Here is a 56805-nt window from a genome sequence, read left to right as displayed (position 1 = left end):
ACCCGTTTTTCTGACGGAAACTGCCGAATCGTTCAAACCTATCTACACCGTGAAAGGAATTGAGCCATGAATCAGATGTTCACGGCGCCTCCCCAGACGCATCTGCTTTTGCGCAAAGCCGAGGTTTACTCGCTCCTCGATCAGATTTGCCAAGCGCTGGAGTTGACCGCTGCTCAGCTTGAGGCTGCGCGGACGAGCTACGAGGCTGTCGCGGAATGGCTCTCCGGGTCGGACAACCCTCTTCTGAAGTGGATCGATATTTATGCTCACGGCTCGACCGGCCTCGGCACGACGGTCAAACCGATCGGGCGCGAAGATTTCGACGTCGATCTCATCTGCAAGGTGCTGCGCTTTACCGCTGACCGGCCACCGGCAGAGTTGAAACGCATTGTCGGCGATCGCCTGAAGGAGAACGCGCGCTACGCTGCCATGCTCGAAGAGAAGAAGCGCTGCTGGCGCTTGAACTACGCACGCGAATATCATCTCGACATCTCGCCGACGATCAACAATGCCAAATGCGCCAACGGCGGCGAATTGGTTCCCGACAAGAAGCTGCGGGAATTCAAACCGACGAATCCGAAAGGCTACAAGGCGCTCTTTGAACGCAGGGCAGCCCTAATCCCCACCTTGCGGATGCAAAAGGCTCTCGCTGCCGAGGACCGTGCGGCCGTCGAGCCCTTCCCTGTGCATGGCACCGCCAAAGGCATCCTGCGGCGGACGGTGCAGATCCTCAAGCGGCATCGTGATGTGCATTTCCTGGAAGTCGTCGAGGAGATCGCACCGATCTCCATCATCATCACCACGCTCGCGGCACAGTCGTATGAGTATTGCGTCAAGAGCTTTGTTTTCGATTCCGAACTTGACGTTCTGATCGCGACCATTCGGTTGATGCCACACTTCATCGATAAGCCGGTCGTCAATGGTCGGCGGATCTATGTGGTGGCCAACGAAACCACGGTCGGCGAGAACTTCGCCGAGCGCTGGAATACTGAGCCGGCTCGCGCCGCCGCCTTCTACGAGTGGCATGCGAAGGCACTGGCGGACTTCGAGGCCCTTCCGGATTTGCAGGGCATCGACGTTATCGGCAAGAGCTTGGAAGGAAGCCTCGGGAGTTCGGTCGTTCGCAAAGTTATCGATGCTCGCACCGACAGCATTTCGCAGGCACGCACGGCCAAGAAGCTCTACGTCGCGCCGACGGTCGGGCTCACGCTGTCCAGCGCGGCCAATGCGACGCCGGTTCGCTCCAACACGTTCTTCGGTGACTAGGTGTTTTCGCGTGACCGCCCAGACCTGACGCCCGCGCAGCAGTTTATGTTTCTGCGCGCCAATCCCATCTGTACGGGGACAGGCCGGCTGCACGCGACTGGCTTTATTTGGGATTATCGTGACAGGCCGACGCCCCTTAGCCGTGAATACTCCATGCGCATTACATTTCAGCGGGGCGAAACACCAAGCGTCTTCGTCACGGACCCCGAGCTTTCGGCTTTGGCGGGTGAGCGGCCCCTGCCGCACGTCTATCATGATCCCCTGCGCCTGTGCCTCACGTTGCCAGGAACGCGCGAGTGGACCGGCACGATGCGGATCGATCAGACATTCGTACCCTGGGCCACAACGTGGCTTTACTATTTCGAGGACTGGCTGATCTCCGACGACTGGAAGGGCGGCGGCAAGCACCCCGATCCGACGGATAACGAGCGTTATGGTCGACGGGTGCGTCGCGCGACGCGGCAACCGAGGATCTGACGGCTATATTACAATACATGCGGCGTCCCCTTCTGCTTTGATGCTATCTACCTTAACTGACAACTTCCTCTCGCCTTCCGGCCCCTTATCCGCCGCCATGACGCACTTGAACATCGGCGGGACCAGCTTAGCCGGATCGGGAAGGCGCGGCTGCGAACGCGGTCCCGGCTAGAGCTTCGGAATAGGCAACGAAAACTGCGCATGGCGCGGGCCCAAACCGGCTTTACTATTCGGCCTATTGGAGAGCCGACAATGGGAACCCCGCTCTGACTCTTTCCTGAGGATGCTCTCCGAGGGCTACCCTTCGGCTCGCTTAGCGAAATGACGCACTCGGCGAGCCTTCAAAAAAGCTTCTGTCCGTCGCCATGAACCGCGCCAACATAGGCGCAATGAGTTTGGTCGAAGCCAAGCATATCGCTCGGTATCTCGGTTCTCATGATGAACACGTAATAGGAGCGCTATCTGGCGGCTCTATTGAGCAGTTTCTCTGGAATGATTCCGTCATGAAGCAAGGCACGCTTTAGCATCGAAATATCACGGCCGTTGTTCACCGCGATTGCGCCGGCAATTTTATCGTGACTATCGAGGAAGATTGCCGTCCAATTGTTCGTTTCAGGATCGTCCAGCACGACACTGCGGTCAGCATTTTGCAGCACTCCTAACGACTGAATGTTGTGTCCAAACTGGTCCGACCATAGCCACGGCGGCTCCGCATAATGCGAGTCAATCCCTGCCATGGATTTCGCCGCGACCAGCGATTGGCCCGAGGCCACCTTCCAGGACTCAAGTCGCTGACGAAACGCGCCGCCTAAGACGGGGTGTGACGTCACCTCTCCCGCAGCGAAGATCGCCGGATCAGATGTCTGGCAGCGATCATCCACGACAATACCATCATCGACGTCCAGCCCCGCGTCCGATGCAAGTTGGGTGTTGGGTTGAACCCCGATCCCGACAACGACTGCGTCGACATCTGCGAATGCATTCCAGCGCAATCGCAACGAACCATCATCCTGATGATGAATTGAATCGATCTTTGAGCCAAATTCGAACTGGACTCCGTTCAGGCGATGCAATTTCTCAGCCCAACGGCTCAGGATAGCAGGCATGCCGCGAGATAGTATCCGATCCGTCATCTCAAACAGAAAAACCTCGCAGGCCATCGCTCGAGCGGCGGCAGCAACCTCTAACCCAATGAACCCGCCGCCGATCACAGCAATTCGACGCGATTCCCGAAGCACGGATTTCAAGCGAACCGCGTCTTCAAGCGTTCGCAGATAGAGAATTTTCGAGCTTTGCCCGACGCTATCCGGCAATTTTCTCGCCCGCGATCCGGTCGCGAGGAGTAGCCGATCGTAAGCATAAGCATTTCCGCAAGCGGTTAGAATTTCGGAGCGGTTTCGATCGATCTGCGTCGCGGTTTGTCCGGGATGATACGAAATACCGTTCTCATGATAGGTCTCCGCGTTTGCCAGATAGCGCGGTGCGCCCTCGCCAAGGACTTCTTTGGACAGCGGCGGGCGATCATACGGCAGGCCGAGTTCGTCTCCGAGAATATCGATCTTGGCTTGTGGCGCCAACTCGCGAAGATGCACGGCGGCTGTGTGCCCCGCGAGGCCTGCTCCGACAATCACAAAACGCATTTTAGCGCTCCCTGTAGGGGAAGGGCACATTCGGCGCGCCCGTCCTCCTTATCCGCCGTTGACAGGCGCCGAGCACTCTCACATTCAATACCTTCAGCCGAAGGCTAGTTGGCAGATTCTGCTGATATTCATCTGCGACGCACTTGCTAGACGCTGTAGAAATCGAGCGCAGTGGCCATTTGATCGTTCGTAAGGGAAATCTTTTTGAATCCGATCAGCCAAGCCTCTCCAAGACGGCGCAGCCGAAATTCAAGGCGTCCGAAGTTGGTATGGCTTTTACAAGCGCGCGGATCGTACGTATGAACCGTGAAGCAGGCATTTCCCTCGATCGAATCCGTCGAGGCCGCATCGACCATGATGTTCGTATAGGAATGAACCGTGCGCGGAAGCGGCATCGCCGTGATGGACTTTCGCGACTGTATCCTGTCAATTCGGTCACTCAGCCCATATGAGTTCTCATGATATATCATTGAAAGCTCGCGGTTCGGATTGGACGTCGTCTCGTACTCGTCCTTCCAGGCCGGCACCCAGAAAATCGCATCGTCAGCGTAGAGCTTGACCCAATCGCGGAATTTCTTCTGATCCAGAAGTCTTGCCTCCGTGAAGAGAACGCGAGTAGCAATCTTCAGGTAATCATCCTCTGACATGTCGCTAACCTAGCCTTCCGAGGGATCACGAGTCATAAGGCGCAGCCATTCCCGGTAACCGGAATGAAAGCATGTCTCATCGCCGAACAGGGGCGCTCCATAGGTCCACCGATCAGGTGAAACCTGCAATTCGGAAGAGTAGTTGAGTGCCTCGCCGGACTTCGGCCTCAAGCCTCGCGCATACCCCTGCGTAGGACCAGCGAAACGAGCTCCGTAGCCGGTCTGGCAAAGCTCGTACATGACGTTGTCGTCGGACGTCGCAAGACCGCTCGGATTGAAGAAATCCTCATACAGACGGATGCGAACGCGGCGCGCCTCGTCACTTTCACCAACTGGGGCAAGACAGTGAGACGTAATCTCCGTCTTGTCCGGAGCCAATGGCCGCCACGTCCGCAACTGCAGCGTGCCGATATCAACGATCTGCAGGTTAGGATAAATCGTGAGATTGCGCTGACGAAACATCCACTTGAGCTTGTCTTCCCGAGTCTGCCCCTGAACCGTCGACAGAAGTTTGCCATCCTGATTGAGAGGGCGGAGCTTATAAACCCTTGACGCATGAATGGACCACATCATCGCGTGCCCCCTCGCCAGGCTGAAGCTTCCTTGCGCGTCGGGGTCGGTCTCTGTCGGATTCCACGGCTTTACTTCTAGCGGTCCTCTCCGCACTTCACGCTTCTTGAGAACGTCGATATACGAACTGTGCGTTGAAGCGAAGTGGTAATAATCAAGCCCGTTCTCGAACTGAAGCTTCCAATTGGCGTCGAACGTGTAGCTTACGTTTCCGTCAACGAACTCCAGCCCTTCGATGCCCTGATCGACAACGAGATCGATAAACGCGCGCGCGTCACCAAGATGCTCCTCTAGCGTCGGCACGTCGGGCGACACGCTTGCAAACAGAAGCCCTCGATAGCTTGCAATCTTGGGAACAGGCTTGAGGCCATGATCATCCGCAAGAAAGGACGGCGGATACTGGCCATCCTTCTCATCGGTCATCGAAACATTCTTGCCGGCACTATCGTACGACCACCCATGATAGCGACAAACATGGAATTTCTGATTGCCCTTCTTAAAGGGGCAAACGATCGCCCCGCGGTGGCGACAGGTGTTAAAGAAGCATCGAATTTCTCCAGTCCCGTCCTTTGTAATCAGGACGGGGTGGCGCCCGATGTACGTCGTCACGAAGTCATTCGGCTTGCGTAACTGACTTTCCAGCCCGACGAAAACCCAAGTCCCCTCGAAAACGTGAGTAAGTTCGCGCTCAAAAATATCCTGGTCGGTGAACACCGTCCGATCTACCCGAAATATTCCGTCATCGGGTCGATCGTCCAGCAGCTTCGAAACCATTTCGGGTGTGATTGGCCCACCTCTGACACCACCGTCGCTCGGCCTCACAGGGCTGGGTACTTCCGACCTGAAGCTGGTCAATTCGACCTCCTCTATTTTTCTTGTAGCAAAGCGGAGCGGCTATTTCGGACGAGATGGGGGCGTCACACAAAATGGCGACATCGTCGCCCCCCTTGCCGTTAAGTTAGGTTGACGCGTCGGGATTAGACGGTGCCGAGGTGACATCGATTTCCACAGCATCACCGGCGACACGAACAGGATAGGTTGCCAGGGCCGTTTCTGCTGGTGAGGTCAACGCCGCGCCCGTTCGAACATCGAAGCGGGCGCCATGAAGCGGGCACTCGATCTCGTAACCATCGAGCCAACCGTCGGACAGAAGTGCATAGGCATGAGTACAAACGTCAGACGTGGCAAAATACTCTTCGCCGCAGCGGTAGAGCGCAACTTTGCATCCGTTGATATTGAGCTGCTGAATGCTGTCATCCGACACATCTTTCGTAAGAGCGGCTTTTACCCAGTTAGTCATTCGAGTCGACGCTCGCTTTTGGATTGTTGCGAACTTCAGTTCTTTCCGAACATATTCTTCCAGGCCTCGGTGCCCGGCTTCGCTTCCCATTGTTTGCTGTCGGACAACGTATTTATGCCCGCCCTAACCCCCGGACGGTCTTTGATCGCCTGGTACCATCGATCAATGTTCGGGTACTCCGACAAGTCACGTCGATGCAGCTTTCGCGTGCGAACCCAAGGGAATGTGCTGATGTCAGCGATGGAATACTCGCCGGCGAGATATTCAAATTCGCCAAGGCGCTTCTCGAGAATGTTGTATATTCGACCAACTTCCCGATCATAACGTTCGATCGCGTAATCGATCTTCTCAGTCGCATACACCATGAAGTGGTGCGCTTGGCCCAGCATTGGACCCATCGTCGTATTCTGAAATACAAGCCACTTTAGCGTATCGTAGCGCTTTTCAGGATCCTGAGAGAGAAATCTACCGGACTTTTCCGCGAGATAGATAAGAACGACCGCGGATTCAAAAACTGCATATGGCTTGTTGTGCGGGCCATCGTGATCCACGATGGCCGGCACTTTGTTATTTGGATTGATCTTCAGAAATTCCGGATGAAACTGCTCACCTGCCGTTATATCAACCGGAACTACACGATACTCCAAGTCCAACTCTGCCAGCATTATGGCTGCTTTATACCCGTTCGGGGTTGGCCAGAAGTATAGATCAATCATCGCAGAGGACTCCTATCCGACGATCTTGAGCCCTGCTGGCTTGTCAACGATCAGCCCAGGGTTCAACATCCACTTCGGGTCCAGTTCGGTCTTGGCGGCTGCCAGCACACGGCGGAACAACGGATCGACTTCCTTGTCGTACCAAGGACGGAACGATTTTCCGACAGCATGGTGGTGCGTGATGGTTGCGCCGAGTTCGATTAGCGCGTCCGACGCAACGTCGTGGAGCATCTTATAGGCTTCAAGGCTGTTGGCGTGCGTCGAAGGAGCCATGATCGAATAGTAAGGAGCCGGGCCGTCCGGATACAGGAAGGAGAACCTGCGGCAGACGATGCCGCCGCCAAGATTTTCCTTCTGGGCCTTCCGGATGCGACGCATGATCTCGGTATCGACTTCTTCGAACCGATCCCAAGTGTAGGCAGTTTCGAACGTGAAGCTGACGATTCCCATCGCTGCGCGCGTATGCATCAACCGGGGCAGATATCTGAACTGGTGCCGCCAGTTACCCTGCGGCCCGCTACGGCTGGTCTCCAGCGCGTTGTCCGCAGTTCCCGCCTGTTGCTTCACGACGCCACCGAAGTCCTTGCAGATTTCGAGACTACGCTCCAGCCACGCGTCCACCGGATGGTCGGCGGATTCGAAGCCCAGCAACAGGACCGAATCGGTGCCGTCTCCAGCGCCGTAGAATTTGGCGTCCTGCTCGTCCAGATAGCGACAGTTCGCCGGGAACAGTCCTGCTTGGGTGATCTGACGGACGGCCTTGGCACCCTGATAGAACGTCTTGAAGGAGATCGACGCATTCGCACGGAATTTCACACGCCCCTGTAGACGCATCCATGCATCGGTGATGATGCCCAGCGAGCCCTCAGACCCGATGAACAGCCGATCCGGATTGGGTCCCGCACCCGAGCCTGGCAGGCGGCGGTTCTGGATCGTTCCCGCCGGGGTGACCACGCGCAGGCTTTCCACCATGTCGTCAATATGCGTGAGATGGGTCGCATAGTGACCGGACGAGCGGGTTGCGATCCAACCGCCCAGCGATGAGAATTCCCACGATTGCGGAATATGGCGCAAGGTGAGGCCATGCGGCTTCAGTTGTTCTTCCAGAGCCGGACCGAGAATGCCCGCCTGGATCCGCGCGCAGCGCGACACGGGGTCGACTTCGAGAATCTTGTTGAGGTTGCCCAAGTCGATTACGACGACCCCGGGAAAGGCGTCGCGCTCGGGACCCCAGAAGCCGCCGGTGACGCTCGATCCGCCGCCATACGGGATGCATGCATAACTATTTTCCCCGCACCAGTCGAAGATGGCAGCGATGTCTTCTTCGTCGCGCGGATAGGCCACGACGTCCGGAGCCTTCTTGAAATCGCGCCGGTAGATAAGGGTCATGTCCTTGAAACCCTTACCGTACGTATGAACAATTCTGTCCCATTTTTCCGAGGTACAGAAATCCTCCAGCGTTCGCGGGATCTTTATGCGCGACGCATAAAGTTCAATCTCGTCCAGAGTCGGGTCTGACAGAATTTCGATGTCTTTAATTCCAAGCCGCTGCTCCACGCGGTCTCGCATGGTTCGGATTTCGTCCTTGGAATTAGCTTCACCTTCATATCCCCACGACCAGAACTTCCTTCGCTGGCCGTAGTAGCCACTCTTTTCCTTCGCCACAGCGCTTCTCCTTCGAGATTTTCGACGTAAATCAACCATCCAGGTGCGCATGCGTTTTGGTAGACATCGCGATCTGGTTCGACCAAATTGGCATATCCAATTCGGTCGGTCAATGGTTCTCGGAGTAGATAAGCACCCCGGAGCTACGCCACCGCGACAACATTCGCCTTGACACCGCCGCCAAGAGCACGCTTGAATGGTATGACCAGATTGGATGTGCCAGATTGCAACTGATCTGCAAATAGAGAACTCACCTCATTTTTTGATGAGCGGGCGTTCAGCGGCCTTTTTCACATAGAGAGGGACAAGAGCGTGGTGCTGTCGGACCAAGCCAATCTGCATGGTGAGCGCGCCCTCCAATGGACCGCGTCATGCTGAGATATCTAATTCGTCGCCTTGTCGCCCTTGTGCCGACGTTCCTGTTAGCGAGCGTTATTGTGTTCTCGGCCATTCGCCTGATACCGGGAAACACGATCGACATGATGATGTCGCAGAACGACATCTCGGCCAGCGTCCAGACCCGCGAAGATCTTATCAAGGCACTCGGGCTCGATCAGCCGGTCCTTGTACAATATTGGCACTGGATCAGCTCGATTGTGTTCCACGGAGATTTCGGTCGCTCGCTTTGGACGGGAGATAGCGTCACCCGCCTCGTCGCCGAGCGCATGCCGATTACTCTGTATCTAGGCGTGCTGGCCATGATATTCGCGCTCTTGATCGCGCTGCCCGTCGGGATCATCTCGGCGATCCGGCAAAACAAGCCGGTCGATTATCTCGGCCGTGTCTTTGCCATCACGGCCCTGTCCGTCCCGCCTTTTTGGCTCGGGACATTAGTGGTGGTCGTGCCGGCGATGCTCTGGGGGATCGCTCCGACCGTGCAATATGTTCGGCTGACCGACGATCCCCTCCTTAGCCTCCGCCAGATGGTGCCGCCCGCCATCGTCCTCGGCATCGCCTTGTCGGGAGTGACGATGCGGATGACCCGCACCATGGTCCTCGAAGTCATGCGCCAGGATTATGTCCGTACAGCTTGGAGCAAGGGTCTCGACGAGCGGACGGTCGTCCTGCGCCATGTCCTCAAAAACGCGCTTCTGCCGGTCATAACCATCGTCGGGTTGCAGTTGCCCCTGCTGATCGGTGGCGCGGTCGTGATTGAGCAGATCTTCGTGATCTCCGGTATGGGCCAACTACTCCTGATGGCGGTGTCGCAGCGGGACTATCCGGTCATTACGGGCATCTTTCTTCTCGTGGGCGTCGGCGTAATGACGATCAACCTGCTCGTCGACATCAGCTACGCCCTCCTAGATCCCAAGATTCGTCAGGGCTGAACGCATGACTATCGAGTCACCTCTGAAGATCGAAACAGGTCCCGGGCGAGGCGCTTGGGCAGCACCCGTCAGGACTTTCTTCAGTCGCCTTTTTAAGCAGGATATCCTCGGAACGGTTTGCGCCGGCCTTCTCGCCGCGATCGTGGTCTGCGCACTCTTGGCACCTTGGATCGCACCGTACGACTTCGACGCGATCGACCTTACATCGCTGATGCAAGGGCCGTCCTGGTCGCACCACCTCGGCACAGACGAACTCGGACGCGACATCCTCAGCCGCATCATCTATGGAGCCCGTACTTCCGTTATCGTCTGTATCACCGCCGCGCTGCTATCGCTCGCCCTATCGGTCACGCTCGGGGTTCTGTCCGGGTATTTCGGCGGACGTCTCGATGCCCTGGTTCAGCGGTTCGTCGATACCTGGCAGAGCTTTCCCGACCTAATCGTGCTGATCGCGGGCGTCGCGGTTCTCGGCCCCGGGATCGTGCAGATCATCGCCCTCCTCGGCATCCTCTACGGCGTTGCCGGTTCGCGCATCGTACGCGGCGCGGTCCTGTCGGCGCGCGAGCAACTGTACGTGCAGGCGGGCCATTCCTTCGGCGCCGGTAACTGGCACATTATTCTCCGGCACATCCTGCCGACGATCGCCGCGCCCCTCATCGTGCTTTACACCACGCGCCTCGGCGGCGTGATCCTGGCCGAATCGAGTCTCAGCTTCCTTGGTCTTGGTGTGCCACCGCCCGCACCCGCGTGGGGCCGTATGCTGAGCGATGCCCGCCCTTACATGTTCGAGAACGTCTGGATGGTCGCGGCCCCTGGCCTCGCGATAACTCTGATCGTTTTTTGCGTGAACATCTTCGGAGACTCTCTCCGCGATCTTCTCGATCCACGCGGAATAGTGCGCAATTGAGCGAAAAACCATAACACTAAGGAGGAGCAAGGAATGGTAGGCCGACATCTCGGAACTATGGCGGTTATCGCGCTCGGGACTGTGATTGCGACCCAAGCCGTGAGCGCCCAGGAACCCAAATACGGTGGCACGCTGACCATCGTTCCTTACTCCCCGGGGATTGCGGCGTTGTCGTGGGATCCCGCCGACTGGAACTGGAAGGTCTCTATCGATGCTGGGCCCTACATGGAGCAGTTGATGGTGGGCGATCTAAGCAAAGGCGTACGTGGCGGCGGGAAGAACAACTTTTTCAGCGAGGCCTGGCTCAGCGACGACGTGCTGCGCGGCGAACTCGCAGAGAGCTGGGAGGTCGTCGACAAACCGCTCTCGATCGTTATCAACCTGCGCAAGAACGTGAAATGGCAGGCCTGCAAAGGCATCATGGAAGCGCGCGACTTTACCGCCAAAGACGTCGTGTTCGCGTATAACCGTCTCGTCGCTAGTCCGAAGGCGAACAAAGTCTATTTTTCCTTCATCGACAGGGCCGAGGAGACGGGACCGCACCAGGTGACCTTCTTCCTGAAGGAGTACAACTCGGAGTGGAAGTACCGCCTCGGCTACGGCTATTACGCCGGCATCTATCCCAAAGAGATCACGGAGGCCCCTAACGGCGGTGCTGGCAACTGGCAGAATGCCTGCGGCACGGGTCCCTTCCGGTTGACGCGGTATGAGGCCGGGGCCTTCGGGGATTATCAGGCTAACAAGGAGTACTGGGACCGCGAGACGATCGACGGCAAACCTTACAAGATCCCATTCGTCGATAACCTTGTGATGCGGACGATCGGGGATTCACAGACACGCCTAGCCGCCTTCCGCACCGGCAAGATCGATGTCATGGCGAATATCAACTGGGACGAACTCAAGTCACTGGCGCCGATCCAAGATAAAATCAAAGTCATCGAACACCCCGACTATGCGGGTGAGGCACTGGCAATGCGGGTCGATGCACCACCCTTCGACAACCCGAAGGTGCGTCTCGCCTTGAATCTCGCGGTCGACCGGGCCGCCATCTCGAAGCAGATCTATGGCGGCCACGCCGACTTTCCGCACCTGCCGATGGACGAAACTTGGGAAGGCTATTTCACGCCGCCCGAAAAGATGCCGAACGATGCCCGGGAGGTTCTCCAGTACGATCCGGCCAAGGCCAAGAAGCTCCTCGCCGAAGCGGGTCTTGCGAATGGTTTCGAGTTCAAGGCACAGGTTCCGAGCTTCCCTGAGCAGCTAAAGAAAGCGCAGATTGTAGCCGGATATCTGTCGGCAATCGGCGTAAAGATGACCATCGAGCCAAAGGAGTATGGAGCGTTTCTCAGTCTGATGACCACCGGCAAGCACGGCCCCGGCTATTGGCATTTCGCAGGCATGAGCAATCCGACGGCCTCAATCGAGAAACTGTACCGGTCCTCTTCCGTCTGGAATTCGGCCCGCGTCAACGACCCGAAGGTCGATGCGGCACTCGACACCATCCAGCAGGAGAGGGACCCGGACAAGGTCAAGAAGGGCGTCGCCGCGCTCACCAATGAGATGACCGCGCGAGCGCCATTCCTGTTTCTGCCCAGGCCGCGCTCGTTCACGGTATGGTGGCCGTGGGTCAAGAATTACTATGGTGAGATTTCGGTCTCCGCTCGGCGTGATGCGCCGGTCTGGGCGCGCGCTTGGATCGATCAGGATCTAAAGAAGTCGATGGGCTTCTGATCGATGCACGGAACTTTGGAAATGTCGGGGCCCCCGATACTGGATGTACGCGGGCTCTGCGTGGGCATCTGGTCGGGCAAGACGGAGCTGAGTGCTGTCGCAGACGTTTCGTTCCGGGCCTATTCAGGCCAGGTCGTGGCGCTCGTAGGCGAAAGCGGCGCGGGCAAGAGCATCACCGCGATGTCGCTCACCCATCTACTGCCAATGCCACCGATCAAGATCACGGCCGGCGAAATACGCCTCTCCGGCCGTGATATGCAGACGCAGTCACCAAAACAGATCAGGGACATCCGAGGCAACGAGGTCGGCATCGTTTTCCAGGAGCCGATGACAGCGCTGAACCCAAGCCTGCGCATCTGGCGCCAGATCGCCGAGCCGCTGGTGCGTCATCGCCGGATGTCCTGGAGCGCCGCCAAAGCGCAGGCGATCTACCTTCTCAAGAAGGTCCGCATCCCGGATGCAGAGACCAAAGCCGAGGCCTATCCTCACCAGCTCAGTGGGGGTATGCGCCAGCGTGTCATGGTTGCTATCGCGATCTCCTGCGAGCCAAGACTCATCATCGCGGACGAGCCGACGACAGCACTCGACGTCACCGTGCAGGCGCAGATTTTGACGCTTCTCACTGACCTTACCCGCGGATTGGGCGGGGCGCTGCTTCTCATCACGCACGATCTCGGCGTCGTGGCGCGCTACGCCGACTGGGTCAACGTGATGTATGCCGGCCGCATCGTCGAGACAGCGGCGGCCGACGACCTCTATCGCGATGGGCGCCATCCTTATACGCACGCCCTCCTCGCCTCCGTGCCCAAGATCGTCGGTCCGATCGCTCATCGGCTCGAGTCGATCGCTGGGCAGCCACCCGCCCCCTCCGACGGAACCGGGGGCTGCGCCTTCGCACCGCGCTGCCCACGTCGGACCGAACGGTGCGACGAACGCCCTCCGCTTAGCGGCGACGAACGCACACGGAACGGCCATCTGTTCGCGTGCTGGAATCCGCTATGAACGACGTAGCAACGAATATTCTCGAGGTCTCGGACCTGTGCGTCGACTATGCAAGCACAACCTCTTTCGGCGTAACGGGCGCCCCCTCCGTTCGAGCTGTCAAGGGCATATCCCTCACACTCCAGCGCGGCGAAACTCTCTCGCTCGTCGGCGAAAGCGGTTGCGGCAAATCCACCACGGCCATGGCCATACTACAACTGACGCCGCCGAGCGGCGGCCGGGTCGTGTTCGACGGACGCGATATCACGGGCTTCAGTCATCGCCAGATGCGACCGCTAAGGCGTGAGATGCAGATCATCTACCAGGATCCGTTCGGGTCGCTAAATCCCCGCATGACAATCGCCGACCTGATCGCCGAACCGATGGCGATTCAGGGCGTCGGCAGATCGGGCCACGAGCGCCGCGCGAAGGCTGCCGAACTCCTAGATACGGTCGGAATGGGTACTCGCTTCCTCGACCGCTATCCGCACCAACTCAGCGGCGGCCAGCGTCAGCGGGTCGCCATCGCGCGCGCCCTGTCACTGCGTCCGAAACTGCTCATCTGTGATGAGCCGGTCTCAGCTCTCGACGTCTCAGTGCAGGCCCAGGTTCTGAACTTGTTTTCCGACCTCAAGGAGCAGTTCGGCTTGTCCTATCTGTTCATCTCGCACGACCTCGGCGTCGTCCGACACATGAGCGATCGGGTCGCAGTGATGTATCTCGGACGCATCGTCGAGATCGCGACGCGCGACGACCTCTACGGCGAACCGCTCCATCCCTACACGCGCATTCTTCTCGATGCGGTAGCGGTGCCGGACCCGCAAATCGAGCGCGCCCGCGATCACGTGCTCCTTCAGGGCGAGGTGCCGAGCGTCGCCACCCCCCCGCCCGGCTGTCCATTTCACCCTCGCTGTCAGTCCGCCATGCCGGTCTGCAGCCGCGAAATTCCGCCGCTGCGGTTGCACGGCAATCGGCAGATCGCCTGCCATCTGTATGATGAGACAGCAGCCAATAAGGCAATCGAAGCCGCGATGGACGGAAATGGCAATCCAAACTAGGACGTCAGAGCGGTCGCTTGTCCGCACCTAGCCCAAGCACCCCTTTAGGACGTCAGGCAACGGGCCGCCCATCGCCCAATCGACCAACTCCACCGTGTGGACGACTGGAATGCGTGTTCCAGCACCAATCTGCGTTATGCAGCCGAGATTTCCACTCGCAATGATTTGCGGTTTGACCTTCTCAATGTTGGTGACCTTTCGTGCGCGCAGTCGATTGGCGATCTCAGGCTGCAGTACGTTGTATGTTCCGGCGGAGCCGCAACATATGTGGCCTTCCGGTACTTCTCTCACTACAAACCCCATTCGCCTCAAAAGTGACTTCGGCTGATCTCTAACCTGCTGTCCATGCTGCATCGAGCATGCCGAATGGTAAGCCACGACCTGGCCGGTAGTCCGAACACCGTCTTGAAGCGGTAATTCATGCAAGAATTCTGTGATGTCCCGCGCTAGAGCCGAGATCCGTACGGCTTTCTGAGCGTAGGCGTTATCGTTGCGAAGTAGGAAGCCATAATCTTTAATGACCGTTCCGCAACCGGACGTCGTAACCACGATGGCGTCGAGGCCGCCGTTCTCGATTTCGCGTGTCCATACATCCACGTTGTGTCGAGCCGCATCCAGCGCCCGACTTTCGTATCCCAAGTGCTGCACGAGAGCTCCGCAGCACCCTTCGTCGATCGGTTGAACTACTTCGATACCGTGACGCGTCAACAACCGGATTGCAGCCTCGTTGATGTTCTGGCCGAGGACCTGCTGGGCACATCCGCTCAGAAGCGCAACCCGACCGCGCGGCCTATCGACGGTCGCGCCCGGTAACCTTCGGGTCGGCCTTCTTCGCTTGAATGACGACGAAAGTTCAATCATCGCGGCGAGTTGCGCGCCGCCGGGAAGATTGGCGAGCCACTTTCTGATCGGCCTGCTCACGGTAGCCACGCGTAAAGCCAACCTAAGTCGGCCCGGAAACGGCAGCACCTTCGCCAACATGCCTCGAAGCAACCGATCAGGCAGAGGACGCGTATAGGTTCGGGCGATATGGGCTCGCGCGTGATCGACCAGGTGCATGTAGTGCACGCCGGACGGACAGGTCGTCATGCAGGAAAGACACGTCAGACATCGATCGATATGCTCGACGACCTGAGGGGTCGCCGGCTTTTCCTCCTCCAACATGTCCTTGATCAGATAGATGCGCCCGCGCGGACTGTCCGCTTCGTCACCAAGAAGCAGATATGTCGGGCATGTCGCAGTACAAAAGCCGCAATGCACACAGGCACGGAGGATTTTTTCTGACTCGCTTACATGTGCATCGGCCAAGGCCGTCAGCGAGAAGTTTGTTTGCATACCAGTCCGCCTCGCCTCAGATACCGGCGTACATCCTGCCGAAATTTAGAACGCGGTCAGGATCGAAAGATTTCTTGATTTCCTGCGTCAACTTGAGCACCGCAGGAGGAAGCGGCTCGAACACATCGATCCTGCGGCGAATCTCCGATGAAGCCCGTACGAGTGTGGCGTGCCCACCGGTATTGACCATAGCTTCCCGAACGACCGACGCTCCCGCATCGTCAGCGCCCACGACCGCGAGCCACACGAGACCACCGCCCCAGTCGTAGAAATACCGCACGCCGAGTTTTCGCCGGATGTCAGCAAGAGCACGCGGCGCTTTGGAGGGGGCCAAGGACAACCGCCAAATGGAACGATCCATTGGCTGAGCCAGCCAGTGCGCGTCGCGGATGCGCAACCAAAAGTTTGCGCTTTCATCCCCTTCGATCAGGTCGGGCAGCCCAAAGGAGCACCAGAGCCTGGCAAGTTCGCGGGATCCGTAGGCTACCGAGCCCTCGGACCCCTCTAGTCGAACGATCGTAGTCGAGTCCGACCCAATACTCGCCGGGATATGCGCCGCCGCCGAGACCGCGAAAGTCGACCCGAGCGCTGCGGTTAGCGCCGAAATCGCTGTCATGTCGTCCAAGCCGCGCAATCCCAGCGATAGGGAACGCGCCGGCTTCGGCAACACCTTGAAGATGGCTTCGCTCAAAACGCCGAGCGTGCCCCACGCACCGCAGGTCAGCTTGACCAAATCGAGCCCGGTGACATTCTTCATCACGCGCCCGCCGGATTTCACGATGTCTCCGCGGCCCGTGACCAAGCGAACGCCGATCAGGCTGTCGCGACAAGCTCCGACCGCGACACGACGCGGACCCGAAACATTCCCGGCGACAATACCTCCGATTGTCGGCTCTGCGCTCGTCCCGAACAACACACGATGATCCATCGGCTCGAACGGAAGCATCTGGTTGTGCTTGGCGAGCATCCGATCGATTTCGGAAACCGGCGTTCCAGGCAAAGCACCGATGACGAGCTCTGTCGGCTCATAAAGTGAAACTCCGCGCATGCGCTCGGTCGTTAGAGGCATAGCGTATCCACCCAGCGGTCGGCCCATCGCCGACTTGGAGCCGGCGCCGCGCACGACGAGAGGCATCTTTGCTGTAGCCGCATCCTTGATGGCAGACGACAGTCCGCACTCGTCGCGCGGCTTATAGCAATCGGTCATCACACTCCCGTCACCCTAACCTTGACATCGAAAATCGAGGGGAAACACCTTATCCGTATTGAGCAGCCATCGCGGATCGAACGCGGCGCGCACCCGAATCTGTTGAGCCAGATCGGCATCGTCAAACTGGCAGCGCATTAGATCACGCTTCTCGATACCGACACCGTGCTCGCCCGTCAGGCACCCACCAACTTCAACGCAGAGCCTGAGAATGTCATCTCCCGCTGCTTCCGCCTTCGACTGCTGCGACGGATCGTTCGCGTTGTAGAGGATGAGCGGATGCATGTTGCCGTCACCGGCATGGAAAACATTCGCGACACGCAATCCGTGTCGCTGTACGATCTTGGAGATCTCCGCCAAAACGTACGACAGCTTGCCGGTCGGCACCGTGCCGTCCATGCACAAATAGTCAGCGACTCGCCCGGTCGCACCGAAAGCCGACTTCCGCCCCTTCCAGATTGCCGCCGTCTCAATTGCCGACCTGCTCTCGCGCACTGTCGTCGCACCATTCGCACGAGCGATGGCGGTGATGTCCGCCAGCGTCGCGTCCATCTCGGCGTCGGACCCTTCGACCTCTACAATCAGAAGGGCCTCGACATCGAGCGGATAGCCGGCCTTGGCGAAGGCCTCGCAGATCTCGATGGCGGCCTTGTCCATGTATTCGATGGCTACGGGAATGATACCGGCGGCAATGACGTCCGCAACCGCCTTGCCCGCTCCCTCGCAAGACGGGAAACCGAACAGAACCGGGCGCGCTCCCTCGGCCGATTTCAGAATTCGGAGGGTCGCTTCGGTCACTATCCCGAGCTGCCCCTCGGAGCCGACGACCAGGCCCAGCAGATCGAGTCCAGCGCTATCGAGATAGTCACCGCCGAGATCGATGATCGATCCATCGATCAGTACCATCCTTACGCCGAGGAGGTTATTGGTCGTGACTCCATACTTCAGGCAATGCGCGCCTCCGGAGTTGTTGGCAATGTTGCCTCCGATCGTGCAGGCAAGTTGAGAGGAAGGGTCTGGCGCATAGAAGAAGCCGTTCTCCGCCACCACCGCCGTTACGCTCAAATTTGTGACTCCCGCTTCGACGCGGATGAAGCGGTCATCGTAGTTGACCGCGAGCACCCGATTCATCTTTGAAAGTCCGAGAACGACGGCGTCTTCACTCGGAATTGCCCCGCCGGCGAGAGACGTACCTGCGCCGCGCGGCACGACCTTGACGCCGGTGTCGTGACAGTATTTCAAAACGGCACTCACCTCTTCGGTCGTCTTCGGTAGGACGACGGCGAGCGGCATCTTGCGATAGGCCGTCAACGCATCTGTCTCATAAGCCCGACACTCGTCCGTCGACGTTATTAGCCCAGCGGGGTCAACAAGGCGGGTTAGATCGTTTATGATTGAATCTCGGCGCGCGAGGATTTCTCGATTTGGTTCGGTGAACCTAATTTTGCTCATCGTATCCTCGTCATCGGATATTTTTCCGATGGGTCAGTCGCGGCCTGATGCAATCGACATAAGCCCGACGCATCCACCATCGAGCTTCTATTGCACTAACGCCACGACCCTCTCAGGGTGGCCCGACCAGCGCCAACCAAGCGTCGGCCGCGATAGCCCTAGCATCATTCCGCCAAGGGCCGGAGGATGAAGCCAGAGTTGCTCCGGATCTCGACCGCTCCGCTTCTCCTCGCGCGGATCCAGCGTGTGTCCCACGTCGTCCGCCTTCGCCGATCTTTCGATGCGACCGATCTCTCGGCTTTCGGCATACGCCATATAGAAAGACGAGCCTTGGCGGGCGTGATACCTGCCGAGCGTCTTGGTGAAGTCCGTCGGCGTGATGACTTCAAATCGGTCGAGGCGATCAGGCGCGAAGAGAGTGAGGACGCCCGTATAGCCAAAGAGCTCCGAGGTAATCGTCACGAAATTCCGTGTATCAAGACGAAAGACTTCGGCGAAGCGCGTTACCGCGGCTGCCTGGTCGGCCGCGAGCAAAGTCACCTCATAAAGGAAATCAATCCCGCCGGTCGGCTCCACCGTACGCGGGGGAGAGATTACGAAATGGACCGGCTTCCCCTCGATTTCGAACCGGAGAAAATCCTGGCCATTTTCGTGCTGATGCTCAACTCCGACCGACGTGGCATGATGCACCAGTGCACGCGGGTCGAGTGAGGTCGCGCCGGCGCCGAATAGATGAGATCGCCCGCGTCTTGCCAGTTCGTCCGCGACAACGCCGTTGCCTTCCGGCTCCAACAACTCAATCTCGCCGGTCCCGGCACGCAATGTCACTCGTTTGGCGCCCAATCCCCGGACCCGATCCGCAGAGACTTGTTCCGCCCCCAATCGGCGACGCCACATCTCCGCGGCACTTTTGGCATCCGGCGTCGCGATCTGAACGCGGTCGATGGTCAACAACACTTCGCTAACTCGCTTTAGGCGTTGGATCTTTGGGCCCTAGAGTCTGGCGCGGCGAAGGACCGTCGCGAGGTTTGACCTGCGCGACGCATGCTCCGCGACGGCGTATCAGCATTGCCGATCGCGCATGCTAACCGTGCATCTGGGTCAGGAACTTAGTGTTGAGATACGCGTCCATCGCTTCTGTACCACCTTCCGAACCGTATCCGGAGTCCTTGATTCCTCCGAAGGGAGTCTCCGGTAAGGCAAGGCCTTGGTGGTTGATCGACACCATTCCACTCTCCACGATCGAGCCGAGCGCGCCGATCGTCGCCGCTGACTTCGTATACGCATATGCAGCAAGGCCATAAGGGAGCCGATTCGCTTCGACCATGGCATCCTCGAATGTCGAGAACGACGCGATTGGCACAACAGGGCCGAATGGCTCCTCGTTCATAATGCGCGAGTCCAGAGGCACGTCCGTCAGAACCGTCGGTTGAAAGAAGAAGCCATCGTTGCGCAGGCGCCTTCCACCTGTCCGGATGCGCGCGCCGCGCTGAACGGCGTCCGAGACCAGCGCGTCCATCGCCTCGACTCGACGGAGATTAGCTAGTGGTCCCATTTGGGTCGCTTCGTCGAGGCCGTCCCCGACGACGAGAGCTTTGGCAGCAGCGGTGAATTGTTCAACGAAGTCGTCGTAGACCCGTTCATGGACCATGAACCGGGTCGGAGAAACACAAACCTGGCCGGCATTCCTGAACTTTGCCGCGGACAGCAATTTTGCCGCTTGTTTGACATCTGCGTCCTCGAAGACTAGCGCAGGCGCATGTCCACCTAGCTCCATCGTAACGCGCTTCATGTGACTTCCAGCGAGAGCCGCAAGCCGCTTCCCGACTGGCGTCGAACCCGTGAACGAAATCTTGCGAATGACAGGGTGGGCAATCAAGTATTCCGATATGTCGGACGGCACACCGAAAACGAGATTGAGGACACCGGAGGGCAAGCCGGCATCGACATAAGCATTGACCAGAGCTGCACAACTTGCCGGCGTTTCTTCGGGTCCCTTCAGAATCACGGAGCACCCGGCCGCCATCGCAGCTGATATCTTTCTGACGGCTTGGTTGATCGGAAAATTCCACGGCGTGAAGGCGGCGACAGGCCCAACTGGCTCGCGGATCACGACCTGCTGTACGGCGCCGGAACGTGACGGAATGGTCCGACCGTAGGATCGACGCGCCTCCTCCGCGAACCAGTCGATGATGTCTGCGCCGAGCAACACCTCCATCTTCGCCTCGCCCAGCGGCTTGCCTTGCTCGAGCGTCATGATACGCGCGATTGAGGCGGCTCGCTCGCGGAGCTTTTCGGCAGCCCCACGCATCAATTTGTATCGCTCGAAGGAAGACGTCCTCCGCCACAATTCGAACCCGCGCACGGCCGATTCAAGTGCGTCGTCGAGATCGGGGATAGACGCGTGCGCAACTGTTCCGATCAATTTTCCCGTCGCCGGATTCAGGATGGGCTCGACCTTTCCGCTCGTTCCATCGCGCCAGGATCCATCGATGAACAACTTTGTATCGGGGTACATCTGCTCGCGACTTGTCACCATTTCCGTCCGTCCGGTCTATAATTCGTTAAACTGAGGTAGCCGCTGACAGCGACTCCTCGGCGCGCTTTTTCAAGTCGTGCTTTCTAATCTTCCCGTTCGGGGCTACCGGAAGTTGCGGCAAGACAATGATCTGCTGCGGCTTCTTGTATGGTGCGAGCTGCCGCTCCACGAGCGCGAGCAGTTCGGCCACTTCGATGGTGCTTCCAGGGGTCGGCTCAACGAAAGCGATGATTTCCTCGTTGCCCTCGATTGATCGCCCGACTACCGCGGAATTGAGAACCGCCGGATGAGAATTGAGGACAGCCTCGATTTCGGGCGGATAGACGTTGAAGCCGGACCTGATAATTAGCTCCTTCGACCGGCCTTGGACCACCAGTTCGCCGCCCGGCGACCGGCTGACGATATCTCCGGTTTTCAAATATCCTTCGCGATCGATCGCCTCCGCGGTCATGTCCGGCTGACCATAATACCCCAACATCACGTTGGGCCCGCGAACGAGCAGTTCGCCCGCTTCGCCATCGGGTACTTCCCGCCCATCAGGTCCGACGATCTTGGTTTCGATTCCCGGGATTGGCGGTCCGATGTTGATTTCGTTGCTTCCCATGGCATACAGCGTCCGACTGATGGTCGGAGACGTCTCGGTCAGCCCGTAACCATTATGAAGCACCACGCCGAACACTCGCTCGACGCTCTGTCGCAGAGACAGATCGAGCGGTGCCGTTCCGGTATAGACATAACGAAGGTTATTGGGCGTGAGCTTGATATTGTTCTGATCGACGTAAGCGATGATCCGCGACAACATCGCAGGGACGGCATTGAAGGCGGTCAACGAACCATTCACGACGGCGTCGATTGCTTGCGTGAGAGAGAACCTCGGCATGATCCGCAGGTGTGCGCCGACAAACAACATACCTTGCAGCAACGTCAACCCGTACGAATGAGAGATCGGCATAACGCAAAGCGTGACGTCCTCGGGAAAGAGCGTGTTGGTTCTTTTGCCCCGGCCCGCCACGTAAGCGAGGTTGCGATGACTGAGCATCACTCCCTTCGGGCGACCGGTAGTCCCCGTCGTGTAGATGAGAACTGCAACCTGACGGGCGGGATCCTCATAGACCTCCTCGGGAACGGCGCTCGCCTCCAACTTACCGACCTTGATCGCTCCAATCCCCGTGAACGCTTCGGCTTCCGCGCCGCGCCGGCACGCCGCAGCATCTGCTTCCGCCGATATTCCATGCGTATAGAATACGCGTCTGGGCTTGCAATCACCCTCAATGGCGTCCAGTTCGTGCGGGCCGAGCCGTGCGCTCGTCATCACTGCCCATGCATCAAGCCGGCTCGCCGCATACATCAGGACGATGGCGCCGATTGAGTTCTCGCCCACCACCATGACCCGATCACCGGGACGGATCCCTAGACGCGCCAAGTCACCTGCAACGGCCTCGATCGTATCGATCAGTCTCCGATAGGACCAAACGATGCCCCGCTCGTCAGTAAGAGCCGGCCGGGATGCTCCTGCTTTGGCCCCCTCATCCACAATGAGGTGGATGCGTCGCGGCAGGCTAGTCAAATAATCCACTTCCATGGTGGGCCCAATCTTCTTCGCCAGAACTTCCGCATCCAGCTCCTCGACTACAAGCGGCTGCGGATGGCGAGGTTAGTCTGTTGCTGGATTTTCACCGATACTGGTAGGACCAGTTTGGTATGATCACAATCGTATTGTCAAGTGCGTTTTGAGCGGCGCCGCATAACGCGCGCGCCAACGGCCTGAATTTGCACAATCGATCGAAATTGAGCTTTCTAAGCCGCCGCGTCGCGCACGTAACGTGCAGTGCGGGTACGCATAGTCACCAGTTCCTCGGCGGAGGTCGGGTGCAGCGCCATAGTGGCGTCGAAGTCCGCCTTGGTAGCCTTCATCTTTACGGCAATGGCGATGACCTGAACCAATTCGGCCGCGTCCGATCCAACGATATGGCAACCCACGACGCGGTCGCTCCCCGCGTCAACCACCAGTTTCATCAACACCCGCGACTCGCTGCCGGACAGCGTCGCCTTCAACGGGCGGAACGCCGCCTTGTAGACATCAACGATAGCGAACTGCGCCCGCGCCTGCGCCTCGGTGAGGCCCACGGTGCCGACCTGGGGCTGCGTGAACACGGCGGTCGGAATATCGATGTGATCGACCTTGACCGCCCGCTTGCCGAAAACCGTATCGGCGAAAGCGTGGCCCTCACGGATCGCTACCGGCGTCAGATTGAAGCGATGGGTGACGTCGCCGACCGCATAGATATGTGGCACCGAGCTCTGCGAGGCTTCGTTGACGACGATGCCTCCGTTATCCGGGTTGATGGCGACGCCGGCTTTCTCCAGCCCGAGATTTGCGACGGCGGGGTGACGGCCGATGGCGAACATCACCTTGTCGGACGCGATGCTGGAGCCATTCGACAGGTGCGACGTGTACCAATCGTCGTGCTTCTCAATCCCGTCGACCGTGCAACCGGTCAGGATGGTAATGCCGTTCTTCTCCATCTCATCGCGGACATGGGCGCGGACGTCGTCGTCGAAGCCACGCAGGATGTTGTCGCCGCGATAGACCACAGTCACGAGGGAACCCAGGCCCGAGAAGATGCACGCAAACTCCAGCGCGATATAGCCACCGCCCTGGATCAGGATACGCTTCGGCAATTCGGGTAGATGAAATGCTTCGTTCGATGAGATGACATGCTCGATGCCGGGAATGGCCTTGCCGTGGTTCGGTGCGCCGCCCGTGGCGATCAGGATATACTTCGAGCGCACCCTCCTGCCGCCGTCGAGCACCAGCGTATGCGGGTCCTCGAACACGGCGCGCGACTTGATCACCTGCACGCCAGATTTCTCCACGTTGGTGGTGTAGGCCGCTTCCAGCCGGGCGATCTCCTTGTCTTTGTTGGCGATCAGGGTGGCCCAGTCGAACGTCGCCGGCGGAACGGTCCAGCCGAAGCCCGCGGCATCCGCGATGTCGTGGCTGAAATGCGAGGCGTAGGCGAATAGCTTCTTCGGTACGCACCCGCGAATGACGCAAGTGCCGCCCATCCGATATTCCTCGGCGATCATGACGCGGGCGCCATGGCCAGCGGCGATCCGCGCGGCGCGCACGCCGCCCGAGCCGCCACCTATGACAAACAGATCCGTCTCAAAGCTATCCATGCTGGGAAATCAATTCTTTAGGTGGATTTGGCGCGTTTCAGATGCTTCAATTTCCTCAACCTGATATCTACTGAAGCAGGGCGGATTCGACCGAGATCCTCAAGGTTCCTCCAAAGTACTGGTCGACCAATTTGGTCGGCCATGATTAGCTACCGAGGAAATCGAAATCAAGTGGTCGGCAGGACCAGGCAGGATATTTTAGATGACTGAGCGAAATCGAACCGACAAGCTTGAGGCTCCTTCGAACGCCATCGGAAAGATCCTTTCCTTCATCCGTGAGCGCCGCTATCAGCCCTCCGAACGGTTGCCATCAGAACGCGACTTTGCGGAAAAGTTCGACACCAGTCGCGGCGCGGTTCGAGAGGCTCTGGCCGCACTTGAAACCATGCGAGTGATAGAACGGCGCCCAAATTCTGGAATCTATCTGCGAAAGATCGAAGAGAGCAGCATCGATGCTCTAGTGCTTTATGCTGAATCCGGAGTTCCATTCGAGGCCAAGGAAATCGCCGACGTCATGGAGGTCCGGCGCATGCTCGAAGGGCAGGCGGTCAGGTTGGCCTGCACACGCAGGACCGCGGACAACATTCGCGAGATCACCGCCATACTTGAAGAGACCAACAAGCGCCTATCCAAAAAGCAAAGCATAGAGCGCGAGGACGAGGCGTTCCATCTTGCGATTTTTGCTGCAACCAAGAACGACATTTTGCTGCGCGTGGCGAGATCGTTCTACGAACTGTCCAGGCATCGACGGAAGGTCTACTTTGCCGACCAAAATCGAGGTCGACAATCTTATGAGGACCATTGCACCATCTTGGAAGCGATCGAAGAGCGGCGGGTAGGCCTAGCCGAACAACAGATGAACGCTCACCTCTCGCGAACAGTGGAGGCATGGCAATCGCTTCTAGGGGAAACCAAAGTCACAAAACGTTAGTCTTGCCGGGCACCCCGTCCGCCATCTCTACGCGAAATACCCACGGTCTAGCGCGAAGCACGAGGACGTGCTTCGCTCGAACAGTGCCTAACCTTTGAGCGCACCCGCCGTCAGCCCTGCGACGAAATATCGATAGCAGAACATAAAGATAACGAACAACGGCAGAGCAATAAGGGTTGCGCCGGCGAGTATCTCACCCCAACGCAGATCTTGCGCGCCAAGCATTGATGCCAAGCCCACGGGCAATGTCTTGCGATCATCACTCATGATGAGGATGAGCGCGAATACGTAGTCCGCCCAGGACAGCAAAAACGAGAAGATGCCGACCGTAATCAAGCCGGGGGCCGAAAGCGGAAGGACCACCTTGATGAAGGCGCCGAATTGGGAACAGCCGTCCACCATTGCCGCTTCCTCCAGATCGAACGGCATCGATTTGAAAAAGCCCCATAGCAGCCACACCGCCAGCGGCAGCGAAATCGCCAGGTGAGCGATTAGCAGGCCCCACAAGCTATCGGCTAAGCCAGCTATTCGGAACAAGGCGGACATCGGAATAACCAACATCAATGGCGGAAACATGTAGGCGAACAGCATGGACGCGACCAACGTCGTTTTGCCCCGAAACCGTAAACGCGTCGCTCCATAAGCAATGAATGATGACAGCGTCGTCGCCACGGCAATCGTAGCCATAGCCATCATGACGCTATTAACGAAATTCGCCGGATAGTTCGTAAGCTGCAAGAGTGACTTGTAAGAGCTTAGATCGGGTGGCCAGAAAACCAAGGATGAATCCAGAAATAGCTTTTCGGGCGACCTCAGACTGGAGAGGATCATCCAGTAGATCGGGAAGAAGGAATAGATGCAGATTAGCGCAACCGCGGCATACAAACCGACGCGGCCGGCAATCTGCTTCAGCGACTTGCCGTAATACCGCGTCGTTTTCCCGTGCGAGACTGAAGGTGTGGAGTCTGAGATTTCTCTTCCTGAGCCGCTAGAGCTATGCAACATCCGCACCGCTCGTGAACCAACGACGACAGCGGCAGCAGAGCGGGCTTGATTTTGAGTCGACATCGTCATCGTCCCTGCTTGGCCTCGTCGATCGGAAAAACCCTGAGGTAAATCAAGATAATGCTCGCCAACATCAAGAACGAGATGGTGGCGACAGCGGCCCCCCCTCCCAAGTCGAACTCGAGAAACGCTTTTCGGTAGGCCAACGTGGGAAGCGTCTCGGTTTCGTTGAGCGGTCCGCCCTTCGTTAGAAGCCAGATCACGTCGAACTTGTTGAACATCCAGATCCCTCTCAGGAGGATGACCACGATCAACACTGACCTCAATCCTGGCAGCGTGACATGCCAGAATTGCTTCATAACCCCTGCTCCATCGACCCGGGCCGCTTCATACAGTTGAGCCGGAATGGATTGAAGGCCGGCAAGAACACAGGTCACGACAAACGGCGTCCAGATCCAAACGCTAACAAGGACAATAGTCGCCTTCGCGCTCGTTGAATTACCTCCCCAATCGAACATCCCATATCCGAATGACGCGAAGACACTCTTGAGAAGGCCGTAGTTGGGATCAAGAATCCACTGCGTGATGAGGCAGGCGACGACCGTCGGAAGAAAATACGGCACGATTGACAGCGCCCGCACGACAGTCTGCCCCACAAACTGCCTATTGAGGACGAGCGCAATGGTGACGCCGAGAACGACTTGCAGCACGATCGCCGAGATGGCGATCGTGACACCGTTTAACAGCGAGCCCCAGAACAGCGGCTCACTAAGAACCTTCACGTAATTGCCAAGTCCCACCCACTGCGGCGGGTCGATGAACGACGCCGCTGTGTAGAAGGAGAGCTTTATCGAATAGAGGAGAGGTCCGCCAACAATTGTACCGAGTACCAGTACACCCCCGATGAACAAACCGATGATTCGCCAGTCCTGTCGCATAGCCTCGGGCCTCTATTCACCAGTTCCGATGCTCAGCCAATTTTTCGGATTCGATCGGCGGCGGCTTTCACGCAGTCGCTTGACGACATGTTCTTAAGAACCCGATTTTGCAGCATCTCCGGCATAATGTTCGCATCAAAGACCTTGCACGGTCGCAGATCAAACGACGGACCCGTCATATCTATTGAGTTAAGAACCGTCTTGCTGTCTTCATCAATGAACGACTTCATCTGCTCCATCGTCGCCCAATGCTTCTGAATCATCGGATGATTTTTCCACCGTGGATCTTCGTAAATGTCCAATCGCGCCGGTTGGAAATTCATCCAGGCGGAGTGCAGCCAGCGAATATAGTGCGCGTCAATAAACCATTGTAGAAACTTAAAGGCCGCCTCAGTCTGCTTAGTCTTGTAAAGAATAAAGCCATCGAAGGCGAAGGACAGTGCGTTCTGCTTACCAGCACTGTCTGGAGAAGCGAAAATACCATACTTGTTTGCGAGGTCCGGATTGCGAGCTTCCAGCGCCTCGACTACGCGGCCCGAATAGACGGTATGCGCAACCTTTCCCGTCGCGAAAAGACTCATCAGCTCAGCATAGCTGACCGTGTTCATGCCAGCCGGCATCGTTTTATAAAGATCGGCATATAGATCGAGAAAACGGCCGGTCGGTCCGGCATTCCCCGGCGCATCGAGAACGACGTTCCACTTGTCGTCATAAAACTTCGGCGCGTCTGCAAACAAGTTGCCGAAGCTCGCCCAGTTGGTGGCACTGTCACTCGCGAGCGGTATGACGCACCCCCCTCGCTCTATGTTGCCATCCTTCGCGACAGTCAGCGCCCGGCAATTCTCAAGGAACTCGGCCCATGTGTTGGGAACCTTCAGGCCCTTCTCCTGATACAGATCTTTTCTGTAGAAAACCGTCACCAAATTGTAGTCATAGGGATAGAACCAATTTTCTCCCTTATATGACCAGGTTCCCTGCTTCCCCCACGAATATTTTTTGACAAGATCCGTCAACGGCACGATGTGACCCGCCATCGCGTATTGCAAGATGTGCGCAATGTATCCCGCCGTGGCGATATCGTAAGGAGCGCCAGCATTGATGGCCGCCATCGACTTCGCATAACCACCACTAATCGGCGTCGAGTCGACGACGATTTTTACGCCGAACTTGCTCTCGTATTCATTGCACGCATCGCGCAAGGCCGATTGGCTCGCAGCAGTCGTTTCAGCGTTCAAAATGCGAAGCGTTACCCCGGACTGTGCGTTGACATAGGGCGCGGAAAGTGAGCCCGCGATGCCAGCCGCTGCACCAGCCGTCGTTTTGAGAAAACGCCGCCGATCGATGTCGCTCACGTTAGCCTTGGAACTCGGCGCGCCTAAGCTGAGCTTGTCCATGAAGTTCTCTCCCGTTGCCATTTTCGCCTTTCGTCGAGGTCCGCCTCAGTGTCTTGCCGCTCTCGCGCGAGAACAGGTGCAACTTCTCTTGAGACAAATTCACAAAAATTCGGTCGCCCGCCCTCAGCGCATCGTCCCGAGCAAATACCGCGCGGATTTTGTTGCCATCGATCTTACCCAGCACATAGGTTTGCGCGCCGATTTGCTCGACCAAGCCGACTACCAGCTCAAAAGCCGTGGAGGTTTCCGCGCGCTCGATGTGCTCGGGCCTAATGCCAAGCGTGACATCCCTTTCCGCTTCGGAGAATGACTGGGCAGGCAAGTTGACGCTCAAACCGCCGGAGCGCATTACGAGCGCGCCCCCGTCGCGCATCAACCCGCCATCAATCAGGTTCATCTCTGGAGACCCGATGAAAGTCGCCACGAAGGCGTTCGCGGGCCGATCATAAAGGTCAAGCGGACTGCCCGCCTGTTGGATGAATCCGTCACGCATGATCACGATACGATCGCCGAGCGTCATGGCCTCGACCTGATCGTGGGTAACAAATATCATCGTCGCGCCCAATCGGGCGTGTAGCGTCGCAATCTCTTCTCGCGTCCGGACCCGCAGCTTCGCATCAAGGTTCGAGAGGGGTTCGTCGAGGAGGAATACGTCGGGATCTCTGACTAACGCGCGACCAAGCGCTACGCGCTGCATCTGACCACCCGACAATTGGCGTGGCTTGCGCTCCAGCAGGGCCTCCAATCCGAGACTTGATGCCGCGCTGCGCACCCGACGATCGATCTCCTGCTGTGGCGTCCTACGGACCCGAAGGCCGAAGGCCATGTTTTCGAAGACCGTCTTCTGTGGATAGAGAGCGTAGTTCTGAAAAACCATCGCAATGTTGCGATCTTTCGGCGGAAGCGCGGTGACGTCCCTTCCGTCGATCAGAATCTTGCCGAATGTGACGTCATCTAGACCGGCGAGCATTCGCAACGTCGTGGACTTGCCGCAGCCGGACGGGCCGACGAACACGACCAGTTCGCCATCGGCAATATCCAACGAAAAGTCCTGAACGGCCCATGGCCCTCGATCTCCTCCAAAGGATTTCGCGACATTCTGGAGAGTTACTCGCGCCATACAGCCAGACCTTCACGTTCTTCCCGGTATTTTCATTAATTGGTTAAACCAATTTGGCAGGACCGTATGTCGCGTGATGCGCGGTGTCAAGCAGCATTTGGTTTGACCAATCTGGTCGCTCCACATATAGTTAGTGCGGCCTCGCACGGCGCGCGGCTATTTGACCCGCAGACTTCAAGGAAGCGTGATGGCTGGACCGTTGGCAGGTTATCGAGTGCTGGATCTTTCGAGAATCCTCGCGGGGCCTTGGTTAGCGCAGTTGCTGTCTGATCTAGGAGCCGAGGTTTGGAAGATCGAACGCCCTGGCACCGGCGACGATACGCGGCAGTGGGGCCCGCCCTTTCTGCGGAAAGACGGTGGAATTGATACGACCGAAAGCGCGTATTTCCTGAGCGCCAATCGCGGCAAGCATTCGATATGCGTCGATATATCGACTGACGAGGGTAGCGCCATTGTGCGCGCACTTGCCCAGCAAGCCGATCTCGTGATCGAGAACTACAAGGTCGGCGACATGGCGCGTTACGGCCTCGACTACGAGGCGCTTAAAAGGGTCAAGCCTGACATCATTTACTGTTCCATCACCGGCTATGGCCAGACCGGCCCGATGAAGGACGTCGCAGGATACGATATGGCCATTCAGGCCATCGGCGGCCTGATGAGCATTACCGGAGAGAGTGATGACAAGCCAGGCGGGGGTCCGCAGAAGGTCGGGGTTCCGATCGTCGATATTCTCACTGGCATGTATAGCGCCGCCGGCGTCATCTCCGCATTACTGCATCGCGAACGCACCGGAGAAGGACAGCATATCGACATGGCACTGCTGGACGTCCAGGTCGCGGTTCTCGCCAACCAAAATTTGAATTTCCTCACGACCGGCACGCCGCCGAAACGGTTCGGCAACGCGCATCCAAACATCGTTCCATATCAGGTCTTCAGAACCAGCGACGGTTCCTTCGTGCTCGCCGTTGGTAATGATCAGCAATTCCGGAAGTTCTGTGCAGCTACTGGTTTAAGCGGCCTGGCAACCGATAGCCGTTTCGTCACTAACACCGACCGGCTTAAGAATCGTGATCAACTCATCCCCCTACTCGATGCGCATCTGATACAGCAGACGACCCAGCATTGGATTTCCATTCTGGAGCCCGTGGGCGTGCCTTGCGCACCGATCAACCGGCTGGATCAGGTGTTCGCTCACCCTCAGGTTATCCATCGGGAGATGCAGGTCAATCTTCCTCATTCTTCCGGAACAACAGCCCCTCTCGTCGCCAATCCGATAAAGTTTTCCGGAACGAAGATCGAATATGCCAAAGGACCGCCGCGGCGAGGCGAGGATACTGCAAACATCCTCAAGTCGATACTGAAGTACGACTCGGCGGCCATCCAAGATCTAAGTGAGCGACGGATCATCGATATCGGACGTCCCGAAGTCGGCTAGGGGCCAAGAGCCCATATCACTCGTCGAATCGTCTCTTGGTCCGGCTGGATGGCAGGTTTGGCAGGAGCGAGCAGCAAAACGGCGAGCCCTGCGCCGAGGAGCAGGAACGCGGCCACGATCCTCCGGTATTGAAACATGAGACGAGCTCTCCGTTGACTACCAGGCCTTCGTCGCTATAATTGGATCGACCTGATTGGTAGGACCAATTATAGTTTGGCGATGGCTTTTGCAAGTCGGGAAGGCCTGACCTTGGCGAAACTGGTCGCAAAAACGAACCGATCGTCGGCTTTTGAAATAGGGGACGGAGGATGAAGCTCTCGAAATACGATTATATCGTTGTCGGCGCAGGATCGGCAGGATGCGTGCTCGCCGCTCGATTGAGCGAAGATCCCAACGTCAAGGTGTTGCTGCTCGAGGCCGGACGTCCCTCTTCTTCAATCTTCGTTCACATGCCGGCGGGCATTCGCGTGCTCTACACGAGTCCGAAGCATAACTGGCAATTTTGGACCGAACCGCAGACCGAACTCAACAATCGCAAGATCTATATTCCCCGTGGCAAGGTGGTGGGAGGGTCGTCCGCCATCAACTCCATGATTGCGATCCGGGGAAATCCTCAGGATTACGACTCATGGGAAGCGCAAGGCTGTCGTGGGTGGGGGTACGAAAACCTCCGCCCCTACCTTAGAAAAATCGAGGACGCCGCCCAGGTAACGTCCCAGCCCGATCAGGACCGAGGTTATTCGGGTCCGATCCGACTTTCTTATGGCGTGTTGCAGCATCCAATCTCGAAGGCATTTATTGAGAGCGCCAAGTCGGCAGGCCTCCCCGAGAACAACGGCTTCAATGGTCCGTCTCAGATGGGCGCAGGCTTCTACGAACTTACGATTTCAGACGGCAAGCGTTCAGGTGCTTTCAAGTTTCTCGACCAGGGGAAAGGACGAAGCAATCTGACCATCATGGCCAACACTCAGGTTCGGCGCCTCGCGGTCGAAGGCACGCGCGTTCGGGGTGTTGTCATTGACCACAACGGGCGTGAGGTCACCGTTTCGGCCGAACGAGAAGTCTTGCTGACTTCCGGGGCCATTGGTTCGCCGCAATTACTGATGCTGTCAGGAATTGGACCGGCCGATCACCTCCGTTCACTCGGCATCAAGCCGGTGCTCGATTCCGCCGGCGTTGGAAGCAATCTGCAAGATCATTTGGATTGCGCAATTCGATTGGAGGCGTCGCAGCCGATCACACTGACGCCGTACATCGGATTGTTCAGAGGTGCCTTGGCCGGCGCACAATATATGCTCCGAGGCACGGGGCCCGGCACCTCACAGGGGGTCGAAGCCGGAGCCTTCTGGGGGCCCGATAAAACCTCATCGTGGCCTGAGTGGCAGGCTCATCTCATCGTCGCGCTGCGAAACCCGCCGCAGGGCGAGCGCGTCCCGCACGGCTTTGCCATTCGCGTATGCCAGCTTCGTCCGAAGAGTCGTGGAACGCTGCGCCTGCGGTCGGCCGATCCCTTCGTCGCGCCGGCGATCGACCCCCGCTTTCTATCCGATGAAAGTGATTTCGTCAGCATGCAAGAAGGCGTTCGGCAGATGTGCGAGATCATCGATCAGCCGGCGCTCCGAAAACACATTAAGCGCAAACTCGATATCGATCCGTTTACCAGCACGGAATCCCGCAAAAAGTGGATACGAGCCCGCGCAGAAACGATCTACCACCCGGTCGGAACATGTCGCATGGGTGAGGATCGCGACGCCGTGGTCGATAGCAAGCTTCGGGTTCGGGGCATCGACAATCTACGCGTTATCGACGGTTCACTTATGCCGACCGTGATCAGCGGAAACACCAATCTGCCGATCATGGCTATGGCGGAGAAAGCTGCAGAGTTGATTGCCGGGAAGTGACCCAATGTTCTCTCCCTCAATGGCAGGAACAATCTGAAACCCTGCCTTTCATCGCACAGGCCATCGCTTGATTTCCCGTGGTCCCGCTCGTTGTCGGCGGTCTGACGCGAAGGTGTCAGTAAATGGCAGCAAGCGCCTGAGGGCGTCCTCCCTAGACTGCCCGGGGTCCGATGACGGGTCCCGGGCTTCTTTTATGGATTTGAGTACCCTTTTGGACATCACCCGCAATCGTCAACGATGTCCGTGCTGCTCTGACCGTTCGATAAGGAAGGTTTAACCGGGACAGCCGTGCCGGAGATCAAGTACCGACGCCACCTAACCTAGCTCGACATGCATCGCATATTTCAAGACTTCATTGATCATCTTTCGAGCGCTGAAGATCAAGCAGAGCTTTCGGGAGCCATGGCCGTCACAGCCGCGGCTCTCGACCTGTCTTGCTTTGCGTACCTCGCGCTACCGCAAAAGCTCGATGGGACACCCCGTCTTATGTCGACATACCCAAAGGAGTGGACTTCACACTACCTAAGGAGCCACTACGAACGGATCGATCCGGTTATCATGCAGGCGCTACGGGACACCGAGCCGTTTCGCTGGGGAATCGGATCGACCGAACGATATCTTTCGCCGGCACAGAAGCGGTTGCTGGACGAAGCCTCCCAATATGGCATTCGGCTAGGATTCACCGTTCCTATCCATGACGGACACGGCCCCGTTGCCGCCGTCACCTTTGCCGGCAACCAACGGGAAGCTCAATTCGAACGCTTCGTCACGTCGAACCCTCGAATGCTTCAGTTGATGGCGATGTTCTTCCACTCACACGTTCGCCGCAAACTCGCGAGCGATCTTCGTGTTGATGGAGCAGCTTTGTCCGCCCGCGAGTTCGAATGTCTGGAGTGGGCCGCCCGCGGCAAGAGCGCTTGGGACATCGGACGCATTCTGGGAATATCGCATCACACTGCTATCTCTTACCTGAACAACGCGAAAGCAAAATTGGGAGTGCGAACCGTTGTTCAAGCGGCACTACGCGTGGCCGCTGCCAAACGAGAACAGCAAAACTAAGGCGAACTCCTCCCACAACTAGGGGTGATGCTTCTTAGCGTAACTTCGCCTCAAAGAATCATGGCAACCTTGGAGGATGTCATGATTCAGCTCATCACGGAGCCTTGGTACGGCGAATTCTCCCATACGCTCTTTGCAATACACCAACTACGACATCGCGTCTTCAAGGTCCGGATGGACTGGGACGTTCAAATTAGCGGCGACATGGAAGTTGACAAGTTCGACTCGTTGCATCCGGCATACCTCGCCCAACTCTCGGACGACGGCCGGGTACAAGGCTGCGTCCGCCTGCTTCCAACCAAGGGACCGACGATGCTCCGCGACACATTTCCCGCGCTTCTGAATGGTCAGCCGATGCCCATGAGTCCGCAGATATGGGAAAGCAGCCGCTTTGCGATCGACGCTAGACTCGACACACCAAAAGGAGAACACGGAATAGCTTGTGCCACCTACGAGTTGTTTGCTGGCATGGTGGAATTTGGGCTTTCGCGGCATCTGAGCGATATTGTTACCGTTACCGACGCCCGAATGGAAAGGATCCTGCGGCGCGCTGGGTGGCCGCTACGTCGAATCGGCGCTCCCTCTAAGATTGGGAACACTCTCGCCGTCGCTGGATATCTGGATATCTCCAGTGCGGCGCTCGCGAAACTCCGTGGGGCAGGCGGACTTTCCGGGCCAGTGCTCTGGGCGCCTGTATTGCGCGTCGCCTAGAACGGTCGCACAGCGGACCCCTGGGACGCAGTTTCGCCTACTGACGGGCTACAGGCATGATGGAAATCAACAACATTGACAACCAGCAGCGCACGACCGGAATGCCCGTCATCGGCCTGCGCCTGCTTCGGTTTGCAGTCGTTGCCAACGACTGTGGAAGTCTTCGGCAAGCCGCTGAATTACTTTCCATTCCACATTCTGTCGTGAGCCGCTCCATTGGCCAACTCGAGCGCCTAGTCGGGACCAGCTTGTTTGAGCGGTCGACCGCGGGAGTCCAGCCAACACTTGCTGGTAAAGTAGTCGTGCGGATCGCAAGAATGGTGCTGGAGCAGGTTGATACACTCGTTGCAACCGGCAGATCAATTGGTCGTGGCGAAACTGGCCACCTTTCGGTCGGCTTCTGCACGTCGATTTCAGCAGGCAATCTGCGGACTACCCTCCTCGACTTTAGAACGAGATTTCCTCGGATCGAACTCGCTATAGCCGAACGGCCGCGCACTTTGCTTATGAACGCGCTCCGGAGCGGAACACTCGACGTTCTCATCGTTACGAGCGACACGCCATCATCGGACAACAAGACGCTCAGGGTCTGGAGCGAACGCGTCCTCGTTGCATTGCCTGAGGATCACCCTTTGGCGGCGCGCGACGCGGTTTATTGGACCGATCTTCGCGACGAAACCGTACTACTAAGCCATCACGATTCCAGCCGCGAGTTTGAAGATCTCATCATATCGAAATTTGTATCTACGGACGATCGGCCCAAGATCGACCGACACGACGTCAGCCGAAGCATGATCAAGGGTCTCGTCAGTATGAAACTAGGCATTAGCCTCGTCATGGAGTCCGATATGGGCGCGAGTTTCGCCGGACTGAAATATCGCGAACTACGGGACGGGACAGGATCAAGCCATATCGGCTTTTCTGCACACTGGTGCGCTGACAACGAGAATCCAGCCCTCAACCGCTTTCTCGAAATGCTGGCGGAGCGCTATTCCTCCCCATCTCTCGGCGATTGACACGCGCGTCGTAGACGGGCGAATCCTCGGTCAGCCGCCATGAACCGCGCCAGCATCGGCGCGATCAATTTTGTTGGATCGGCGCGCTGACCCGTTTCACGCGCGATTGCCTCCGCGTACGCAGCAAGGTCCCGGTGGACGGATGCAGGCAACTCCGCGGTCACCTTCACCGGCTTGTCGTCTGGGACGGCGGCGATCTTCAGCTTCGTCATTGAGGTTGTCATCCTGTGTAAGGCTCGAGGCGGAGATCCCGGTTGACGATGACACGAACCGGAAAACCCGGGCGGATCGTCAGGGTCGGCTGGATGTTGAGACTGCGCCGAACCACCTGTTGTCCGGTTTGATTCAGTGAGTCCGAGGCGCCGTGTCGCAAGGCCTGGATAATTGCGCTGTCGTTGCTGTTGGTGTCCGAGCCGGCACCCAGTTCGGTCCCGACCGCCAGAAACGTCGATAGGGCCGCAGCCTTGAACAGCTCACCCCAGTGATTGTCGACCTGGTCTTCGAGGCCTGCATACCCGGCAGCGTCAACGCCAGGCTGCCGCTCGAGAACGATAGAACGTCCGTTCGGCATGATCAGCCGGGTCCAGACGAGCAGGACGCGGGACTGGCCGAAAGTGACCTGGCTATCGTAGATGCCGATCAGACGCGCTCCCTGAGGCACAAGCAGAAAGCGGCCGGTCGGGGTATCAAAAACATTTTCGGTTACCTGCGCTGTAACCTGGCCCGGAAGGTCTGATCGGATCCCGGTGATCAGGGCACCCGGAATGACCGTCCCAGCCTGCACGACATACGGTGAGGCCGGCCTGGTGATGCGGTCAGGGCTTACCGTGCGACGGTCCACAGAGGCGTTGACGAAGGCAAGCTTCCGGTCCTGACCGTTTTGCACAGATCCATCGTCGCCGGTGCTCGTTGCGTTCGGTGGCACGACCCGCTCGCTTCCAACAGCCGCAGTCGCGGACGGACGCACTTCTCGTCCATTGGTCGAAGCGAACAGATGACTGATGCGGGCTGCTTCGGTCTCCTGATCCCGGCGCTGCTGGTCCGGATCAGCGCCGCTCGTCGGCGACTGGCCTTGAGCGGCAAGGATCGGTCGACCGAGGTCACCGGGGAGCGGCGGACCAAGCTGCGGGATTGGCTGGCGCGGAACGCCAGCATAGTCCTTCGGCAGGGTCGTAATGCCGTCGGCAACATTGTGATGGTCGGTGCTGTAAAGCTCATCGGCCGCCTGATTTCGAGCACGATTGCTCTGAAGTGACCACAACACTGCTCCGCCGATAACAAGCAGGGCAACCGCGCTCCCGCCAGCCAAGACCTTCCGCGACAACCGCGTCACGCGCGGATGCTCCGCTCTCAAGCGGAAACTTTCGGACTGCTCCGCTTGTGTCTCCGGCGGAACTGCTTGCTCGTGATCGTTTTCATTCCGGGTGTTCATGACGACGGTCTCCCGTCGGTCCTGACAATCCTGACCTTCTGCTGGTGCTCACCGCCGAGCCGGAGTTCGGCGGCCGCAAACAGCCGATCGACGATCAACACATTGCCGTAGGCGCGATAGTTGACGAGTTCTGTCTTGCCGTCTGGGCCGATGACAAAGAGCGGAGGCATTTCGCCCTGCACGATGCCGAGCGGGAATTCGACGTAGACCTTGCGGCCATCGTCATATGCGGCTAGCGGCCGCCAGGGAGGACTGTCGCCTTCGATGGAATAGCGGGAGATACGCTGCGCTGGGTCCGGAAGAACGGGCTTCAGAGCAGCTGAACGCGACCGTTCGCGTACCGTCTCAGGATAGTACCAAGCAACGGATGGCATGTACGGCCGCTCGCGAGAGCGGAGCTCAATCAGGTAGGTGCGCCGGTCAGTATTGACCACCAGGTTGGTCTCGATCGAGGCTCGGGTCGGCTTGACCAGGATATGGACGCGCCGTGTGTCGCCGCTCCCGCTCTCGGTATCGCCCACGACCCAGCGTACGGTATCTCCGGCCGCGATCGGCCCTGATCCCGTCAAAAGTTCTCCTTCCTCGAGCGCGATATCCGTGATCTGCCCCGGCGCGGCGTAAATCTGATAGAGCGCCCCAGGACTGTAGGCGTAGATTTGCGCTGCGTTGAAATACCCTCGCTTGCGCGGTTCGACCCGGGCCGCGCTATTTGCTGTCTCAACCCGGCTCACAGGTTCAGCGTCTTCCTTCCCTCCCGACTTGCCGCCGAGAGCCGGCTTCCAGAGGGGTGGAATGTGAAGCGGTCGCGATCTGTCGTCGAGAGCCACCGGCGTAGCCGGTAACGGAGGCACTTCGGCGTCATAGCTGATCTCCGGAGGAATGTAGGTCGCGCACCCACCGAGCGCCGAGGAACCAAGCAGGAGAGCAAACAAAACTGCTCGCTTCGCGGTCAAGAACGCGGGCCAAGTGGGACCGATCCCGCAGTCCGGGGCGGGGCGCTTCGAATAAACGTCAAACGGCGTCTTGGTCACTGACTCAACTCCTTTGACCAGTTGATGGCGCGGACGTAAACGCCAAGGGGATTCTTGCGCAGGCGTTCGGCATCGCGGGGCATCTCGATCACGATGGTGAGAATTGCGGTCCAGCGTTCGGTCGAGCTCAGCGAACCGTTGTCATAGGTGCGCTGGGTCCATGCGACCCGAAAGCTTTCCGACGACGCGCGAATGACGCTCGAGACGTCGACGGAGATTTGCGCCTTACCGAGCTTGGCAAAGGGGTCATTGTTCCGCGCGTAGTCGTTGAGCGCAGCGGCGCCGCGATCGGTCGTAAAATCATAGGCCCGGAGCCAGTTTTGGCGTAGAACGATGCCGTCGGCCGGCAGACCTCTGACATCCTCGATAAAGCGCGCCAGATGGTAGGCGATCTGCGCATCAGTCGGTTGATAGTCGAAGTTGGCCGGCGCAACCCTCTGGGCTTGGCCAAGATGGTCGACTTCGACCACCCAGGGCGTGATCGACCCATGGCTTGATTGCCAGACCAACCCACCAGCGAGACCGGCTGACAGTATGAGACAACCGAACGCCATCAGCCGCCAGTTTTTGGCTTGCACGCGGGCGGATCCAATGCGTTCGTCCCAAACTTGGGCTGCTTTTTGATAAGGCGTGATCGGTTCGGGCATGCGCCCGTAGTGAACTAATGGTCGTTTGATCATTGATGATTGCCCCTGAGATCAAGTGATCGGCTTTGAGCCGTGTAGTGTCTGGGTTTGAGGCGCTGCCGCGTGGCGGGTGGCGAAAGTGCGGTGATGCGTCTCAGCGCTCTCCTTCGGACAAATCGACGGAGGAGCCGCTGCCACCATGATCGCCCGAGCGGACGTGACCAGCAGCCGAGGCACCATGCCGAATAGTCTCGGCGCGCTTCATGCGGCGCGCCCAATCGGGCAGCCCTTCGGCCGAAGCGCTTGCGGCCTGCTCGCCAGCTTGCTCGCCCCCGAAGGCAGCCGCTGCACGACGCAATGGACTCATGGCAGCCGAGCTGCCCGCCTCAGCGACGCCAGCAAGGCCGCCGCTTCGATAGGCGGCTGACGCTCCCCTTATGACAGCGCCACCACCGCGCGCGGCGCCCGCAATCGCGCCGCCAGCGAGACCAACACCGCCGGCGGCAAGACCCGCGCCCGCCGCAACAATGCCACCGGCAGCAAGGCCTGTTCCAACCGCGGCACCGGCACCGAGCTGAGGCCCACCCGACACCAGGCCGTTGGCGATTCCAGGACCGAAGATGCCCAGGCCAAGCAAGGAGAGCGCCGCAAGGACCAGGGTCATCGCGTCTTCTATGGTCGGCTGATTGCCACCAAAGCCAGCGGTGAACTGCGAGAACAAAGTCGAGCCGATGCCGACGATGGCGGCCAGGACCAAGACCTTGATCCCTGAAGAGATGACGTTGCCCAAGACCCGCTCTGCCGCGAAGGCTGTCTTGCCAAACAACCCAAAGGGAATGAGCACGAAGCCGGCCAGCGTCGTGAGTTTGAACTCGATCAGGGTGACGAAGAGTTGGATCGCCAGAATGAAGAAGGCGAGCAGCACCACGATCCAGGCAAACAGGAGAACGACGATCTGGACGAAATTCTCGAAGAAACTGATGTAGCCCATCAGATTGGAGATCGAATCGAGCAGCGGTCGGCCAGCGTCAAGTCCGACTTGAGCGATCTTTCCCGGCCGAAGGAAGTCCGACGCGGAGAGACTTGCGCCTGATGCTTTTAGCCCAAGGCCGGCAAAGCTCTCGAAAACGATGCGTGCCAGACTGTTCCAATTACCGATTAGATAGGCAAAGACGCCTACAAAGAGCGTCTTCTTGACGAGGCGCGCGACGATGTCTTCGTCCGGCCCCCAACTCCAGAACAACGCAGCAAGCGTGATGTCGATCGCGGCAAGGGTCGTTGCGAGATAGCCGACGTCGCTACCGAGCAGGCCGAAGCCGTTGTCGATATATCGCGTGAACGTTTCCAGGAATTGGTCGATAATCCCCGTACCCGTCATGGCTTGCTCGCCTCAGGTGTCGCCGGTAGCAGATATCCCTGCGGGATCCGGCTCTGATCCTTTGGGGCCGGCGCCAACGCAGCGGCGGGTTCTTCTTGGCCACGAACCGCGGCACCAGATTTCTTGGCCAAGAAGCGTCGCCGGTTTTCGGCCCAGACCTGCCTGCAATGCTGATAACCTGCCGTTTCCTCCGCAGTGACGCTGCGGCAGCGTGCGAGGTCAGAGCTGGTTGCATCTGTCGTCTGCGCGGCCTTCGGCAGCGCGGGCTGCTCGTCACCACCGCGAAGCTGAATCGTGCAGGCAGTGACGACCAACACGCCGATTGTCGTAAGCAGCGACAACGCCTTGAATGCCCTTATGTCCGTCATCAGTGGAACATCTGTACGTTGGATGACTGATAGCCCTGTCCCGGAGTCAGGAACCGACGAAGCTGTTCTCGTCCCTGATCCTGGGCCGAGGCGCGCTGAGCCGCTTCAAGGCTCTGCGCCCGACCTTGCGCCGTCACGACGGCGGTGAGGTCGGCGAGCTGCTGCGCGTTCAGCGCGAGAATCTGATTGCCAGCCTGCGTTGCCTGCAGCGCGCCGCTGGCACCCTGGCTTGACGTTACGAGCGCGGATGTCTGGATGCGATTGGTGTCGAGGTTGCCAACAATGCCCGCCTGGACGCGAAGCGCGTCTTGCGTTGCGGCATAGGAATTCTGCCAACGTGACTGAGCGTTGGAGATCAGCAACTGGTTCGATTGGCTGCTGGTCGCTGGCGCGTAACTTGTCGAGAAGGCATGATCAATCTGCTGAACGTCGTAGGCGATCCGCTGGGCCTGGGCCAGCAATTGCTGGGTCCGCTGGATCGATGATTGCAGTTGCTGCAGCGATGAATACGGCAGGCTTGCCAAATTCCTTGCCTGATTGATCAGCATCTGTGCCTCGTTCTGCAACGAGGTGATCTGATTATTAACCTGCTGGAGCTCCCGCGCGGCCGTCAGGACATTCTGGACGTAGTTGGTGGGGTCAAAGACGATCAGCGCCCGTGCAGGCACCGTGACGCCAAGCAGCAGCGCGAAGGCGGCCGTGGTCGCCAATAGGCCAAGAGGTCTCATTGCGATTTCTCCAGATTGACGAGGTTGGGGATCAGGTCGAGGGCCCAGGCGACGCCGCGGTGCTGGAGCCAGGCGGGCACGAAGCCGTCAGGTCCATGTTCGGCAAGGAGCTGCGCGATGGCTGCCTGGTCTGTCTTGGAAGAGGCTGCGGTGAAGGCGAGCGCAACCTCACCAAGGCCAAGTTCGAACATCCGGTTGCCGCGACGAGACTGGCAATAGTAGTCGCGCTTTGGCGTTGCCCGGCTCAGAAGTTCGATCTGGCGATCGTTGAGTCCGAAGCGGCGGTAGATGGCGGTGATCTGCGGTTCGATCGCCCGTTCGTTCGGCAGCAACAGGCGCGTCGGGCAGCTTTCGATGATCGCCGGTGCTATCGCGGAGCCATCAATGTCAGAAAGCGACTGTGTGGCGAAGATGACGGACGCGTTCTTCTTCCGAAGCGTCTTCAGCCATTCCCGGAGTTGCCCCGCAAAATCCTCGTCATCGAGGGCAAGCCAACCTTCATCGACAATAAGGAGTGTAGGCCGGCCGTCGAGACGGCCCCCGATGCGATGGAAGAGGTACGACAGCACGGCCGGCGCAGCACCCGTTCCAATCAAACCTTCGGTCTCAAACGCCTGGACCGAGGCTTCGCCAAGGCGCTCGAATTCGGCGTCGAGCAAGCGCCCGGAAGGTCCGCCGAGGCAATAAGGTTGCAAGGCGCGTTTCAGAGAGTTCGATTGGAGCAGGACTGACAAGCCCGTCAGGGTCCGCTCCTCCCTCGGCGCCGAAGCGAGAGATGTCAGTGCCGACCACAGATGATCCTTGACCTCCGGGGTGATCTCGACCTTTTCCCGTGCCAGGATCGCGCCGATCCATTCCGTCGCCCATCCGCGCTCGGAAGGATCCTCAATCCAGGCCAGCGGCTGCAGGGCGACGGGGTTTTCGTCCCCGTCTGACAATGCACCGCCGAGATCATGCCAGTCGCCACCCATGGCGAGCGCAGCCGCCCGAATTGAACCGCCGAAGTCGAACGCAAAGACCTGAGAGTTCGGATAACGGCGGAATTGCAACGCCATCAGAGCCAGCAAAACGGATTTTCCGGCGCCGGTCGGGCCCACCACGAGGGTGTGGCCGACGTCGCCGACGTGGAGAGAGAATCGGAAGGGCGTCGATCCCTCAGTCTTGCCAAACAGGAGTGCCGGCGCCTTGAAGTGCAGATCCCTCGCCTCACCGGCCCACACGGCTGACATCGGAATCATATGGGCGAGGTTGAGCGTCGAGACCGGTGGCTGCCGCACATTCGCATAGACATGTCCCGGCAGGCTACCGAGCCAGGCTTCGACAGCGTTCACCGTCTCGATCATGCAGGTGAAATCGCGGCCCTGAATGACCTTCTCGACCAGCCTCAGCTTTTCATCGGCAGCGTTGGGATCTCGGTCCCACACAGTGAGGGTGGCCGTAACAAAGGCTTGTCCGATCTGATCCGACCCCAGTTCCTGCAACGCCGCGTCGGCGTCGATCGCCTTGTTGTGGGCGTCGGTATCGAGCAGCGTCGACGCCTCGTTGGTCATGACCTCCTTGAGAATGGCGCCAATGGATTTTCGCTTGGCGAACCACTGCCGCCGAATCTTGGTCAGCAGCTTGGTGGCATCGGTCTTGTCGAGCATGATTGCGCGCGTCGACCAACGATACGAGAATGCCAGGCGATTCAGGTCGTCCAGGACCCCCGGGGTCGTCGCGCCCGGAAAGCCGACAATCGTCAAGACCCGCACGTTCGCTGAACCCAGCATCGGCTCAAGCCCGCCGGTCAGTGGCTGGTCGGCCAAAAGCGCATCGATGTACATGGGAATTTCGGGCACGCGAACGCGGTGACGCTTAGTCGAGATCGTCGAGTGCAGATAGGTCAGCGTGGCCTGATCATCGAGCCAGGCGCAATCCGGCATGAACCCTTCGACGAGTTGCAGCACGCGGTTGGTTTGATCGATAAAGCCGCGCAACACCTCCCGGGCATCTGCTCCAACGGTGCGGTCGCGACCTTCATAGAGCAATCGCTCCGCCTTAGCCGCTCCCTCCTCCGGCGGCAGATAGAGGAAGGTCAGGAAATAACTGGACTCGTAGTGGGCACCTGCCTCCTCGAATTGCGCTCTGCGTTCGGCATCGACCAGCGCAGACGCGACATCCGGAAAGGTGTTTGGAGGATAAGCGCCCGCAGAATGACGCTGCGCCTCAACGAACACGGCCCAGCCGGATCCGAGGCGGCGCAAGGCGTTGTTCAGACGACCGGCGACGGCAACGAGTTCGGCCGGCACCGCGCTGTCGAGGTCAGGTCCCCGGAACTTTGCTGTCCGTTGGAAAGAACCATCCTTGTTCAGGATGATTCCCTCGTCGACGAGAGCTGCCCAGGGCAGGAAGTCGGCGAGACGCGCGTTGGAATGACGATATTCGGCAAGGTTCATCATGGCGGAGCGCTCAGGTGTTGAGGTGGCTGGGAATGCGCAGATGTCGGCGCACGACATCGACAAATGCGGGATCGCGCTTGGCGGCCCAGACGGCGGCCATGTGGCCGATGAACCAGAGGATGAGACCCGCGATCCAGAGCCGCAATCCAAGTCCAAGGGCCGCAGCAAGCGTGCCGTTCACGATCGCGACGGACCGCGGCGCGCCGCCCATCAGAATCGGCTCAGTGAGTGCGCGGTGAACGGGCACGACAAAACCTGTGACCGGTTCATCCATCAAACCACCACGCCGCCGCCGAAGGAGAAGAACGATAGGAAGAAGCTCGAGGCGGCAAATGCGATCGACAGGCCGAACACGATCTGGATCAGCCGGCGGAAACCACCCGACGAATCCCCGAACGCGAGCGTGAGCCCGGTCACGACGATGATGATGACCGCGATGATCTTGGCAACCGGACCTTCAACCGATTGCAGGATCTGATTGAGCGGCTGCTCCCATGGCATATTCGAACCAGCGGCCCATGCCGGCGCCGCCGCCAAAAGCACCGTGCCGAAGGCGGCCACCGATGCACCTCGAAGAAAACGAATTTGCTGACGCATGTCAGTCTCCTGCTGTTGAAAGGCTGTAGTCGCCGGCAGCTCCAAGCCCCCGGACGAGCGCGAGCTCAACGAGGCGACGATCAGCGCCACGCCCCGCCAGCACGGCGATAACGTTGATGGTCTCGGCGATCAGGGCACGCGGAACCGTGATGACGGCTTCCTGAATGAGTTGCTCAAGCCGCCGCAGGGCACCGAGCGCGGTACCAGCATGAATGGTCCCGATGCCACCGGGATGCCCGGTACCCCAGGCCTTGAGCAGATCGAGGGCTTCGGCACCGCGGACCTCGCCGACCGGAATACGGTCAGGACGCAGTCGCAGCGAGGAGCGAACGAGGTCCGATAGCGTCGCCACGCCATCGTTGGTACGCAAAGCGACAAGGTTGGGCGCTGTGCACTGCAGTTCGCGCGTATCTTCGATCAGCACGACCCGATCGGCAGTCTTTGCCACTTCGGCCAGGAGCGCATTTGTCAGAGTCGTCTTGCCGGTCGACGTTCCCCCGGCGACGAGGATGTTCTTCCGTGCGGCGACCGCGCTCTTCAGGATCTCGGCCTGCTCCGAGGTCATGATTTCCTTGGCGACGTAATCGTCGAGGGTAAACACCGCGACCGCTGGCTTGCGGATAGCAAAGGCCGGGGCGGCAACGACCGGAGGCAAAAGGCCTTCGAAGCGCTCACCAGTTCCAGGCAGTTCTGCCGAAACCCGTGGCGCCCCGGCATGCACCTCCGCACCTACGTGGTGCGCTACCAGGCGAACAATGCGCTCGCCATCCGCTGCGGAGAGAGTTTTGCCTGTGTCGATCAAGCCACTCGACAGCCTGTCGATCCACAACCGCCCATCCGGATTGAGCATCACCTCGATGATCGCTTCATCTTCGAGGTAGCCGGCAATCGCTGTGCCAAGCGCACTACGAAGCATGCGCGCGCCGCGCGAATTCGCTTCCGATTGAATGGAATGGCTTGGCACCGTCGTCCCCACCCAGTGAGAGCGTCCGCAAAGGGCCCTCAGATGGGATGATTAGAAAAAGCACCTATGGAGTTGGCGCAACAAGCGCTTTCGGTGATCGTAGACTGGCGTAGAAAAAGGAAGACTGAGAACTGATATTGGACTCCTGCTCAATCGTACCAGTCCGCTAAGAGCTATCGCTCACCACTCCGCGCCGTCGTCCGCGGGTATCAGGATGGGCGAATTCTCGTACAAGCCGACCGACTTGACACCATTGGAAACAGAGGCTGGCGTGGAGCGGGAAGTTAAACTCATCCATGAAGCGCAGACTCTACGCCAAGGCAGCGCGAACCAGACCAAGGCTGCGATCTGCAGCGCTACGTTGAGGCCGAACGCGACCTGATAGGCCTGGACGGACCTATGGCCATCGATCGTGTGCCATTGCTCCAGGATCAGGCCTGTCGCGTATTGTGCCAGAAATGCCCAACCAAAGTGCAGGACGTTCAAGACGCCGTTGGCACGACCAGCAAGCTCCGGCGGAAAGTAATCCGCTATTACCGCGAAGCTGACCACGGTTGCCGTTCCGGCAATTGCGACAACCGACCAGGGCAGGATGGACGGCAGGGGCGCTCGCAAGATCAAGGCTGAATCGGCTGCGATGAACAGCACTGCAACCACCACTAATATAGCCTCCGCTCCGATTCCTTTGCGTTTGATGTAATGGACGGCCATACCGAACAACCAGGCACCGCCGCTTAGTACGACGGACATTGTAAACAGCTGTCTGACGAGACTTGTGCGATCAAGCCTCTCCACGTCGATCAGCCACGGTGATGCCCACAGCCCCTGCAGAGACCAGGCTGATCCGACGCAAGTCGCCGACAACGGGGCCATTCGCCAGAAGCGCCGATCGCTGAAAACGGAGCTAAGAGTGGCGCAGGCTGCTGATGGGACAATGCCCCGCTCGGGAACCACGACATAGATGAAAATGGCCGTCGCGCCGGTCGCCGCCGCTAGGATCTCAAAGAGCTGCCGCCAGCTCATCCAAGCGAGTAGGTATTCTACGGGAACCGTAGCGGTCACCGCTCCTAGCGATCCCAGCATGATCATGTAGCCGTTAAGCAAGGCAACTCGTTCTCTGGGGAACCAAAGGACGATCGACTTCAGTCCTGCGGTCAACGCCGCCGCCACGCCAAGCCCGATCATTGCACGCGCGATCAAAAGCGACAGGAAACCGGTCGATATCGCGAAGAGTCCGGCGCCCGCTGCGGCTAGCAAGAGCAGAACACTCTGGACGCGACGCGGACCAAAGCGATCCAACAATATACCGACAGGGATCTGAGCCGCCGCGAATATCAGGAAATAGACTGACGTAAGCAACCCGAGGTCGGCAGTCCCGAGCGCGGTATCCGAGCTGAGATGACTGGCGATCAAAGCGTTGATCGTTCGATACAGATACGAAAGATAGTATCCAGCAGCAAACGGGAGAAAAACGCGCGAGATGAGACGCCATGTCCCGGAAATTTGCATGCTGGCCCTCTTGCTGTCAGCTCGTGCGAGCCGATAGCGCGACCAGCTTTTCGTCAGTTCGGGTAAATCCCTGCGGTCGTAGGGTGGCGTAGAATAAGAAGGATCCGCGAAATGGTCTGTCTACGTGGCTCTCTCAAGTTTCTTCGGCCGGTTCCTGACGACCGATGTCTTCTGGAATCTCCCGGAGAAAGCTTTGCCCCTTTTGCAAACGGCGCCCGAGTGCTTCGACAAATCCTTCAAAACGATCCCTGCCCTTTGCCTGCGCGGCAGCCTGTGCGTCGTTGGGTAGCGGCGGCGTGATCGTCAGCCAAAAGCGGATGAAGAGCGCCAAGCTTTCGGCCGTCAAGCCCACGTCGCGTTCCAGCCGCTGCATCTGGCGCGACAGCCGATCGAGGCGCCGGGTAAACGCCGCTTCTCGCCTGTCCGCTCCATCCGGGGACAGAAACGAAACAACTGCCGCTTCCACGATCGCCGACCGAGAAAGTCTTTTGCGATCGGCGAGCTCTGAGATCTGTTTCAGCAGTTCTGGCGGGAAGTAGACGTTCATCCGGTCGCGCATAATGCCTCAGAGCTCCATACCGTCATTCGGGTCCATGGCGACCTGACGCGCAACGCCGCGCATCTGCTGGCGTATGAGCCGGGACTGGCGGACCCCATCCTCGTCATCGTCAAGAACGGCGGCAAATTCTTCTGCCGGCGTCGGTTCGGTCGTCTCCTTGGCGATCGCGACGTGATCGGGGAGTTCGGGCTCGCGACGGAGTCCGCTGTTCGCCGTGTCTTCCTCGACCTCCGCGGCTTTGTCAGTTGGACCCGCCGTCGGCTTCAATGGTCCTAGCGCTGACCAACCGTCCGTTCTCGATGATCGGCCGGCGCTCGCCGGATTTGGCGGCGGCAGAACCCGCTCGGTGAACCGCCTATCCTCGTAGTAGCGAACTTTCTTCGCCCGGATCGGCGGCGTACCCGCCACCATGACGATCTCGTCCATCGGTGGAAGCTGCATGACCTCGCCCGGGGTCAAGAGAGGTCTGGCCGTCTCCTGCCGCGAGACCATCAAGTGCCCCAACCACGGGTTCAATCTATGGCCGGCATAGTTTTTCATGGCCCGCATCTCGGTCGCGGTCCCGAGCGCGTCCGATACCCGCTTGGCGGTCCGCTCGTCGTTGGTCGCGAAGCTGACGCGGACGTGACAGTTGTCGAGGATGGCGTTGTTAGGCCCGTAGGCCTTCTCGATCTGGTTGAGCGACTGCGCGATCAAGAAGCTCTTGATGCCGTACCCCGCCATGAAGGCGAGCGCAGACTCGAAGAAATCCAGCCGCCCCAGCGCCGGGAACTCGTCGAGCATCATTAGCACTCGATGCCGACGGTCGCGGGCGTGTAGATCCTCGGTCAGGCGCCGGCCGATCTGGTTCAGCACCAGACGGATCAGCGGCTTGGTCCGAGAAATATCCGACGGCGGCACCACGAGGTAAAGCGTCGTCGGGCGACCATCTGCGATCAGATCGGCAATCCGCCAGTCGCAGCGACAGGTCACCTGGGCCACGACGGGATCGCGGTAGAGCCCGAGGAACGACATCGCGGTGGATAGGACGCCGGAGCGTTCGTTTTCGGATTTGTTGAGGAGTTCGCGCGCGGTCGAGGCGACGACGGGATGGGCGCCCTGCTCGCCAAGGTGCGGTGTAGTCATCATCGCCCTCAGCGTGGTCTCGATCGGCTGCTTCGGATCGGACAGGAAGGCGGCGACGCCGGCCAAGGTCTTGTCCGCCTCGGCATAGAGAACGTGGAGTATGGCGCCGACCAGGAGCGAATGACTGGTCTTCTCCCAGTGGTTCCGCTTGTCGAGGGAGCCTTCGGGGTCGACCAGGACGTCGGCCACGTTCTGGACGTCGCGAACCTCCCATTCCCCGCGCCGGACCTCGAGCAGCGGATTGTAGGCTGAGGACTTTGGGTTGGTGGGATCGAACAACAGGACGCGGCCGTGTCGCGAGCGGAAGCCCGCGGTCAGTTGCCAATTCTCGCCCTTGATGTCGTGAACGATGGCCGAGCCGGGCCAAGCCAGGAGCGAGGGGACGACAAGACCGACACCCTTGCCGGATCGGGTGGGTGCAAAACACAACACGTGCTCCGGCCCGTCGTGGCGAAGGTAGTCGCGGTCGAGCTTGCCGAGCACCACACCATCCGGACCGAGAAGTCCCGCCGCTCGAACCTCGTCCGCACCAGCCCAGCGCGCCGACCCATAGGTCGCGACATTCTTGGCTTCGCGCGCCCGCCAAACCGACATGCCGATCGCCACCGCGATCGAAACGAAGGTCCCCGACGCCGCAATGAAGGCTCCTTCGACAAAGACCCGTGGCGCATAGGCGTCGTAGACGAACCACCACCAGAAGAAGACGGGCGGGTAATAGACCTTGAAGCCCAACAGTTCGAACCAGGGCCGCCCAAGCTCCGGTTGCCAGGCGAGCCGCCAGGCCGTCCACTCGGTTGCTCCCCAGATGGCCAGCAAAACGATCAGGCCGACCACGATCACCTGCCCCCAAAGGATTTTGGTTCCGGACATCCCGAACGCCCTTCCGCAGCTGGATTGGTGCGATTGTTAGAGACCGAGGTCGCGCTTGCGACCAAAGCCCCATTCGATTCCACCGCCGTCCTTCACGACGCCGGTGACGTGTTGGCCGAGCCTCCTTTCGAGTTCGCGCGACCAGGGCACGAGTTGGAAGCCGAGCCCATTGTCGATCATGGCGAAGCGTCCCGAGGCGAGCGTCAGACGCTGGCGATATGTCCCCGCCACATGCTCCCCGGATTCGGACTTCACGTAAGGGAGGCTGGTGTCGGCCGAGACTTTTGCGGCCACCTGGTCCAGTTCAAGCTGGCGCAACGTGTTCAGGAGGTTGCGCTGCAAGATGATGCGTTGGCCCTGCCGCCGCGCTAGGCCCTCCCGGATCAGATGCTCGGTACGGGCTTCCATGGCTTGGCGCGTCTCTCGGCCGAATCCGCCCATGGCAAGCGGCATGGAGTCGCGTTCGACCAGCCTGTGGTCAAGCCAGGTCGCGCCTTTTGCGGTGACCTGCTCGGCAAGATCGAGATCGGAGCGGATGGCGAGCACCACGGTCGGCCGTGGATCGCCGGCTTGACCGAAGCGTCGGACTTCGACGATTCCCCCAACGGGCGGAGCATGTTCGAAGGCCTCGATACCTCGAAAGCGCACGTGGTGCGCGCGTCCGTCGGTCCCGTCGATCAGGGCGTAGGCCTCGCCAGTCAGTTCGTCATGCAATCCACGCTCGACCAGTCGTCCCATAAGCTGAGACGTCGGCTGTCCACCCTCGATGACGAAGTCGGCGACGCCGCGCGCTTCCCCGCGCTCGGTAAAGGCGCGGTGCATGGTCTTGATGATGTCGCCGCGCATGCCGAGGTCGCGCAAGCTGCGCTCGGCCTCGAGTCCGACCATCCACTCCCCTGGTGCGGCGGATGCGGCAAGGCCCATCTTCTCGAGGTGCTGAAGACGGCCAACCATCAGGCGGCGGATCTCAGGATCCGCGCTGCCGGGATTCTTGGGTCGAAGATCGATATACCCGGTCTCTTCCGCCGCCAGTCGGACCTCCCGGTCGAGCCGCGTCCATCGTTCCGCCGAGACTTCCCTCTCCAGCGAATTGCGGATCTCGTGCTCCGGTTTTGGACCCAGTTCGATCGCGACCAATTCCTCGGCGCGTGAACGCAGGCCCCGGCTGATGTAGTCGCGGGAGATCACGAGATCAGCGCCCTCTTCGTCGACCCCCCGAACGAGAAGATGGACGTGAGGATTGTCGGTATTCCAATGATCGACAGCCACCCAATCCAGTCGCGTGCCAAAGTCGGCTTCCATCTGCTTGGCGAGGTCGCGGGTGAAGGCCTTCAGGTCGGTCATATCGCCGGCGTCCTCCGGCGAGACAATGAACCTGAAATGGTGACGGTCGTCCTTGCAGCGTTCGGCAAACGCCGCGCTATCGGCGCCGTCGCCGCGGGCATCAAACATCTCGGCCCGCTCACCACTCCGGGTCACGCCATCGCGCTTCAGATACGAGAGATGGGCCGTCAGCGGCGCTGAGCGGAAGGCTCGTCCTTTGTGGCGAACCACGCGCGCCTTCACCACAACGCGCCGCGTCGGGCTGAACAATCTCGCCCGGCTAAAGGCGAGGCGCCCGCGGCCAAACGTCGAACGCCCATGGGCCGCGGAACGCCTGCCGGCCGGGGTCTGACCCGAGGTGTGTCCGGTTTTCTTCGCCGCGCGTAGCACCTGATTGATGAAGCTTTTCGGCTTCGGCGCGCGGGTACTGCGGATGCGCCCGGGCCGGATACGCAGATCGCTGTCGCCCGTGGTCATGACTGCGCCTCGAAGGACGCCAAAACGCGTAGAGTGCCGAAAATGTAGTTGATCTCATTCTTAAAAATCCAAGGCGCGGCACGCGCCCCGACCGACCGGCACGCCGGAACCCAAGCCATGTCAATGGCTTGCGGTTCGAGCGGCGAGCCCCTTTTATCTCGCCGTCCTGCCGTCGTGGTCTCCGGGTCGCCGGTTCCCGAAAGAGCCACCGCGACCTGGCCGCCAACTCGCGAAGCCCCCACTGCTTCCGAGCGCTTGCGATAGCGATCGTTACCCGAAGGGCCGAGACACCCGAAGGGTGGCTCGGTGAGGAGCGAAGCGACGAGTAGAGCGCGGGCCGAAGGCATCGCCCATACACCATCAGCTTGCGAACCCGCACACCTGGTCATCGCGATACTCCCGAATCCGATCGAGGGACGAACATGCCAATTGGCCGGGGGACCATGGGCGAAACATCGGGCGCCGAGAACGCGGTCGTGACACCGCTAGACGGCATGAGCGCCAACAACCGATCACGCGTCTTCATGAGATCGGATCGCGTGACGAATAGCGTCGCAGCTGCTGATGACTGTCCGCCGGACGTCCACCTCGGCGGCAGTTCGACGGCAAGCAGATTTGCAAGCTTTGCGACGTATGCTCGCGTCTCGTCTGGCAGAGAGCCGCCCGCAAGATGCTCTTCATAGCGAGATGGTCCCGCATTGTACGCCGCAAACACGCCAGGCGAGCCATACCGATCGAGCAGTTCGCGCAAGTACGCCGTACCGGCCAGAATGTTGTCGTGCGGGTCGTAGGGGTCGTTCCCGAGATTGTAGCGCACACGAAGTTCCGCCCAAGTCGCTGGCATGATTTGCATCAGGCCCATTGCGCCTTTTGGCGATCTGGCGTGCACGTCACCAGCACTCTCGATGCGTTGGACTGATCGGATCCAGTTCGGCGCAATCGCAAAGCGTTGTGCGGCTTCATTGATGAAGCCGGCAAATGAGTGAGCGGTCTGACTGATCGCCGGCTGGGCGGTTGATCCGCTCTGGGCCAAAGCAGCACCGTCGAACGCGGTCAGAAGAAGCATCACGGGCACGACTGCACAAACGCGCGTGCCCAACCGACCCAAGCACGCGGTCGGGCTCGCGCCAGCCTTGCAGACATCGATCGAGACGGAGGAATGATCCCGCAATCGATCGAACAAGGGCATGGCGAGGAGAACACGTCGAATACGCACGATCACCCCTCCCACGTCCACACCGGCATCGCACGGCCGATCACGCTGGATGCCGGAAGAAATCCAAAATACCGGCCATCAAGAGAGTCGTCCGACTGCCAGTTCATCAGAAACAGATCGCCGTCGCCGACGACGCGGCAGCCCTGCCATTTCGGCAGCGGCCGGCCGCGTCCGTCGCGGTCCTTCGCCTCGCCCACCGCGACCTCGTCGACCGAAATCGTGAGGCCGGTTCTGCAAACACTCTGCCCCGGAAGGGCGAGCACGCGCTTCAGCATGGGCACGCCAATGGGCAAATAGCCGTTCAAATCGAGGAAGGTCGCGAGCGGCTCCGGCGGCTGCACGGCGACCAATTCAGTAACTTGGAATTGGTCCGCCGGTCGGAGGCGGTAGAGACCGATCGGCACGCTCGCGGATGCGTTCCAGATGTATAGCGGAATCGGCTCCAGGACGATCGTCGCGATGAGCGCAGCAGCGACCCCAATCGTCACGGCCAGCATCGGTAGGCGGCCCGTCATCGCATCACCCTTTGGCGATGGAGCCAGGCCTGATGGCGCGCTTTCGTATACGGGCGCGGGTTTTCATTAACGGACAGACGGTTGTGAACGTGATGCCAATGGTCGGGAGCGACATCAGCCGGATCGACGCCGAGCGCCTCAACGGCATCGATCATCTGCAGCACGCGCTCGACCTTCGGCCAGCCGGACAGGCGCAGCAGAATCTCACCGCCGGGCGTCACATAAGGAACGGTCGAGCAGCGCTGTCCCAGTGCGACCGCGCGCAAGATGTCGATGCGCGAAATGATCGTGCCAAAGTCGTTGGAGGTCCACCGGACGAAGGCAAAGATGCTGCCTGGCGCGAATGACAGGACACGCCGATGGCGATCAAGCTTCCGTTCCCCGACAATGCGACCGAACCGAATGCGGTTTTCGATGCGCTTCTCGAGCCACAACACTTCCACTTCCGTGAGATCGCTCATGCGGCGGCTCCCGGACGCTGGGGCTGGCAGCCGTGAGCTTGGGGCTCGGTCGAGAGTGTGTATCGCCTGCAAAGGCAGGCTGGCCTGTCGGACTGCCGTTGCCGAGCGCCATCGACGCCGCTTTCGGCCTGCTCCGTTAGAAGAAATCCGAAGGATTTCCGGTTAGTAAAGTTAGAGCGGCTGGAAAGCGCGGAGAAACAAGCTCTTAAGCTCGATTCCGGTCCCCGATAGCACGAGGATCGGGTCCCCGATAGCACGAGGGTTGCGGTCCCCGATAGCACGAGCTGATTCACAGGTTGTCCTCCGAATTTGGAATGAGACCGCGCCGGCGCAAGCGGGCCGTTAAGGGATCAACAGGCGTGGGTGCAAAGTTCAGTCGCTCGGTGCCATCAGGGTCGCGCGTGAGCACGAGCTGATAACCGGGCAATGTCTGGCGCTGGACGATCTGGCGCACGTCGTAAGCAAAGTGCTTGAGGGGCGAGAGGATGCCGGACTTGGCATGGAGGTGCACCAGATCAAAACTCCAGCCGCCGTCCTGGCGTCCGCCGTGCTTGCGCACAAGACGATAAAGCCACCTCTCAAGTCCGCCCGTCAGCTCGAAATAGGCGCGATCAATCGTCAGCACGAGCGCGTCATCGATGACGCCAGCGTAGAACCAATCCGGCAGGATCAGCTCGATCCCAAATGGGCGGCCATTTGCATCGGCCGTCTCTTTCCACTCGTTGATCCAGGAGAAGCGATGCCGTCGCCGCTCTGCCGGCTGACGGATCGACGTCAGCACGGTCGTTGACTGAAGTCTGTCGAGACCCGCCTTCAGCCGATCATAGTCGCGTGCGCCGGTGCCGCGGCCGACGAACGTCAGAATTTCATACGGCGTTGCAGCCATCAGGCGCGACGTCTTCAGGCCGGCATCACGGGCTTCGACAATCTGGGACGCGGCCCAGATCAGAACGTCTGCATCCCAGATCGTCGCCATGCCGTGTTCCGGCACGGCTTCGACACGAATTGCGATCGCACCGGCACGGAAGTCGATCGGCACGATCCGCTTAGTCTTTGCGAGGGAGAAGAACGGATACGCCATCAGATCCTGCGCGTCGCGCGGCGCAAGATCGCCGGGCAACGCCCGAAAGAGCTCAAGCTGGTCGCGCTCCGAATGGTGTTTGCGCCGCATGGTCACTACTCTCACGCGGCAATCAGCGACGTTCCTGGCCCGCATACGGGCGCAGCGCGGGCTGCTTCTTGGCCGGCAGTACCGTCCCCTTCCCGGGATCGGACGTCGACGTCTTGGCGCCGCGGTCAGCCCACGCTTTCAGGTCATCGACGGCGTAGACAACACGTCCGCCGATCTTCCGATACGTCGGTCCAGTACCGTACGTGCGGTGCTTCTCGAGCGTGCGACCGGACAGGCCAAGATAGCGCGCGGCCTCAGGTGTACGCAGGAATCGCGGTGGTAGACCGGCCATCGGATCGGGCATTTGAGGACTCCAGGAGGACATCGCACTACGCCTGGCTAGGCCGGCGTGTGTGCGGTCATCATGGAGAAGCAAGATCTCGGAGGGGGATGCCGAATATGGAGGGGGCCGCTTTCGATACCCCCCAACCGGAAGGGCTATTCGTCCCTGCGCCCGGACCGCAGAAGTTTGCGGTAACCACCGCGCATCAACGCAAGGCCGCCTTGCACCAAGCGGATTGTTCGATTGCGCAGATCATGGGTCTTCCAGGCACGGTCGGGGATTCGCTTTTTGCCGAAGAGCGCTTCGGCGATAACGCGATAGCTTCCGCCGGCGCTGCGAGCATCAAGCGCACGGATCGCGGCGCTCAAGCGTTCGCGCCGCTGTTTAGATAGTTGGTGAAAGGCAGGACCTGGTGCGCGTCCATTCATCGCGCGCCACAGCCGGCGGGCTGCATACGCACGCGCGCCGAAATCGCCGTCAAATGGCAGTTCGGCTGCATATGACGCGCCAAGCACCGGTGGATCCTTGGACCAGACACGGTGATCCACTGCACCGATGCGCAGCACGGCGTGCCAGCCGTCGGCGGCGCGGCGCATCTGGCCTGCTGCAAGGTCAAGCAGCGGTTGAGGCGCTGAACTGCGATCGGCGGCCGAGGCAACCTTGACCGGAACGACCGCCGCTAGAACCTCAGGCGCCCAAAAGATCGTCTGCTCATCGAACGACCGCCGCGGGTCATGGGCGAAAGCAGAGGCCCCACCTCCTCCTGAATTCGTCAGTCACTTCGCCGTTCGGGCTGTTGGCAATCATCACCTCGTACTCACGCCGGTAACCGGCGTTGCGGCGGAGACATTCCCAGGCGATGTCGGTGATTTCGGCGTCTTGTAGGCTCTTGTAGGATTCCGGCGACCGCCAGTCGAATTCAGGCATTGCTTCCGCCCCATTGCACGCTGCTAACAACGATTGCGCCGCAATAGGTATGAACGAGGCGGTTGTAGGAAGCCCCTAGTTTGGCACCACGTGGTGCACCGGAATGACCACCGATCAGCAAAAGAAAATAGTTCTGCCTGCAAGTCGCCGGCCGGCGGTTTTCTTCTATTTTGAGCCGGTGCCGCGCAAGAGGCGTCCCTGCTCGGTCACCCATTTGGCGCGCGCGAGATGACTCTGATATGCGCTTCGCGCACGGTCCGGCTCCCGCACCGGATCGATATGCAGCACCACTCGAGCGACTTCCATCCAGTCAGCCCCTTGGCTTTCGGCCTGCAGAAGGCGCATGTAGGTCACGACATGCTGCTCATCGTAGGCAGTGAGAATTTGATCTGCAGGCGCAGCGTCGGCGACGCCTGGGTCGAGCGGCGGCTTCCTCATAAGACTCCACGCCTTAGTTTAGACAATTTCTAACACGCGGGCAGGAAGGAGCAGAAGCGCCAAAATTGTCGCGGAAGCCGTCCGGATCGCGTTTTGTCGAAAATACTCCGTGGTGAAATACTCTTCAAGGACATGCCCTCTCGCGTATGGATATACGCGAGATACTTGCAATCAATTTGCGGAAGCTCCGGCAGGCCCGTGGTTTGTCACAGGAGGAATTGGCTCATCGTGCTGAAATTGACCGCACTTATATCAGCGCACTCGAGCGAAGCGTTTATGCGGCGGGTATCGACGTTGTCGATCGGCTCGCTCGCAGCCTGGGTGTCGAGGCCGCCGACCTGCTCACTCGCCCGCCCACAAGCACCAAGAAAAGGACTCGGGGGCAGGCCGAGTGATTGAGCCGACCCGCTCGATCCGGCGGCCGGTTCGCGCTCACTGACGCCTGGAAGGATGGGAAGCCCCGCCCGGCAGACCGGACGGGGCTTGATGAAGTGGCCTACTCGCCGGTCTTGCGCGGCCGCGACCAGAGCAGGGTGTAGCCTTCACCGCCTTCGTCGTCGAACAGGTTCGCGTAGATCGGCGCGTTGAAGGAAGGATCGTCGAGCTTGAGCGAGAGGTAGTCGCGGCCTTCCTCGGAACGCTTCGACCAGGCTGCGCCGATCTCCGCCCGGCCCACATAGATGCGGTGGCTGGGGGCGTTGTCATTGGAGCGGTTGGTCTCGGCGACGATGCGGACGCCCTTGGCCTTCAGGCTCAGGGTGACGATCTCGCCCTGGAAGCCGTTTTAGGTCAGTTGGCAACCGTCTTTCTGAAATGAAGCGGTTGATCCGATAGCGACATTTTCTGAAGGACACTTC

Annotated in this window: 56 protein-coding genes and 1 pseudogene (1 of these 57 only partly in view); 15 read left to right on the top strand and 42 right to left on the bottom strand. The window is 59.3% G+C overall.

The features are described from left to right. The 3 genes in view from AC1Q6J_RS15240 to AC1Q6J_RS15230 are tightly spaced (at most 45 nt apart) and all read left to right on the top strand, a layout consistent with a single transcriptional unit that may run on beyond the window. On the top strand, positions 1-70 hold the 3' end of the coding sequence (locus tag AC1Q6J_RS15240; RefSeq protein ID WP_006018770.1) for a CBASS cGAMP-activated phospholipase. It extends 947 nt beyond the left edge of the window; the window shows 70 of its 1017 coding nt (coding positions 948-1017); its start codon lies beyond the left edge, outside the window; it ends in the stop codon at positions 68-70. Next, entirely contained in the window at positions 67-1266 is a 1200-nt protein-coding gene (locus AC1Q6J_RS15235) for a nucleotidyltransferase domain-containing protein (protein ID WP_006018769.1), read from the top strand. The genes AC1Q6J_RS15240 and AC1Q6J_RS15235 overlap by 4 nt, the downstream gene beginning before the upstream one ends. A gap of 45 nt (positions 1267-1311) precedes the next feature. After that, positions 1312-1743, top strand: coding sequence for a type II CBASS E2 protein (locus AC1Q6J_RS15230; RefSeq protein ID WP_006018768.1), 432 nt, complete (start codon positions 1312-1314; stop codon positions 1741-1743). Between the two features lie 313 nt (positions 1744-2056). On the opposite strand, the gene AC1Q6J_RS15225 is transcribed toward AC1Q6J_RS15230, so the two are convergent. The 7 genes from AC1Q6J_RS15225 to AC1Q6J_RS15195 form a co-directional block, all read right to left on the bottom strand. Beyond that, a complete protein-coding gene (locus AC1Q6J_RS15225; protein WP_244438006.1) occupies positions 2057-2125 on the bottom strand; it encodes a DUF2274 domain-containing protein in 69 nt (22 codons plus the stop codon). A gap of 76 nt (positions 2126-2201) precedes the next feature. After that, a complete protein-coding gene (locus tag AC1Q6J_RS15220; RefSeq protein WP_006018767.1) occupies positions 2202-3383 on the bottom strand; it encodes an NAD(P)/FAD-dependent oxidoreductase in 1182 nt (393 codons plus the stop codon). Positions 3384-3529: 146 nt separating this feature from the next. After that, positions 3530-4030, bottom strand: coding sequence for an aromatic-ring-hydroxylating dioxygenase subunit beta (locus tag AC1Q6J_RS15215; protein ID WP_006018766.1), 501 nt, complete (start codon positions 4028-4030; stop codon positions 3530-3532). 9 nt (positions 4031-4039) lie between these two features. Beyond that, a complete protein-coding gene (locus AC1Q6J_RS15210; protein ID WP_237863165.1) occupies positions 4040-5374 on the bottom strand; it encodes an aromatic ring-hydroxylating oxygenase subunit alpha in 1335 nt (444 codons plus the stop codon). Between the two features lie 184 nt (positions 5375-5558). After that, on the bottom strand, positions 5559-5900 hold the full coding sequence (locus AC1Q6J_RS15205) for a non-heme iron oxygenase ferredoxin subunit (protein ID WP_006018764.1): 342 nt from the start codon (positions 5898-5900) through the stop codon (positions 5559-5561). Between the two features lie 35 nt (positions 5901-5935). Then, on the bottom strand, positions 5936-6616 hold the full coding sequence (locus AC1Q6J_RS15200) for a glutathione S-transferase N-terminal domain-containing protein (protein ID WP_006018763.1): 681 nt from the start codon (positions 6614-6616) through the stop codon (positions 5936-5938). A 12-nt stretch (positions 6617-6628) separates the two neighbouring features. Continuing rightward, positions 6629-8281, bottom strand: a complete 1653-nt coding sequence (locus AC1Q6J_RS15195; RefSeq protein ID WP_006018762.1) for an FAD-binding oxidoreductase — start codon at positions 8279-8281, stop codon at positions 6629-6631. Positions 8282-8640: 359 nt separating this feature from the next. Here AC1Q6J_RS15195 and AC1Q6J_RS15190 point away from each other — a divergent pair, with 359 nt between their 5' ends. The 5 genes from AC1Q6J_RS15190 to AC1Q6J_RS15170 are packed head-to-tail and all read left to right on the top strand — an operon-like array spanning position 8641 to position 14286. Continuing rightward, positions 8641-9609, top strand: coding sequence for an ABC transporter permease (locus tag AC1Q6J_RS15190; RefSeq protein WP_230551318.1), 969 nt, complete (start codon positions 8641-8643; stop codon positions 9607-9609). A gap of 4 nt (positions 9610-9613) precedes the next feature. Further along, entirely contained in the window at positions 9614-10516 is a 903-nt protein-coding gene (locus AC1Q6J_RS15185) for an ABC transporter permease (protein WP_006018760.1), read from the top strand. Between the two features lie 33 nt (positions 10517-10549). Beyond that, positions 10550-12247 (top strand): ABC transporter substrate-binding protein, encoded by a 1698-nt coding sequence (locus tag AC1Q6J_RS15180; RefSeq protein ID WP_006018759.1) that lies wholly within the window; start codon positions 10550-10552, stop codon positions 12245-12247. 60 nt (positions 12248-12307) lie between these two features. Then, positions 12308-13249: an ABC transporter ATP-binding protein gene (locus tag AC1Q6J_RS15175; RefSeq protein WP_237863167.1), complete on the top strand. Its 942-nt coding sequence runs from the start codon at positions 12308-12310 to the stop codon at positions 13247-13249. Continuing rightward, positions 13246-14286, top strand: a complete 1041-nt coding sequence (locus AC1Q6J_RS15170) for an ABC transporter ATP-binding protein (RefSeq protein WP_006018757.1) — start codon at positions 13246-13248, stop codon at positions 14284-14286. The genes AC1Q6J_RS15175 and AC1Q6J_RS15170 overlap by 4 nt, the downstream gene beginning before the upstream one ends. 27 nt (positions 14287-14313) lie before the next feature. Here the strand turns inward: AC1Q6J_RS15170 and glcF are convergent, their stop codons facing one another. The 7 genes from glcF to gor form a co-directional block, all read right to left on the bottom strand. Continuing rightward, positions 14314-15621, bottom strand: a complete 1308-nt coding sequence (gene glcF / locus AC1Q6J_RS15165) for a glycolate oxidase subunit GlcF (RefSeq protein ID WP_006018756.1) — start codon at positions 15619-15621, stop codon at positions 14314-14316. A 16-nt stretch (positions 15622-15637) separates the two neighbouring features. Then, the gene (glcE, locus tag AC1Q6J_RS15160) at positions 15638-16828 is read right to left on the bottom strand and encodes a glycolate oxidase subunit GlcE (protein ID WP_006018755.1); all 1191 of its coding nucleotides are present in this window, start codon (positions 16826-16828) and stop codon (positions 15638-15640) included. A 15-nt stretch (positions 16829-16843) separates the two neighbouring features. Then, the gene (locus tag AC1Q6J_RS15155; protein ID WP_006018754.1) at positions 16844-18280 is read right to left on the bottom strand and encodes an FAD-linked oxidase C-terminal domain-containing protein; all 1437 of its coding nucleotides are present in this window, start codon (positions 18278-18280) and stop codon (positions 16844-16846) included. Positions 18281-18367: 87 nt separating this feature from the next. Next, positions 18368-19237, bottom strand: coding sequence for a VOC family protein (locus AC1Q6J_RS15150; protein ID WP_006018753.1), 870 nt, complete (start codon positions 19235-19237; stop codon positions 18368-18370). 127 nt (positions 19238-19364) lie between these two features. Then, positions 19365-20819, bottom strand: coding sequence for an NAD-dependent succinate-semialdehyde dehydrogenase (locus AC1Q6J_RS15145; RefSeq protein ID WP_006018752.1), 1455 nt, complete (start codon positions 20817-20819; stop codon positions 19365-19367). Between the two features lie 25 nt (positions 20820-20844). Continuing rightward, entirely contained in the window at positions 20845-22401 is a 1557-nt protein-coding gene (locus AC1Q6J_RS15140; protein WP_006018751.1) for a class I adenylate-forming enzyme family protein, read from the bottom strand. 215 nt (positions 22402-22616) lie between these two features. Next, positions 22617-24002, bottom strand: coding sequence for a glutathione-disulfide reductase (gene gor / locus AC1Q6J_RS15135; protein ID WP_006018750.1), 1386 nt, complete (start codon positions 24000-24002; stop codon positions 22617-22619). A gap of 202 nt (positions 24003-24204) precedes the next feature. On the opposite strand from gor, the gene AC1Q6J_RS15130 reads away from it, so the two are divergent. Next, a complete protein-coding gene (locus tag AC1Q6J_RS15130; RefSeq protein WP_006018749.1) occupies positions 24205-24933 on the top strand; it encodes a FadR/GntR family transcriptional regulator in 729 nt (242 codons plus the stop codon). 87 nt (positions 24934-25020) lie between these two features. Here AC1Q6J_RS15130 and AC1Q6J_RS15125 read toward each other — a convergent pair whose 3' ends face one another. The 4 genes from AC1Q6J_RS15125 to AC1Q6J_RS15110 are packed head-to-tail and all read right to left on the bottom strand — an operon-like array spanning position 25021 to position 29390. Continuing rightward, on the bottom strand, positions 25021-26007 hold the full coding sequence (locus AC1Q6J_RS15125; RefSeq protein WP_013500408.1) for a carbohydrate ABC transporter permease: 987 nt from the start codon (positions 26005-26007) through the stop codon (positions 25021-25023). Beyond that, positions 26004-26876, bottom strand: a complete 873-nt coding sequence (locus tag AC1Q6J_RS15120; RefSeq protein WP_006018747.1) for a carbohydrate ABC transporter permease — start codon at positions 26874-26876, stop codon at positions 26004-26006. Before AC1Q6J_RS15120 ends, AC1Q6J_RS15125 begins: the two co-directional genes overlap by 4 nt. Before the next feature lie 32 nt (positions 26877-26908). Continuing rightward, positions 26909-28270: an ABC transporter substrate-binding protein gene (locus tag AC1Q6J_RS15115; protein ID WP_006018746.1), complete on the bottom strand. Its 1362-nt coding sequence runs from the start codon at positions 28268-28270 to the stop codon at positions 26909-26911. After that, on the bottom strand, positions 28230-29390 hold the full coding sequence (locus tag AC1Q6J_RS15110) for an ABC transporter ATP-binding protein (RefSeq protein WP_006018745.1): 1161 nt from the start codon (positions 29388-29390) through the stop codon (positions 28230-28232). The genes AC1Q6J_RS15115 and AC1Q6J_RS15110 overlap by 41 nt, the downstream gene beginning before the upstream one ends. A 187-nt stretch (positions 29391-29577) precedes the next feature. On the opposite strand from AC1Q6J_RS15110, the gene AC1Q6J_RS15105 reads away from it, so the two are divergent. The 5 genes from AC1Q6J_RS15105 (at position 29578) to AC1Q6J_RS15085 (ending at position 35512) form a co-directional block, all read left to right on the top strand. Continuing rightward, on the top strand, positions 29578-30825 hold the full coding sequence (locus AC1Q6J_RS15105; protein ID WP_006018744.1) for a CaiB/BaiF CoA transferase family protein: 1248 nt from the start codon (positions 29578-29580) through the stop codon (positions 30823-30825). 308 nt (positions 30826-31133) lie between these two features. After that, positions 31134-32726: a GMC family oxidoreductase gene (locus AC1Q6J_RS15100; RefSeq protein ID WP_006018742.1), complete on the top strand. Its 1593-nt coding sequence runs from the start codon at positions 31134-31136 to the stop codon at positions 32724-32726. A gap of 330 nt (positions 32727-33056) precedes the next feature. Continuing rightward, positions 33057-33785 carry a LuxR family transcriptional regulator gene (locus tag AC1Q6J_RS15095; RefSeq protein WP_013500406.1) on the top strand — a complete coding sequence of 243 codons (729 nt, stop codon included), beginning with the start codon at positions 33057-33059 and terminating at the stop codon, positions 33783-33785. Between the two features lie 81 nt (positions 33786-33866). Next, entirely contained in the window at positions 33867-34496 is a 630-nt protein-coding gene (locus AC1Q6J_RS15090) for an acyl-homoserine-lactone synthase (protein WP_006018740.1), read from the top strand. A 59-nt stretch (positions 34497-34555) separates the two neighbouring features. Beyond that, positions 34556-35512, top strand: a complete 957-nt coding sequence (locus tag AC1Q6J_RS15085; protein ID WP_013500405.1) for a LysR family transcriptional regulator — start codon at positions 34556-34558, stop codon at positions 35510-35512. On the opposite strand, the gene AC1Q6J_RS15080 is transcribed toward AC1Q6J_RS15085, so the two are convergent. From AC1Q6J_RS15080 to AC1Q6J_RS14970, 23 genes are all read right to left on the bottom strand, one after another. After that, positions 35485-35724 (bottom strand): DUF2274 domain-containing protein, encoded by a 240-nt coding sequence (locus tag AC1Q6J_RS15080; RefSeq protein ID WP_006018738.1) that lies wholly within the window; start codon positions 35722-35724, stop codon positions 35485-35487. The two genes, AC1Q6J_RS15085 and AC1Q6J_RS15080, sit on opposite strands and share 28 nt — an antisense overlap. An 8-nt stretch (positions 35725-35732) precedes the next feature. Then, the gene (locus tag AC1Q6J_RS15075) at positions 35733-36944 is read right to left on the bottom strand and encodes a TraB/TrbI/VirB10 family type IV secretion system protein (RefSeq protein WP_006018737.1); all 1212 of its coding nucleotides are present in this window, start codon (positions 36942-36944) and stop codon (positions 35733-35735) included. Next, entirely contained in the window at positions 36941-37975 is a 1035-nt protein-coding gene (gene trbG, locus AC1Q6J_RS15070; RefSeq protein WP_006018736.1) for a P-type conjugative transfer protein TrbG, read from the bottom strand. Before trbG ends, AC1Q6J_RS15075 begins: the two co-directional genes overlap by 4 nt. After that, positions 37972-38655: a conjugal transfer protein TrbF gene (trbF, locus tag AC1Q6J_RS15065; protein ID WP_006018735.1), complete on the bottom strand. Its 684-nt coding sequence runs from the start codon at positions 38653-38655 to the stop codon at positions 37972-37974. Before trbF ends, trbG begins: the two co-directional genes overlap by 4 nt. A gap of 100 nt (positions 38656-38755) precedes the next feature. Next, a complete protein-coding gene (gene trbL, locus AC1Q6J_RS15060; protein WP_006018734.1) occupies positions 38756-39979 on the bottom strand; it encodes a P-type conjugative transfer protein TrbL in 1224 nt (407 codons plus the stop codon). Further along, the gene (trbK-alt, locus tag AC1Q6J_RS15055; RefSeq protein ID WP_006018733.1) at positions 39976-40347 is read right to left on the bottom strand and encodes a putative entry exclusion protein TrbK-alt; all 372 of its coding nucleotides are present in this window, start codon (positions 40345-40347) and stop codon (positions 39976-39978) included. Before trbK-alt ends, trbL begins: the two co-directional genes overlap by 4 nt. Continuing rightward, the gene (gene trbJ, locus AC1Q6J_RS15050; RefSeq protein ID WP_006018732.1) at positions 40347-41075 is read right to left on the bottom strand and encodes a P-type conjugative transfer protein TrbJ; all 729 of its coding nucleotides are present in this window, start codon (positions 41073-41075) and stop codon (positions 40347-40349) included. The genes trbK-alt and trbJ overlap by 1 nt, the downstream gene beginning before the upstream one ends. Then, entirely contained in the window at positions 41072-43513 is a 2442-nt protein-coding gene (trbE, locus tag AC1Q6J_RS15045; protein WP_006018731.1) for a conjugal transfer protein TrbE, read from the bottom strand. The genes trbJ and trbE overlap by 4 nt, the downstream gene beginning before the upstream one ends. Positions 43514-43523: 10 nt before the next feature. Beyond that, complete coding sequence (locus tag AC1Q6J_RS15040; RefSeq protein ID WP_006018730.1) at positions 43524-43787, bottom strand: VirB3 family type IV secretion system protein; 264 nt, start codon at positions 43785-43787, stop codon at positions 43524-43526. Further along, positions 43787-44110 (bottom strand): TrbC/VirB2 family type IV secretion system protein, encoded by a 324-nt coding sequence (locus AC1Q6J_RS15035; protein WP_006018729.1) that lies wholly within the window; start codon positions 44108-44110, stop codon positions 43787-43789. Before AC1Q6J_RS15035 ends, AC1Q6J_RS15040 begins: the two co-directional genes overlap by 1 nt. A gap of 1 nt (position 44111) precedes the next feature. Then, positions 44112-45026: a P-type conjugative transfer ATPase TrbB gene (gene trbB / locus AC1Q6J_RS15030; RefSeq protein ID WP_006018728.1), complete on the bottom strand. Its 915-nt coding sequence runs from the start codon at positions 45024-45026 to the stop codon at positions 44112-44114. Between the two features lie 228 nt (positions 45027-45254). Beyond that, positions 45255-46583, bottom strand: a complete 1329-nt coding sequence (locus AC1Q6J_RS15025) for an MFS transporter (RefSeq protein ID WP_006018727.1) — start codon at positions 46581-46583, stop codon at positions 45255-45257. A gap of 133 nt (positions 46584-46716) precedes the next feature. Further along, a complete protein-coding gene (locus tag AC1Q6J_RS15020; RefSeq protein ID WP_006018726.1) occupies positions 46717-47142 on the bottom strand; it encodes a ribbon-helix-helix domain-containing protein in 426 nt (141 codons plus the stop codon). Positions 47143-47148: 6 nt separating this feature from the next. After that, the gene (locus AC1Q6J_RS15015) at positions 47149-49137 is read right to left on the bottom strand and encodes a conjugal transfer protein TraG (protein WP_006018725.1); all 1989 of its coding nucleotides are present in this window, start codon (positions 49135-49137) and stop codon (positions 47149-47151) included. Between the two features lie 36 nt (positions 49138-49173). After that, a complete protein-coding gene (locus tag AC1Q6J_RS15010) occupies positions 49174-50937 on the bottom strand; it encodes a relaxase/mobilization nuclease domain-containing protein (RefSeq protein ID WP_006018724.1) in 1764 nt (587 codons plus the stop codon). A gap of 385 nt (positions 50938-51322) precedes the next feature. Then, positions 51323-52153, bottom strand: a complete 831-nt coding sequence (locus AC1Q6J_RS15005; RefSeq protein WP_006018722.1) for a lytic transglycosylase domain-containing protein — start codon at positions 52151-52153, stop codon at positions 51323-51325. A 2-nt stretch (positions 52154-52155) separates the two neighbouring features. Beyond that, positions 52156-52668, bottom strand: a complete 513-nt coding sequence (locus AC1Q6J_RS15000; RefSeq protein WP_006018721.1) for a S26 family signal peptidase — start codon at positions 52666-52668, stop codon at positions 52156-52158. Next, on the bottom strand, positions 52665-53129 hold the full coding sequence (locus tag AC1Q6J_RS14995; RefSeq protein WP_006018720.1) for a DUF2840 domain-containing protein: 465 nt from the start codon (positions 53127-53129) through the stop codon (positions 52665-52667). Before AC1Q6J_RS14995 ends, AC1Q6J_RS15000 begins: the two co-directional genes overlap by 4 nt. A gap of 289 nt (positions 53130-53418) precedes the next feature. Further along, on the bottom strand, positions 53419-54300 hold the full coding sequence (locus AC1Q6J_RS14990) for a replication initiator protein A (protein WP_006018719.1): 882 nt from the start codon (positions 54298-54300) through the stop codon (positions 53419-53421). 22 nt (positions 54301-54322) lie between these two features. Next, positions 54323-54604, bottom strand: a complete 282-nt coding sequence (locus AC1Q6J_RS14985) for a helix-turn-helix transcriptional regulator (protein WP_006018718.1) — start codon at positions 54602-54604, stop codon at positions 54323-54325. Positions 54605-54738: 134 nt separating this feature from the next. Continuing rightward, on the bottom strand, positions 54739-55179 hold the full coding sequence (locus tag AC1Q6J_RS14980) for a DUF2285 domain-containing protein (RefSeq protein WP_024337242.1): 441 nt from the start codon (positions 55177-55179) through the stop codon (positions 54739-54741). Positions 55180-55315: 136 nt separating this feature from the next. Next, complete coding sequence (locus AC1Q6J_RS14975) at positions 55316-55510, bottom strand: transcriptional regulator domain-containing protein (protein ID WP_006018716.1); 195 nt, start codon at positions 55508-55510, stop codon at positions 55316-55318. Positions 55511-55675: 165 nt separating this feature from the next. Next, on the bottom strand, positions 55676-55948 hold the full coding sequence (locus AC1Q6J_RS14970; protein WP_006018715.1) for a hypothetical protein: 273 nt from the start codon (positions 55946-55948) through the stop codon (positions 55676-55678). Positions 55949-56094: 146 nt separating this feature from the next. Here AC1Q6J_RS14970 and AC1Q6J_RS14965 point away from each other — a divergent pair, with 146 nt between their 5' ends. Next, positions 56095-56343: a helix-turn-helix domain-containing protein gene (locus tag AC1Q6J_RS14965; protein ID WP_024337241.1), complete on the top strand. Its 249-nt coding sequence runs from the start codon at positions 56095-56097 to the stop codon at positions 56341-56343. Positions 56344-56444: 101 nt separating this feature from the next. On the opposite strand, the pseudogene AC1Q6J_RS14960 reads toward AC1Q6J_RS14965, so the two are convergent. Then, positions 56445-56732: pseudogene (locus tag AC1Q6J_RS14960) on the bottom strand (DUF736 domain-containing protein); the annotation flags it as partial. Between the last annotated feature and the right edge of the window lie 73 nt (positions 56733-56805).

The sequence above is a fragment of the Afipia sp. MLSD5-FHT05B12 genome (genome assembly GCF_058793355.1).
The sequence above is the reverse complement of the archived record's forward strand: the minus strand, read 5'-3'. Positions and strand labels throughout refer to the sequence as shown.

Bases quoted from the DNA above. Each gene is read 5' to 3' on its own strand.
- AC1Q6J_RS15215 (WP_006018766.1), bottom strand. From the start codon at position 4,030: ATGTCAGAGGATGATTACCTGAAGATTGCTACTCGCGTTCTCTTCACG.
- AC1Q6J_RS14965 (WP_024337241.1), top strand. From the start codon at position 56,095: ATGGATATACGCGAGATACTTGCAATCAATTTGCGGAAGCTCCGGCAG.
- trbB (WP_006018728.1), bottom strand. From the start codon at position 45,026: ATGCTTCGTAGTGCGCTTGGCACAGCGATTGCCGGCTACCTCGAAGAT.
- AC1Q6J_RS15235 (WP_006018769.1), top strand. From the start codon at position 67: ATGAATCAGATGTTCACGGCGCCTCCCCAGACGCATCTGCTTTTGCGC.
- AC1Q6J_RS15190 (WP_230551318.1), top strand. From the start codon at position 8,641: ATGGACCGCGTCATGCTGAGATATCTAATTCGTCGCCTTGTCGCCCTT.
- glcE (WP_006018755.1), bottom strand. From the start codon at position 16,828: ATGACCGATTGCTATAAGCCGCGCGACGAGTGCGGACTGTCGTCTGCC.
- AC1Q6J_RS14975 (WP_006018716.1), bottom strand. From the start codon at position 55,510: ATGCCTGAATTCGACTGGCGGTCGCCGGAATCCTACAAGAGCCTACAA.
- AC1Q6J_RS15200 (WP_006018763.1), bottom strand. From the start codon at position 6,616: ATGATTGATCTATACTTCTGGCCAACCCCGAACGGGTATAAAGCAGCC.
- AC1Q6J_RS15185 (WP_006018760.1), top strand. From the start codon at position 9,614: ATGACTATCGAGTCACCTCTGAAGATCGAAACAGGTCCCGGGCGAGGC.
- AC1Q6J_RS14995 (WP_006018720.1), bottom strand. From the start codon at position 53,129: ATGAGCGATCTCACGGAAGTGGAAGTGTTGTGGCTCGAGAAGCGCATC.
- trbL (WP_006018734.1), bottom strand. From the start codon at position 39,979: ATGACGGGTACGGGGATTATCGACCAATTCCTGGAAACGTTCACGCGA.
- AC1Q6J_RS15140 (WP_006018751.1), bottom strand. From the start codon at position 22,401: ATGGAAGTGGATTATTTGACTAGCCTGCCGCGACGCATCCACCTCATT.
- AC1Q6J_RS15020 (WP_006018726.1), bottom strand. From the start codon at position 47,142: ATGCGCGACCGGATGAACGTCTACTTCCCGCCAGAACTGCTGAAACAG.
- AC1Q6J_RS15095 (WP_013500406.1), top strand. From the start codon at position 33,057: ATGCATCGCATATTTCAAGACTTCATTGATCATCTTTCGAGCGCTGAA.
- AC1Q6J_RS15210 (WP_237863165.1), bottom strand. From the start codon at position 5,374: ATGGTTTCGAAGCTGCTGGACGATCGACCCGATGACGGAATATTTCGG.
- AC1Q6J_RS15110 (WP_006018745.1), bottom strand. From the start codon at position 29,390: ATGGCGCGAGTAACTCTCCAGAATGTCGCGAAATCCTTTGGAGGAGAT.
- AC1Q6J_RS15090 (WP_006018740.1), top strand. From the start codon at position 33,867: ATGATTCAGCTCATCACGGAGCCTTGGTACGGCGAATTCTCCCATACG.
- AC1Q6J_RS15125 (WP_013500408.1), bottom strand. From the start codon at position 26,007: ATGACGATGTCGACTCAAAATCAAGCCCGCTCTGCTGCCGCTGTCGTC.
- trbF (WP_006018735.1), bottom strand. From the start codon at position 38,655: ATGATCAAACGACCATTAGTTCACTACGGGCGCATGCCCGAACCGATC.
- AC1Q6J_RS15080 (WP_006018738.1), bottom strand. From the start codon at position 35,724: ATGACGAAGCTGAAGATCGCCGCCGTCCCAGACGACAAGCCGGTGAAG.
- trbE (WP_006018731.1), bottom strand. From the start codon at position 43,513: ATGATGAACCTTGCCGAATATCGTCATTCCAACGCGCGTCTCGCCGAC.
- trbJ (WP_006018732.1), bottom strand. From the start codon at position 41,075: ATGAGACCTCTTGGCCTATTGGCGACCACGGCCGCCTTCGCGCTGCTG.
- AC1Q6J_RS14970 (WP_006018715.1), bottom strand. From the start codon at position 55,948: ATGAGGAAGCCGCCGCTCGACCCAGGCGTCGCCGACGCTGCGCCTGCA.
- AC1Q6J_RS15155 (WP_006018754.1), bottom strand. From the start codon at position 18,280: ATGAGCAAAATTAGGTTCACCGAACCAAATCGAGAAATCCTCGCGCGC.
- glcF (WP_006018756.1), bottom strand. From the start codon at position 15,621: ATGCAAACAAACTTCTCGCTGACGGCCTTGGCCGATGCACATGTAAGC.
- AC1Q6J_RS15230 (WP_006018768.1), top strand. From the start codon at position 1,312: ATGTTTCTGCGCGCCAATCCCATCTGTACGGGGACAGGCCGGCTGCAC.
- AC1Q6J_RS15025 (WP_006018727.1), bottom strand. From the start codon at position 46,583: ATGCAAATTTCCGGGACATGGCGTCTCATCTCGCGCGTTTTTCTCCCG.
- AC1Q6J_RS15180 (WP_006018759.1), top strand. From the start codon at position 10,550: ATGGTAGGCCGACATCTCGGAACTATGGCGGTTATCGCGCTCGGGACT.
- AC1Q6J_RS15120 (WP_006018747.1), bottom strand. From the start codon at position 26,876: ATGCGACAGGACTGGCGAATCATCGGTTTGTTCATCGGGGGTGTACTG.
- AC1Q6J_RS15220 (WP_006018767.1), bottom strand. From the start codon at position 3,383: ATGCGTTTTGTGATTGTCGGAGCAGGCCTCGCGGGGCACACAGCCGCC.
- AC1Q6J_RS15205 (WP_006018764.1), bottom strand. From the start codon at position 5,900: ATGACTAACTGGGTAAAAGCCGCTCTTACGAAAGATGTGTCGGATGAC.
- AC1Q6J_RS15040 (WP_006018730.1), bottom strand. From the start codon at position 43,787: ATGGATGAACCGGTCACAGGTTTTGTCGTGCCCGTTCACCGCGCACTC.
- AC1Q6J_RS15105 (WP_006018744.1), top strand. From the start codon at position 29,578: ATGGCTGGACCGTTGGCAGGTTATCGAGTGCTGGATCTTTCGAGAATC.
- AC1Q6J_RS15000 (WP_006018721.1), bottom strand. From the start codon at position 52,668: ATGACGGGCCGCCTACCGATGCTGGCCGTGACGATTGGGGTCGCTGCT.
- gor (WP_006018750.1), bottom strand. From the start codon at position 24,002: ATGGATAGCTTTGAGACGGATCTGTTTGTCATAGGTGGCGGCTCGGGC.
- AC1Q6J_RS15075 (WP_006018737.1), bottom strand. From the start codon at position 36,944: ATGAACACCCGGAATGAAAACGATCACGAGCAAGCAGTTCCGCCGGAG.
- trbK-alt (WP_006018733.1), bottom strand. From the start codon at position 40,347: ATGACGGACATAAGGGCATTCAAGGCGTTGTCGCTGCTTACGACAATC.
- AC1Q6J_RS15035 (WP_006018729.1), bottom strand. From the start codon at position 44,110: ATGCGTCAGCAAATTCGTTTTCTTCGAGGTGCATCGGTGGCCGCCTTC.
- AC1Q6J_RS14980 (WP_024337242.1), bottom strand. From the start codon at position 55,179: ATGCGCCGCGCCGCCGACGGCTGGCACGCCGTGCTGCGCATCGGTGCA.
- AC1Q6J_RS14985 (WP_006018718.1), bottom strand. From the start codon at position 54,604: ATGCCCGATCCGATGGCCGGTCTACCACCGCGATTCCTGCGTACACCT.
- AC1Q6J_RS15015 (WP_006018725.1), bottom strand. From the start codon at position 49,137: ATGTCCGGAACCAAAATCCTTTGGGGGCAGGTGATCGTGGTCGGCCTG.
- AC1Q6J_RS15115 (WP_006018746.1), bottom strand. From the start codon at position 28,270: ATGGACAAGCTCAGCTTAGGCGCGCCGAGTTCCAAGGCTAACGTGAGC.
- AC1Q6J_RS15145 (WP_006018752.1), bottom strand. From the start codon at position 20,819: ATGGTGACAAGTCGCGAGCAGATGTACCCCGATACAAAGTTGTTCATC.
- AC1Q6J_RS14990 (WP_006018719.1), bottom strand. From the start codon at position 54,300: ATGCGGCGCAAACACCATTCGGAGCGCGACCAGCTTGAGCTCTTTCGG.
- AC1Q6J_RS15010 (WP_006018724.1), bottom strand. From the start codon at position 50,937: ATGACCACGGGCGACAGCGATCTGCGTATCCGGCCCGGGCGCATCCGC.
- AC1Q6J_RS15100 (WP_006018742.1), top strand. From the start codon at position 31,134: ATGAAGCTCTCGAAATACGATTATATCGTTGTCGGCGCAGGATCGGCA.
- AC1Q6J_RS15170 (WP_006018757.1), top strand. From the start codon at position 13,246: ATGAACGACGTAGCAACGAATATTCTCGAGGTCTCGGACCTGTGCGTC.
- AC1Q6J_RS15085 (WP_013500405.1), top strand. From the start codon at position 34,556: ATGGAAATCAACAACATTGACAACCAGCAGCGCACGACCGGAATGCCC.
- AC1Q6J_RS15130 (WP_006018749.1), top strand. From the start codon at position 24,205: ATGACTGAGCGAAATCGAACCGACAAGCTTGAGGCTCCTTCGAACGCC.